We start from the raw sequence: 53,995 nt of genomic DNA, 5'->3' as shown, positions 1-53,995 counted from the left end.
GCATCGCCGACCTGACCGGCCGCCTGCTCGAGGGCATCGGTGACGGGATTGGAGGGTGGAGATGGAAGCTTCATCGCGATACCCCCGCGGCACGCTGGAACGATGCAGTATCGCAGCGACGCACATGGCCAGCAATCCGGCGGAAGCGCGACCGGCTCCGTTCGCCGCGGCCTGCCAGCATCTGCGAGCGGTGTTCAGCGCTTAGGCCCGGCTGCGCCGCAAATCTGCCATCCCGCGTCCAGCCACGCGCCTGACCCACCTCACCCCGTCACCGCGACCGCAATGCGCACCAGATGCGACAGCGACTGCGCCTGCATCTTCTCCATGATGTGCGCGCGGTGGCTCTCGACGGTGCGGATCGACACGCCCAGGTCGTCGGCGATCAGCTTGTTCGGCCGGCCGACCACCACCTTGGCCATCACTTCCTTCTCGCGCTCGGTCAGGCGTTGATAACGCTGGATCAGCTCGGCCTGCTCGCCGGCATCGTCCTGGGCGCGCATCGAGCGCTCGATGGCCTCGTGCACGCGGTCGAGCAGCGCCTGGTCGTGGAAGGGCTTCTCGATGAAGTCGAGCGCGCCGGCGCGCATCGCGCGCACGGCCATCTGGATGTCGCCGTGGCCGGTCATCACGATCACCGGCAGCGCGAAGCCGGACTTCGCGAGGCGGTCCTGCAGCTCCAGGCCGCTCATGCCGGGCAGGCGCACGTCGAGCAGCAGGCAGCCCGGTCCGCCGGGCCTGTAGTCGGCGAGGAACTGCTGCGCCGAGCCGTACTGCACGCAGGCGAGGCCGACCGAGCCGAGCAGCATCGCCACCGCGTCGCGCACCGCGGCCTCGTCGTCGACGACATGCACCAGCGGCTTCACGGCTGGCTCCCGGCGCGGACCGCGGGCTGCCACGTCGGCAGCGCGAGGTGGAACAGCGCGCCCGGCGCTGACTCGGCGTCCAGCCACAAGCGGCCGCGGTGTGCCTCGGCGATCGAACGGCTGATCGCCAGGCCGATGCCCATGCCCGAGGGCTTGTCGGACACGAAGGGCTCGAAGATCGAATCGCGCGCGTCGGCCGCGACGCCCGGCCCGCTGTCCCGCACCGACAGCCGGACCTCGCCGTCGCACAGCGCGCTGGTCAGCACCAGCCGGCGCTCCACGCTGCCCGCCTGCTGCATCGCCTCGATGCCGTTGCGCACCAGGTTCAGCAGCACCTGCTCGATCTGGATGCAATCGACGTCGACCTGCGGCAGGGCATCGGCCAGGCGCGTCGTCAGCTGCACGCCGCACTGCGCCGCCTCGGCCCGCGCCAGGCCCAGCACCTCGCGCACGATGTAGTTCGGCTCGACCGGCACGGTGCGCATTTCCTCGCGGCGCAGGAAGCCGCGCAGGCGCCGCACGATCTCGCTGGCGCGTTCGGCCTGCGACGCGATGCCCTGCAGCGCTTCGGTCAGGGCCTGCGGATCGGTGCCCGCGGCCAGCCGGCGCTGGCTGGCCTGGGCATAGGTGCGCAGCGCCGTCAGCGGCTGGTTCAGCTCGTGCGCGATCGCGGTGGCCATCTCGCCCATCGCGCTGATGCGGCCGACATGCGCCAGCTGCTGCAGGTGGCGGCGGCCCTGTTCCTCGGCGCGCAGCCGTTCGGTCACGTCGCGCCCCACCGCGACGACGGCGGTGATGTGCCCGCGCTCGTCGAGCATCGCCTTCTGCGACCACGCCAGGCAGCGCCAGCCCTGCATCGTCGACACCCGCTCCTCGAAGCGGCTCTCGTGCGGCGGCGCGGCCAGCGCGTCCCAGGCCTGCTCGAAGCGCGCGCGGTCGTCCTCGGCCACCGGCGGCCGGAAGCTGCAGCCGACCAGCGCCGGCTCCGACACGCCGAACAGCCGGCAGAACGACGGGCTGGCGAACAGCAGCCGTCGCTCGCCGTCGTACTTGACGATCACCTCGCTCTGGTGCTCCACCAGCAGGCGGTAGCTCTCCTCGCTGGCACGCAGCACGTCCTCGGCGCGCTTGCGCCGCAGCTCGGCGGCGGTGCGCGAGACGAAGATCTGGAACAGCGGGCTGTCGAGCACCGCGCGGTCCATCGGCCCGGTGGTCATGAAGGCGACGTGGCCGATCAGGTGCAGGCCGGCGGTGTCGAGGATAGGCGCGCCGAGGTAGCTGTCGAAGCCGTTCTGCCGCGGCCAGGCGTAGAGGTCGCCCAGGCCTTCGGTGACGCAGTAGATCTGGCCGTCGCGGTGCGTGCGCTCGCAGGGCGTGCCGGCCAGCCGCAGCTCGAAGTTGGGCCGGAAGTCGCCGTCCTGCCAGACCGCCAGCGTGCGCACGCGCGTCGTCGGTTCGTCGATGCACTCGGCGACGAAGGCGCGGCGGAAGCCGAAGGCCGTCGCCAGGTTGCGCATCAGCGTGCGGAAGAAGTCGTCGCCGGTCAGCGGCGCGGTGGCACGCGCCAGCCAGCGCAGCGTCTCGTTGTCCTCGCCCGGCTGCTGCGCCGGCTCGCGCAGCGACAGCAGCAGGCACGCCGGGGCGCCGGCGTCGTCGATGCGCTGCAGCCGGATGTCCACCGCATGCGCGGCGCCATCGTCGTCGCACACCGAGACCGCGCAGGCCGCGGGCACGCCGCGCAGCGCGTCGGCCAGCGCGCCGTCCCAGGCCGGGAGGCCTTCTCCCGTGATGCGCTCGCGCCAGGACGAACCCGCCAGCGCCCGCTTCAGCAGGCTGCGAAGCCCTTCGTTCGCCAGCATCACGCGACCCTCGGCGTCGATCAGCGCGGCCGCATGGTCGAGCGCATCGATCAGCGCCGCCGCGCCGGGTGCATTCACCGCGGCGCGGGCCGGCTCGAAGGCATGCAGGGACATCGGATGGGGACCAGGGAAGAACGGCGGCATTGTGGTGCAGCGGCCGCCGACCGCGATATCCGTAGTGGCCGCGAACGGCCGTCGGGCGGCACGGATTGGCGCGGGCCGGCGCGCTGCCTACAGTGGTTCCACGATGAGCACGTCATCCGCCCCCTCCGGCATCGGCCTGCGCTCGCCGCACTACGCCGACTTCGCGCCCCGTGCGCGCGAGATCGCGCTGATCGAGATGCACAGCGAGAACTGCTTCGGCGGCGGCCGCCACCTGCAGGCGCTGCTCGCCGCGCGGCGCGACTGCGCGGTCAGCCTGCATGGCGTCGGGCTGTCGCTGGGCTCCACCGACGCGCTGGACCGCGGCCACCTCGCGGCGCTGAAGCGGCTGGCCGACCGTGTCGAGCCGATGCTGGTGTCGGACCACCTGTGCTGGTCCTCGGTCGGCGGCGTCTACGTCAACGACCTGCTGCCACTGCCCTACACCACCGAGGCCCTGCGGCACGTCGCCCGGCGCATCGACCAGGTGCAGCAGGCGCTCGGCCGCCGGCTGCTGGTGGAGAACGTCTCGAGCTACCTCGAGTTCGGCGCGGCCGAGCACAGCGAGTGGGATTTCCTGGCGGAGCTGGTGCGGCGCAGCGGCTGCGCGCTGCTGCTCGACATCAACAACGTGCACGTCAGCGCGCACAACCACGGCTTCGATGCGCTGGCCTACCTCGACGCGCTACCGGTCGACGCGGTGGCCCAGTTCCACCTCGGCGGGCACAGCATCAACCCGGTCACGCTCGACGACGGCCGCGCCTGCGAGATCCTGATCGACACCCACGGCACGCCGGTGTGCGAGGCGGTGTGGGCGCTGTACGAGCACGCGCTGCGCCGCTTCGGCGCGCGGCCGACGATCGTCGAACGCGACAACGACCTGCCGCCGCTGCAGCAGCTGCTGGACGAAGCCGCCCGCGCCGCGCGGCTGATGGCCGCGCCCGCGGACCGGGCGCCGGCGCACGAGGGCCGCCGCGATGCCTGCGCTGCGTGAGCTGCAGCGCGAGGTGCTGGCCGACCTGTTCGGCGGCGACGGCCTCGCCGCGCAGCATGTGCGGCCGACGGCGCTGTCCGCCCGGCGCCGGCTCGAGATCTACCGCCACAACATGCAGGCCAGCCTGACCGAGGCGCTGCGCGCGGTCTACCCGACGGTGGCCGAGCTCGTCGGGCGGGGCTTCTTCCGCTTCGCGGCGCAGCAGTACATCAACCGCCATCCGTCTCGCTCGGGCAACCTGCACGACTTCGGCGGCGAGCTCGCGGGCTTCCTCGAAGGCTTCGAGCCGGCCGCCACCCTGCCCTACCTGGCCGACGTCGCGCGCTTCGAGTGGCTGTGGCACGCGGTCTTCCACGCCGAGGCCGCCGCTGCCGACGCCCGCGCGACGCTGTCGACGCTGGCCGCCCTGCCCGACGAGCGGCGCGGCGACGCGGTGCTGCGCTGGCAACCCGCGGCCGCGCTGCTGCACTCGCCCTACCCGGTGCTGGCGCTGTGGCGCTGGCACCAGCTGCCCCCGCACGAGCGGCCGGAGATCGACCTCGACGCGGGTGCCGAGGCGGTGCTGCTGCGCCAGGTGGAGGGGGACGTGCGCGTGCATGCGCTCACCCCCGCCGAGCACGCGCTGCTGGCGGCGTTGCAGGCACGACAGCCGCTGGCGCAGGCCGCCGCGGCGGCGCTGGCGCTGGACGCGGGCTTCGACCTGGCCGCGGCGCTCGGCCGCTATGCGGCGCTGGGCGTGCTGCTCGCCGCCTGACCCGCATCGAGCACGGCGAGGTCCAGCGGCGCCGCGACACCGCCGACGGTGCGCGCCTCGCGCAGCGGCTTCACGCCGGCGTAGCCCTGCGCGCGCGCCTGCTCGTAGGCCGCGCGCGTCGCCAGCGCCCGCGTGCGTTCGGCCTTGTTGTGCTTCTCGAGCTTGGCCGCGAGGTTCACCGCATCCCCGATCACCGTGTACTCCAGGCGCTGGCCGTCGCCGATGATGCCGAACAGCACCCGGCCGGTCGCGACGCCGGCGCCGACGTCGGGCGCGACCGCCCCGCCGGCCGCACGCTGCGCACGCCAGCCGTCCACCGCCCGCAGCACCGCGTCGACCGCGGCCAGCGCATTGGCGGCAGGGGCCGCGTCCGCGGCCACCGCGCCGAAGCTCGCGAGGATGCCGTCGCCCATGAACTTGTCGATGCTGCCACCGTGCGCATGCACGCGCGGCACCACCAGGCGCTGGTACTCGCCCAGCAGCGCCAGCAGCTCGGCGGGCGTCAGGCGCGCGGCTGCCTGCGTGAAGCCGCGCAGGTCGAAGAAGACGATCGCCGCATCGCGCAGCTCGCCCTGGCCGGGCATCGCTTCGGCTTCCGAGCCGGTGATGCGCCGCGCCACCGGGCCGTCGAAGAACTGCGACAGGTCGGCCACCGCGCGCTGCTGCGCGACCGCATGGCGCAGCAGGTGGCGGGCGCGGGCCAGCGCCAGCGCCAGCGTGCCGGTGATCACCACCAGCGCCAGCACCTTGTCGAGCTCGGCGCCCAGGTGCAGCTGCGTCGAGCGCATCGAGGTCACGACATCCCAGGTCAGCGGGTTGGACTCGGCCGCGTGCAGCGTCCAGCCCAGCAGCGCCAGCCAGCCCAGCGCCGCACTGCCGCCGGACAGCAGCACCCAGGCCGGCTCGAAGCGCAGCGCGCGCAGCGCCACCAGCACGAACAGGTAGACGAACTCGCTGCTCTTCAGCGAGAACTGCGGCGGCTGCTCGTACTGCAGGTGGTAGGCCCAGATCACGAACAGCAGCACGGCCGTCTCGGCGATCACCCCCGCGGCCAGCACCGGCCGGCTGAGCTGGCCGGTCCAGGCCGCATACAGCCGCAGCAGCGCCAGCAGCGCGAACAGGCTCAGGCCCAGCGGCGCGGCCTCGATCGGTGCGCCGGGCGAGAAGCCCTGCGGCACCGCGCGGTACAGCAACGCCAGCAGGCCCACCAGCAGCAGCTGCACCACGGTCACCAGCAGCTCGGCGCGGAACTGCTCGCGCTCGACCTCCTGCTGCACGCGCCGCGGCAGCGCGGCGGCCGGCGCGGCGCCCGGCAGCAGCCAGCGCCGCAGCGCGTCGTGGACGCTCATCATCGATGTCAGCCCTCCGGGCGTCGCCGCCTTCAGCCCTTCAACCGGCCGCCGGCGATCTTCAGGCAGGTGCCGGCCGGCAGGCTGATCCATTCGTCCTCGGCGCGATCGGTGGTCGACTGCGCCGCGCAGGCATGCGTCGAGGTGCCGCAGTCGTTCGCGCCGGCGCGCGCGACGCCGTGGCAGCGCTCGCGCGGCAGCGCGAAGCGCTCGCCCGAACCCGGCAGCAGGTGGGTGTAGCGCTGCACCGCGGCCAGCGCCGCCAGCACGGCCCCCCCGAGCACCAGCGCATTGCCGACGCGGCGCTTCATCGCGACGCTCCGGCCGGCAGCTCGCGGCAGCGGCGCGCGAGGTGCATCGCCGCGGCGATCGAGACGCACATCGCCGCGAACGCCAGCCAGGCATACGGCCACAGCAGCGGCATGCCCACCAGGATCAGGCCATCGTTGGCGCCGGGGATCAGCAGGCTGCCCCAGCCCATCAGCACGCCGCCGGCGAAGCAGCGCAGCAGCCCGGCGGCGGTCGCTCTTTTCGGGCGATAGCGATCGGCCAGCCGGCCGCCGACGACGGCACCGGCGAGCAGGCAGCCGAACAGCGCGAGCCGCGCGGGCACGCCGGCCGCCATGCCGCGCGCGAACTCGGCGAGCACGTCGGTGTAGGCCCAGGTGCCGCCGGCGGCGAGCAGCGCGACCAGGAAGGTCAGGCCGATCACCGCGGTGGCCGCGTGCGGCGTCCAGCCGCGCACGGCGGCCTCGCGCAGGTTGCCGCGCCCGCGCAGCAGGCGCACCGCGCCGGGCACGGTGCGCCACAGCGCGAAGGCCAGGAACGGCAGCGCCACCGCCCACGGCGCCTGCAGCAAGGGCGAGACACGATCGAGCCGCGCGGCGGGCGACAGGCCGGCCAGGCCGGCCAGGCCGATCGTCGCGCAGCCGGCGAAGAACCCGGCGGGCGTCGCCGCGTAGGCCCACTCGCCGTTGCCGAAACGCGCAATCGCGCCGAAGACGCAGGCCCCGCCCAGCCAGGCGCCCAGCCCGAGCAGCACACCGCCGAGCACGGTGGCCGCCGACGTGGCGTAGGGCCGCGGCGCCGCGGGCAGCACGCCCAGCAGCGACGCCAGCGCGAGCCCGCCCGCCACCCACACCGACGCCTCGAGCATCGCCCGCAGCCGCGCGGTGCCGCGCCGGTCGACCCACTCGTCGACCGCGGCCACGGTGCAGGTCGCGCCGCGCTGGATCGCGAAGCCCATCACCAGCACCGCCGCGGCGGCGACTGCCAGCGCCAGGCCGGCCGGCATCGCCGTCACAGGAACTCCGCGCGCACGTCGACGCTGGAGCGCACGCCGATCGCGTCGACATGCGCCTTCAGCCAGCGCTCGGCGTGGGCGCGGCCCTTGTCGCGCAGGTGCGTCAGGAAGCCCCAGTCTGAATTCAGCTTGCTGGAGACGCCGTAGTGCGTCATCTCCTCGTCCGCGCGGATCGAGTGGATCAACATCTGCTTGGCCTCGCCCGGCGAGAGCTTGCCGCGTTCGATCAGCGAGGTGACGAAGGCGATCGCCCGCATCTCGCGCATCAGCGACGAGTTGAAGCTGACCTCGTTGAGGCGGTTCATGATCTCGGCCGCGCTGCGTGGGCAGCCGCGGCGCACGATCGGGTTCAGGTGCACGATCAGCACGTCGCGCGACTCGCAGTCGTAGATCAGCGGGTAGATCGCCGGGTTGCCGACATAGCCGCCGTCCCAGTAGAACTCGCCGTCGACCTGGACGGCCTGGAACATGAACGGCAGGCAGGCCGACGCGAGCACCGCGTCGGCGGTGATGTCCTGGCAGTGGAAGACACGGACCTTGCAGGTCTCGACGTTGGTCGCGGCGAGGAACAGCTTGATCGCCGAATGCCGGCGCAGCGCGGCGAAGTCGACGTGGCGCTCCAGCACCTCGCGCAGCGGGTTGAAGTTCAGCGGATTGAGCTGGTAGGGCGAGAACACGCGCATCGCCATGTCCATCCACAGGTAGCCCGGCGACTGGTCGAGCGACCAGTTGCCCAGCGCCGAGGCCCACGGCAGCGGCTTGTACGGGCTGTACAGCGCGCCCGCCTCGGACACCGCCTGCCAGAACCCGGCCAGCGCCTGCCGCGCGCCCTCGGGTCCGCCCTGGGTCCAGCCATAGGCCAGCACCGCGGCGTTCATCGCGCCGGCACTGGTGGCGCTGATGCCTTCGAACGCGAGCCGGCCGTCCTCGATCAGGCGATCGAGCACGCCCCAGGCGAAGGCACCGTGCGCGCCGCCGCCCTGCAGCGCGAGGTTGACGGGTTTGACGGCCGCGGCGCTGGCCGCGGCGGAGGCGCCGGCCGCGGCCGTCGTCGACTTGCGCGCCCGGCGCGGCTTCACGGACATGTCCATCGTGTCGCCCCGTTCAGTGCTGCGTCCAGCCGCCGTCCATCGCCAGCGCGGTGGCGGTCATCGAGGCCGCCGCGTCCGACGCCAGGAAGACCGCCAGCGCCGCGAGCTCGTCGACCCTGACGAACTCCTTGCGCGCCTGGTGCGCGAGCATCACGTCGCGCACCACCGCCTCGGGCGAGATGCCGTGGGCCTTGGCCTGGTCGGCGATCTGCGCCTCGACCAGCGGCGTCTTCACGTAGCCCGGGCAGATGGTGTTCGCGGTGATGCCGAACTCGGCCAGCTCGATGGCCACCGTCTTCGTCAGCCCGACCATGCCGTGCTTGGCGGCGACGTAGGCCGACTTGAACGGCGACGCGGTGAGCCCGTGCGCCGACGCGATGTTGACGATGCGGCCGAAGCGGCGCGCCCTCATCTGCGGCACCACGGCCTTGATCAGGTGGAAGGCCGACGAGAGGTTGATCGCGACGATGCGGTCCCACTGCTCGTCCGGGAACTGATCGACCGGCGCGACATGCTGGATGCCGGCGTTGTTGACGACGATGTCGACGTGGCCGAAGGCCTCGGCGGCCTCGGCGGCCATCGCGCGGATCTGCTCCGGCCGGCTCATGTCGGCGCCGCTGTGCAGCACCTTCACGCCGTACTGCCGCTGCAGCATCGCGCGCGTGGCCTCGATCTCGCCGGGCTGGCCGAAACCGTTGAGCATCACGTCGGCGCCGGCCGCGGCGAACGCGCGCGCGATGCCCAGGCCGATGCCGCTGGTGGAACCGGTGACGATGGCGGACTTGCCGTCGAGCATGGGGAAATCTCCGTTCAGTGAAGGTCGAATCAAGGTGGGGTCGCGTCGGCATCGGCCTCGGCGGTGCGCGTGAAGCGCAGGTGCGTGATGTCGGCCGCGAAGGCCATCGCCCAGGTCCATTCGACCCAGATGCGCAGCTTGCGGCCGGCGGTGGGCATGCGCAGCAGGTAGTAGGCGCGCCACAGCAGCCAGGCCGGCAGGCCGCTGAAGCGCAGCCGTCCGATCTGCGCGACCCCCTTCAGGTGGCCGGTGGTGGCCATCATTCCGCGCGAGCGGTGGCTGAAGGCCACGGTCGGCCGCTGTTCGATCGCTGCGAGCAGGTTGCGCGCGAGCACCTGCGCCTCGGCCACCGCGAACTGCGCGGTCGGCGGCGCCAGCGTATCGCCGTTGTGCACCAGCGCGCAGTCGCCGAGCGCCCAGACGCCGGGCCGGCCGGTCACCAAGAGGTCGCGCTCGGTGACGATGCGCCCGCGCTGCAGCGGCAGGTCGAGCTGCTCGACGAAGGGGTTGGCCCGCGTGCCGATGGTGCAGACGACGGTCGAGGCGTCCAGCCGGGCGCCGTCGGCCAGCATCACGCCGTCGGCCTCCACCCGCACCGCACGCGCACCCAGCCGCACGTCGACGCCGCGGGCGGCGAGCGAGCGCGCGGCCGACACGCCGAGCGACGCCGGCAGCTCCGGCAGCAGCCGCTCGCCGTCCTGCAGCAGCGTGACCTTCAGCTCGTCGCGGGCGACGCGCGGGTAGAAGCGCAGCGCGCCGCGCAGGAAGTCCGACAGGCTGCCCGCGACCTCGACGCCCGAGAAGCCGCCGCCGATGACGATCAGATGCCCGAGCCGGCGCCGCGCCATCGGATCGTGCTCGAGCTCGATGCGGGCCAGGCGCTGCAGCACGCGGTTGCGGATGTGCAGCGCATCGCCCACCAGCTTCAGCGGCAACGCATGTTCGGCCAGGCCCGGCACCAGCGTGGTATTGGCGCGCGTGCCGACCGCCAGCACCAGGTGCTCGAACGGGATCTCCTGCAGGCCGGCGAGCGTCGAGGCACGCAGGCACCGGCGTGCGAAGTCCACCTCCAGCGCACGGCCCATCACGAACTGCGTGCGCGGCGCGTCGATCATCTGGCGGATCGGCGCGACGACGTGCTCGGGGAACACCGCCGCGCCGACCACCTCGGCCAGCATCGGGTTGAAGGTGGTGTAGCTCTCCTCGCTGAGCAGCAGCAGGCGCCAGCCTTCAGGCAGCCGGCGCTGCAGCGACTGCACCAGCGTCGTGCCGGCGAAGCCGCCGCCGACGATCACGATGTTGCGCACGGCCGTCCGACCTCAGGCGCGGCGCGCGCCGAAGCGGCGGCCGATCAGGTGGTCGAGCGACAGCGCGCCCGGCCCGTGCAGCAGGCTCACCAGCAGCAGCAGGCCCCAGTGCTGGTGGTCCTTCAGGCCGACCTCGCCGATCTCCGGGTACGAGATCACCGCGACGGCATTCAGCACGAACAGGCCCAGCGCAGCGATGCGGGTGCCCAGGCCCAGCACCAGCATCACCGGGAACGCCAGCTCCGCCGCGGTGGCCAGGAAGGCGGCGAGCGCCACCGGCAGCAGCGGCACCGCGTACTCGTTCTCGAACAGCGCGAGCGTGGTCTCCCAGCTCGCGATCTTGGTCAGGCCGGCCTTGAAGAACACGCTGGCGACGAACACCCGCACCAGCAGGTCCAGGGCCGGCGTGCCCCATTCGAGGCGCGAGATCGAGCTCTGCACGAGCGCGATCGGGTTGGCGATGCGGGTGGCAAGCACGGCGCGCTCCTTCAGCCCTTCTTGGCCTTCAGCGCCTCGGCGCCGCCGTGCACGTTCTCGGGCTTGTCGGTCAGCTTGCCGCCGGCGATCTTGGCGCAGGTGCCCTTGGGCACCAGCACCCAGGCCTCGGGATCGCGGTCGACCTTGGCGGTGCCGGCGCAGGCGCTCTTGCTGGTGCCGCAGTCGTTGCCGCCGGCTCGGGCGATGCCGGCGCACTTCTCGCTGTCGCCCTTGGCGGCGACGGCCAGATCGGCGGTGGCGCCGAGGCCCAGCAGCACGAGGCCGGCGAGCGCATGGCGGACGAGGGGTTGGTGGGCATTCATGGAGACTCTCCTTGGTTCAACAGGGGTGGTGGGGGAAGGCACGGAAGAAGCATCGGCGCGCCGGTTCACGCGCCGATGGCATGGAGATCACGTTTCGGTCACGTCGCGCTGCAGCAGGTAGGCGTTGAAGCCCGAGTGCTCGTCGGAGAACACGCGCAGCGTCGACCAGCCGGCGATACGCGCGATCGCCTGCACCCGCAGCGCGCCGACCTTGTACGAACTCTCGGTGTGGATCGATTCGCCGGCGGCGAACCAGAAGCTGCGGCCCAGCACCTCCACCGTCTGCGCGCAGCGGCTCACCAGGTGCATCTCGACGCAGCGATCGTGGGTGTCCCAGCGGGCCTCGTGCTTGAAGGTCTCGGGCTCGAAGTCGCCGCCGAGCTCGGCATTGATGCGCGACAGCAGGTTCAGGTTGAACTGCGCGGTGACCCCCTCGCGGTCGTCGTAGGCCGGCAGCAGCCGTCCCGGGTCCTGCGTGCCGTCCAGGCCCAGCCACAGCAAGGCGCCGGGGCCGAGGATGCGGCCCAGCCGTGCCAGCAGCACCGCGGCGTCCTCGGGGGCGAAGTTGCCGATCGTCGAACCGGGGAAGAAGCCGATCCGCCGGCCGGGGCCGGTGTCGGGGTCCCAGGGCCAGTCCAGCGGCGGCAGCGGCAGCGAGGTCAGCGTGCGCAGGTCGCCGATCGCCGGCTGCACCAGCAGCCGCGGGAACGTGCGCTTGAGCGCATGCGCCGACTCGACCATGAACTGCGCGGCGATGTCCACCGGCACGTACAGCCCCGGCCGGTCCAGGCCGGCGAGCAGCAGCGGCGTCTTTCGGCTGGAGCCGCTGCCGAACTCGACCACCGTCGCCCGCGGCCCGGCCAGCGCACCGACCTCCGGCGCGTGGCGCTCGAGCAGCGCGATCTCGGCGCGCGTCAGGTAGTACTCGTCGAGCCGCGTGATGTCCTCGAAGAGCTTCGAGCCGCGGTCGTCGTAGAGCCAGGTGCTGCTGATGTGCTTGCCGCGTGCGCTGAGGCCCGCGACCACGTCGCGCGCGAAGGGTGTGTCGGTCCGCGCCACCCGGGGGGTGGCGAAAGCAATGGCGCTCATGGTGCCTCCTGGAAGTCGGTGGGGGTCAGTCGGGGGTCAGTTCGGTCAGGCTGCCGAGCAGGGTCGGAATCAGCTCGCTGACCGTCGGATGGATGTGCACGCAGCGCTGCACGACGGTGTACGGCGCGTCGGCCGCCATCACGTCCAGCAGCGAATGCACGATCTCGTCGGCGTCGATGCACAGCAGCGTCGCGCCGAGGATGCGTTGCGTCCGGGCGTCGACCCAGACCTTCATGTAGCCCTGGGTCTCGCCGCGCTCGCGGGCGCGGCCCACGCGGGTCATCGGCAGCGTGCCGACGAGCGCGCGGCGGCCGCTGGCGCGGACCTGCGCCTCGTCCATGCCGATGCGCGCCAGCGGCGGATCGGTGAACAGCGCGTAAGCCGGGATGCGCTCGCGCACGCTGCGCTGTTCGCCGTCGAGCAGGTTCGCGGCGACGATCTGGTGGTCGTGGTACGCGGTGTGGGTGAACGCACCGCGGCCGTTGACGTCGCCCAGCGCCCAGATGCCCGGCACGTTGGTGCGCAGCTGGTCGTCGACGGTGATGAAGCCGCGCGCATCGGTCCGGATGCCGGCGGCGGCAAGGCCGAGGTCGTCGGTGTTCGGCCGCCGGCCGATCGCCGACAGCAGGTGGCTGCCGACGATCTCGTGCGCGACGCCGCGGCTCTGCAGCGATACGCGCACCTGGCCGTCCGCGGTGCGCTCGACGCGCGCCGCACCGACGCCGGTGATCAGCTCGATGCCCTCGCCGCCGAGGATCGCCGCCAGCTCGCGCGAGACCTGCTCGTCCTCGCGGGCGACGATGCGATCGGCCGCCTCGAGCACCGTGACCCGCGCGCCGAAGCGGCGGTGGATCTGTGCGAACTCCAGCCCGATGTAGCTGCCGCCGATCACGATCAGGTGCTCCGGCACCGCATCGAGCGCGAGCAGGCCGACGTTGTCGAGCACCGGCGTGCTGTCGATGCCCGGCCAGTCCGGCAGCACGGCCCGGCAGCCGACGTTGACGAAGACCTGCGGCGCCTGCAGCCGCCGGCCGTTCACCTCGATCTCGTGCGGGCCGGCGAAGCGCGCATGGCCGCGCAGCAGGCTCAGGTTCGGCATGCCCTCGAGCCAGCGCGTCAGGTTGCCGACCGACTGCTGCACGACGCGGTCCATGCGCGCCTTCACCGCCGGCATGTCGATCTGCACCGGCCCGCCGATGCGCACGCCGTAGTCCGCCGCGCGCCGCGCGATGTGCGCCGCGCGGGCGCTCGCCACCAGCGTCTTCGTCGGCATGCAGCCGTGGTTGACGCAGGTGCCGCCGAGCTGCGCGCGCTCGACCAGCGCGACACGGCGGCCGGCCGCGGTCAGGCGCGACGCGAGGAACGGGCCGGCCTGGCCGCTGCCGATGACGATGGCGTCCAAATCCGTGCGCATGGTGGTCGGTCTCCCGGTGGGCTCGTCGGGCTTGGTCGTTCGGGCCGCTACTTCCTGACAGTCGAAGTGATCGACTCGACGACGCGCGAGGCCATCTCGAACTGCGGCATGCGGTTCGTGATGCCGTGGCGGCGCGCGATCCATCCGAAGTCGGTGTAGGTCGCCCACACCGTGCCGTCGGCGTCCTGCGTCACCAGCACGCGCACCGGCCAGTCGAGCCCGGCGTTGGCATTGGCCGTCAGGAACTGCGCGCCCAGCGGCGGGTTGCCGAACTGGATCAGCGTCGACGGCCGCAGCGCGATGCCGGCGTCGGCCGCCAGCTGCGCCTGGTCGATCGCGCTGAAGAAGCGGATGCCCTTGGCGGCGACGTCGGCCTTCAGGCGCGACACGGTCTCGTCGACGCCGTAGGCGCTGCGAACGCGCACGATGCCGTCGCCCTGCAGCACGACGGCTTCGGCGGCGGCCGGCGCGGCGGCGGTCGTCAGCGCCAGACCCAGCGCCGCGGCGCCGAGCACGGGGAGGATTCGATGGTGCATGGTCCGCTCCCCGTCACATCATGTGCTGCTCGTGCTTCATCGCGGTCGGGAACAGGTCGACCGAGATCAGCACCGCCGGCGCGCCGCCGAGGTTCTTCCACCAGTGCGAGGTGCCGCTCTTCTCGGGCGCTATGTCGCCGGCGCGGTGCACGATCGGCACCGCGCAGCTGCTGGCGTACTCGACCACCTCGCCGGAGACGATGTAGATCATCGCCGGCCGGTCGTCGTGGCTGTGCCAGGGCACCACGCCGCCGGGCTGGATCTCGAGCTGGCGCAGGCGGAACTGGCGGCCGTCGATGTGCGCCGGCTCGCGGGAGAGATCGGTCGACGCGCGCACGACGTCGGTGACGCCGACCGGGGCCGTCGCGCCCGGCTTCTGGCCCTGGCCGTCCGGCACGCGCTTGTCGGCCGGGCATTCGCCGGCGAAGGCGGTGCCGCACACGGCCAGCGCGGCGGCGATGAAGAGGTTCCTGGATTGCATGATCTGACGCTCCTTTTGGTGGGTGGCCGGGCTCGATGCGAAGCCCGTGATGCAAGGTTCGTCGTCCGGGCTCACGGGGCGGTCCGGGGCCGGTCACGTTTGTGTCACGTCGGCGGCCGCGTCTCCGTAGTGCCCGCAACCGGCTGCGCAGCGGCACGCATTCCGCCCCGCGGCAACGCTGCCTATGCTGGCGGCCGTACAGGGGGCGACCGGCCATGAACGACGACAAGCGCATCCTCGTGATCGAGGACAACGACGAGATCGGCGAGCTCGTGCAGATGCACCTCGCGACGCTGGGCTGCCGCGTGAAGCGCGTGGCCGACGGCGTCACGGGCCTGCACGAGGCGCAGCACGGCGGCCACGACCTGGTGGTGCTCGACCTGATGCTGCCCGGCCTCGACGGCCTGGAGATCTGCCGCCGGCTGCGCGGCGCGCAATGCCGCGTGGCCATCCTGATGCTGAGCGCGAAGAGCGCCGAGCTCGAACGTGTGCTCGGTCTGGAGCTCGGCGCCGACGACTACCTCGGCAAGCCTTTCTCGGTGCTGGAACTGCTGGCGCGCGCGAAGGCGCTGCTGCGCCGGGTGGCCACGCCGGCCGCGCCGGCCGCCGCCGCGGCGCCCGCCGCCCGGGCGATCGAGGTCGGGCCGCTGCGCATCGACGTCGACCGCCGCGACGTGCGCATCGACGGCCAGCGCATCGATCTGACCGCCAAGGAGTTCGACCTGCTGACCTGCTTCGCCCGCAGCCCGGGCCGCGTGATGACGCGCATGCAGCTGCTGCAGCAGGTCTGGGGCTACAGCCACAGCGGCTACGAGCACACGGTCAACACCCACATCAACCGGCTGCGCGCGAAGATCGAGCGCGATCCGAACCGGCCCGAGATCATCGAGACGGTGTGGGGCGTGGGCTACCGCTGCCACGACCCGCGCGAGCTGCGCGCCACCTCGCCGGCCTGAGCTGCGCGGGCGATGCCATGCTGAACACCCTGTCCGGCCGGCTCGCGACGATGCTCGCGGCCATGTTCGCGGTGGTCGCGGCGCTGCTGGTCGGCGTCTCGCAGCGCATGCCGGACCTGCACCAGGTGATCGAGCTCGGCTCGATGCTGCTGGCCGCGGCGATCGCCTTCGCGCTGCTGGCCGCGTTGCTGGTGTTCAGCCTGCTGACGCGCCGCCTGCACCGGCTGGCGCTGGCGATGGATCATTTCCGCGACAGCCGCTTCGCCCGGTCGCCGCGGCTGGACTGGGCGCGTGCCGACGGCGACGAGATCGACCGCCTCGCCGTGGCCTTCGCCGACCTGTCGGCACGCATCAGCAGCCAGCTGGCCGAGATCGAGCGCCACGACGTGCAGCGGCGCGAGCTTCTCGCCAACGTGTCGCATGACCTGCGCACGCCGCTGACGCTGATGCAGGGTTACCTCGAGACGCTGCTGCTGCGGCACGGCGAGCTCGGGCCGGCGGAGGCGCGCGGCTGCATCGAGGTGGCGACACGCCATGCCGAGCGGCTGGGCCGGCTGGTCGCGGACCTGTTCGAATTGAGCAAGCTGGACGGACCGGCGGCGGCCATTGCCGGCGAGCGCTTCTCGCTCGGCGAGCTGGCCCAGGACGTCGCGCAGAAGTTCGAGCTGCACGCGCAGGCCCGCGACGTCGGCGTGCGCGCGCTGCTGCGCGGCGAGGCCGACGTCGCCGTGCATGGCGACATCGGGCTGATCGAGCGCGCGCTGGAGAACCTGGTCGAGAACGCGCTGCGCCACACGCCGGGCGGCGGCGAGGTCTGCATCGAGGTGGCCAGCGACGCCGGACGCGCACGGGTCAACGTGCGCGACTCCGGCAGCGGCATTCCCAGCGAACACCTGCCGCACGTCTTCGAGCGTTATTTCCAGGCGCCGCGCGTCGACGAGCGGCCCGGCCGCACCAACGCGGGCCTCGGCCTGGCGATCACCAAGCGCATCGTCGCGCTGCACGGCGGCGAGATCCGCGTCGCCAGCGCGCTCGGCGTCGGCACGGTGTTCAGCCTCGAGCTGCCGCTGTGCGCCCCACCGCCGGCCGAACACCCCGAGGAGCGTCCTCCATGTCCATCCGCTTCAAGCTGCGCCTTCCCGGCCTGAGCTCGCCCGCGGCCGCCCGCCACCGCGACACCGAGGCGCGGCAGGCGTTGCAGCGCGAGCTCGAGGCGCTGCAGTCGAGCGCCGCGCAGCAGGCCCAGGCGTTGGCCGCCGCCGAGCAGCAAGCGCGCGCAGCCCAGGCCGCCTTGAGCGCGAGCGAGGAGCGTTATGCGCTGGCGCTGCGCGGCTCGACCGACGGGCTGTGGGAATGGGACCTCGAGCGCGAGCGCGTGAGCCTGTCGCCGCGCTGGCAGCACATGTTCGGCCTCGGGCCGGACCCGGACACGATGAGCGTCGCCGAGTGGAGCGAACGCCTGCACCCCGACGACCGCGATGGCGCGCTGCAGGCGCTGCGCGCGCACCTGGCCGGTGCCAGCGAACGCTACGAACACGCGCACCGCGTGCTGCATGCCGACGGGCGCCACCGCTGGGTGCTGTCGCGGGCCAGCGCGATCCGCCGCGCCGCCGGCAGCCCCTACCGGGTGATCGGCATCGACACCGACATCACGCGCATCAAGCGCGCCGAGACCATCATCGAGGCCATCGCCGAAGGCACCGCCGCGCGCTCCGGCGCGCCCTTCTTCCAGGCGCTGGTGATGCACTTCGCGCGGGCGCTGCATGTCGACGTGGCCTTCATCACCGAATGCGCCGACCGGCCGCCGACGCGCGTGCGCACGCTGGCCCACTGGCGCGACGGCGACTTCGATGCCAACTTCGAGTACGAGCTCGCCGGCACGCCGTGCGAGCGCGTGATCCGCGAGGGCCGCACCTGCTTCCACCCCAGCGGCCTCGGCCGCGCCTTCGAGCGCGAAGCCGGCCAGGAGGGTTACCTCGGCCTGCCGATCGTCGGCCGCGAGGGCCGCGTCATCGGCCACCTCGCGTTCGTGCACGGCCGGCCGCTGGCCGGCGACGACGTGCTGCTGGAGTCGGTCTACCGCATCTTCACCGCCCGCGCCGGCGTCGAGATCGAGCTGGACCAGGCGCTGAAGCGCCTCGACGCAGCGGCGCTGGCCGCCTGAACCTGGCGGCGCCGCTGTAAGTCCGCGCGCCATTGCGGCGACTGAAGCGCCAGGCGTCGAGCCGGTCGTCGGGCCGGCGGCGCCCGAGTTCGTCGGCGGGAACGCGGACCGTCCCGCCCGATGCGCTGTCGGTCCGCAACCGATCAGGAAAGGGAACCGGACTATGGACGAGGCCAAGCTGAACGACTTCATGGGACGACTGGTGGCCGACATGGGCGGCGCCGCCGTGATGGCCAACGTGATCCTCGGCGAGGAACTGGGCCTGTACCGGGCGATGGCCGACGGCGCGCTCCTGACCCCGGAGCAACTGGCCGAGCGCACCGGCTGCCATGCCCGGCTGCTGCGCGAGTGGCTGAGCGCGCAGGCGGCCAGCGGCTACGTCGAGCACGAGGACGGGCGATTCCGCCTGCCGCCCGAGCAGGCGATGGCGCTGGCCGACGAGAACTCGCCGGTCTACGTCGCGGGCGGCGCCGTGGTGCTGGCCAGCATGTACCTCGACAAGGACAAGATCGCCACCGCGATGCGCGGCGACGGCGCGCTGTCCTGGGGCGACCACCATCCCTGCCTGTTCTCGGGCACCGAGCGCTTCTTCCGGCCCGGCTACCGGGCCCACCTCGTCAGCGAGTGGCTGCCGGCGCTGGAGGGCGTGACGGAACAGTTGCAGGCCGGCGCGAAGGTGGCGGACGTGGGCTGCGGGCATGGCGCCTCGTCGGTCATCCTCGCGCAGGCCTTCCCGCGCTCGACGATCCACGGCTTCGACTTCCATGGCGCGTCGATCGAGCAGGCGCGGCAGCGGGCGGCGCAGGCGGGCGTCTCGGACCGCGCCGTCTTCACGCAGGCACGCGCCGCAGAGTTCCCGGGCAGCGACTTCGACCTCGTCTGCTTCTTCGACTGCCTGCACGACATGGGCGACCCGGTCGGTGCCGCGCGGCGGGCGCACGCGGCGCTGAAGCCCGGGGGCACCGTGCTGCTGGTGGAACCCTTCGCGAACGACCGCCTGGAAGACAACCTCAACCCGGTCGGGCGGCTGTTCTATGCCGCGTCCACCTGCATCTGCACGCCCAACTCGCTGTCCCAGGAAGTGGGGCTGGGGCTGGGCGCGCAGGCCGGCGAGAAGCGCCTGCGCGATGTCTTCATGAAGGCCGGCTTCGCGCACTTCCGGCGCGCCACCGAGACGCCGTTCAACCTGATCCTCGAAGCCCGCAAGTAGCGCCCGGCGTCGCCGGCGGGCGCCGCTGCGCCCGCCGGCCCTGACCTCAGGTTCCGGCGAGCCCCTGCAGGCCCAGGCGCGACGCGGTGCCCACCGCGTCGTCGTCGATCTTGCTCAAGGACCCGTCGGCGGCGATGGCATAGGTCACCACCTTGTCCGCGCCGAGGTAGGTGCTGTAGAGGTAGCGGCCGTCGCCGCTGACCCACGAATCGCCGGCGACGCTGTTCACGCCCATCAGCACCGAGGGCTCTTCCGCGGCGATCGCGCGCAGCAGCGTCAGCGTGCCGTCGGCGCCGATCGCGTACGACGAGATCGAGCCGCTGCCATTGCCGACGTAGGCGTAGCGGCCGTCCGGCGTCACCACCAGCCAGCACGGCGCGCCGACGCCGGTGGCCGCGGCCTGGCTGCGCTGGCTGAGGCGCCCGGTCGACGACAGGTCGTAGGCCGTCAGCGAGACGCCGCTGATGCCGGTCGACAGGTACACGGTGCTGCCGCCGGTGGTGCGCACGAACTGCCCGGCGAAGGGCGTCGTCAGGTCGGTGGTGTTGGCCACCGGGTTGCCCAGCGTGCCGTCGGCATTGATCGGGAAGCTCAGCACCGCGTTGCTCGCGGTGCCGGGGCTGACCATCAGGAAGCGCCGGTCCGGCGACAGCAGGATCTGCGTGGGCGCCACCTGCGCGGGGTTCAGGCCGCTCATCTGCGCGACGTTGTACAGGCCGATCTGCGCCAGCGAGCCATCGGCCGCCATGCGGTAGGCGCCCAGCTGCAGCGTGCCGCCCAGGAAGCTCGAATAGACGACGGGGCCGTTGACCGCCAGGCTGTTCGGCCGCAGGCCCGCGGTTCGGGTGTTGCGCAGCAGCGTGGGCCGGCCGGTCGCCGTGTCCAGCGAGAACACCGACAGCGAGTTGTCGCCGCCATTGGCGGCGATCAGCAGACGCTCCGAAGCGACCGCGACGACGCTGAACTGGCTGCCCAGCGTGTTCGGACCGGACGAGCCGTTGATGCGGATGCCGTTGGTGCCGGTGCCGCCGGTGGGCACGCTCGCCGCGCGCGTCAGCCGGCCGTCGGCGCCGCGGTTGAACTGCACGATCGCGTTCGTGCTGTCGTTGGTCTGGGTGTAGAGCTGGTTGGCCGCGGCGACCATCGGCGTGGGCGAAGCCGGGGCGGCGGTGTCGTCGTCACCGCCACCGCCGCAGGCGGCGAGCAGCGCCGCGACGGCCAGCGCGCTGAGGGTCGGACGGGTGGCACGGCGGAAGAAGGCGGTGTTCATGGCGAGGGCAGGCAGGGGTTGGACAGGCCTGTCACTCTCGGCGCGCCACTTCACGCGCCGATCCGCCAACGATCACATCTTCCTCACGAAGTGCGCGCGTGAGTCGGCGCGCAGGTGCGCGGCGCCGCGGACGGGATCAACCGGGCCGTGCGCCCGCCTGCAGTTCGTCGAACGACACCAGCCGGCCGGCGATCGCACTGGCCGCCACCGTCGGCGGACTGGCCAGCCACACCTGGCCGGGGCCGGATCGGCCGGGGAAGTTGCGGTTGATCGCGCTGACGGTCACCTGGGCCGCGTCGGTCGACGAGCCCGGGCCGCAGTTCGCGCAGGCGCCGCACGAAGGCTGCAGCAAACGCGCGCCGACGGCCTCGAAGGCCGCGAGGTAACCGCGCGCTATGCAGTGGTCGCGCACGGCCGTCGTGCCGAACTGCAGGTAGAGCTCGACACCCGGCGCGGTGCGCAGGCCCCGCTGCGCGGCCCAGGCCAGCACCGCGTGATAGTGGTCGAAGTCCTCGCGCTTGCCGGCGGTGCACGAGCCGCCGTAGGCGATGTGAATGCGCGGACGCTCGGCCACGTCGACGAGCGGCAGGCCGTTGCCCGGGTCGCCGGGGCGGGCCACCATCGGCGTCAGCGTGCGGCAGTCGACGCGCAGGGTGTCCGCATAGGCCGCGCCCGCGTCGCTGCGCATCCACGGCTCGAGCGTGAAGTCCACGCCGCGGCGCTGCTTCAGGAAGCGCACGGTCTCGTCGTCCGGCTCCACCAGGCCGGTGAAGCCGCCCAGCTCGGCGCTCATGTTGGTCAGCGTCGCGCGTTCGTCGGTGGCCAGCGAGCGCACCACGTCACCGCCGAACTCGAACACCTTGCCGACACCGGCGCCGGCGCGGATCGCCGGCAGCGCCAGCAGGTGCAGCACGACGTCCTTCGCGGTGACGCCGGGCGCCAGCACGCCGTCGAGCTGCACGCGCAGGGTCTGCGGCACCGTCAGCCGCACCGCGCCGGTGACGAAGGCATTGGCCATGTCGGTGGTGCCGACGCCGAAGGCGACGCAGCCGAGCGCGCCGCTGTGCGGCGTGTGCGAATCGGTGCCGACGACCACCTGGCCCGGCAGCGCGTAGTGCTCCGCGACCATCGCATGCGAGATGCCGGCCACGTTGCGGCCGTCGTCGTGCGCGGCCTCGTGCTCGGTCAGCGTGCGGTGCGCGCGCAGGCCGTAGGCGTCGACGAAGTCGCGCTGCGCGCGGCACATCGCCGCGACGTTGGCCACCAGGCCGCCGCGCAGGTGCACCGGGCTCTGTTCGACGTAGGACGTGTGGTCCTCGAAGACGACGATGGACGCGGGCGCGTGCAACGCCAGCGGCCGCCCGAAGGTGGCATGCAGCATGTGCGCGCACATGCCGGTGTAGTACTCGTGGATGAAGCGCAGGTCGGCGCGCACGAAGGCGCCGTCGCCGGGCCGCGGCGAGGCGCTGGTGAGGGCTGTCGACAGCGCACGGCGCGCGACGATCTTCTCGAACAGCGTGCGCGGGCCGTGATCCGACACGCTGCCGGCCGGCCGCACGTCGCGCATGAAACGCCGGCCGAAGTGCAGCAGCCCGCCTTCGCGCAGGATCGCGGCGGCGAGTGCATCGCGGCCGGCCACCAGGTCGTCGATGTCGATCGCCTCGCCGCGCTGGATGCGGTCGACGAGCCCGAAGTCGGTCGAGGTGAAGAGGCCGATGTTGTCGGCGTTCTGGCGGTAGATGCGTTCGAAGCTCTCGGCGATCACCAGGCGGATGCCGGCCAGCTTCTCGGCGGTGGGACTGTGCTCGCGCGACGAGCCCTTGCCGTAGCGCCGGCCGGCCACGGTGACGCAGAAGCCGCCCGCGCGCACGTCGCCGGCGCCGATGGGTCGTCGGTCGCCGGCCTTGAAGCCGGTGTACGGGAAGCGGCCGAGCGTCTCGTCGTAGTGCGTGAGGATCGGGACCGGCGTAATCTCGTCGGTCGACACGTCGTCGCGCAGGCGGCCGGCCTCGTCGCGCGACAGGCGCTCGCCCGCCAGCTGCGCCTGCACCTTCGCGGGGTCCTCGCAGAGGAAGAGGATGCGGCCGGAAAGGTCGAGCTTCGCCATGCGCCCAATCTAGGCGCCGCGCCGCGTCGGCGCCAGTGCCCGCTCGGCACGGGGGGCATCGCGGCCGGCGATGCCCCGCACCTGGCGCGGCGTCGCGCCGAACGATCGCTTCATCAAGCGGCGCAGCGCGGTCGCGTCGCCATAACCGACGCGGTGAGCGACCTCCTCGACCGACAAGCCGCTGCCCTCCAGCATCGCCCGCGCATGGGCCACGCGCACCGACTGGATCAGCGCCAGCGGCGAACGGCCGCTGGCCGCGCGCACCTGGCGCGCCAGCGTGCGCGGCGTCATCGCCAGCGCCTCGGCCAGCGCCTGCACGCTGGTCGGCTGGGGCAGGCGCGCGCGCACCTCGGCCTCGATGCGCGCCAGCAGCGCATGGCCGGCGTGCAGGATCGCGGGCTCGATGTACGGGCTCTGGTGCTGGCGGCCGTCGATCAGCATCACGCGCGCCAGCGCCTCGGCCAGCGGCTGGCCGAAGCGGCGGCGCAGCAGCCACAGCATCAGGTCGACCTGCGCCAGCGCCGCGCCGGCGGTCAGCAGGTTGCCGTCCTCGATCACCATGCGCGCCTCGTCGACGCTGCACGCCGGCGCCAGTTCACGCAGCAGCGACGCCAGCCACCAGGCGGTCGTCGCGCGGCGGCCGGCCAGCAGCCCGGCGCCGGCCAGCAGCAGCACGCCCGAGCACGACGCCGCGACGCAGGCGCCCTGCGCCTCGGCCCGCCGCAGCCACTGCATCGCCGCCTGCGCCGGCGGCTCGGCCAGCAGCGCCCGGCCGCGGCGGCCGTTCGTCACGCCGATGCCGGGCACGATCCAGGTCGGCCGGCCGGCGGGCAGGCGCCGCGGCAGCGGCAAGGCCTCGAGCACCAGGCCGCTGCTCAGGCGCACCGGACCCGGCACCGGCGACACCACCCGCCAGCGCGGCGCCGGCAGGCCGTGGCGCGGCGCCAGCAGCGCGGCGGCGGACAGCAGGTCCAGCGTCGCGGCCGCGCTGATCGCCTGGGTGCCGGGCAGCACCAGCACGATGAAGTCGTCCATGTCCGATATCGCCTGAAAGATGACGGAACGGACACTTTAGCGCGGCGGCGCCAGACCTTCCAATGGTGCATCGTCCACGCCCGTCGCCCGCGCCATGTCCGATCCTGTCGTCATCGTCTCCGCCGCCCGCACGCCCGTGGGCGCCCTGCTCGGCGAGCTGTCCGCGCTGCCCGCCTGGCAGCTGGGCGCCACCGCCATTGCCGCCGCGGTGCAGCGCGCCGGCGTGCCGCGCGACGCGATCGACGAGGTGCTGATGGGCAATGTGCTGACCGCCGGCCAGGGCCAGGCGCCGGCGCGCCAGGCGGCACGCCATGCCGGGCTGCCCGACGCCACCGGCGCCGTCACGCTGAACAAGGTCTGCGGCAGCGGCATGCGCGCGGTGATGCTGGCGCACGACATGCTGGCCGCCGGCAGCGCCGAGCTGCTGGTGGCCGGCGGCATGGAAAGCATGAGCCGTGCGCCGCACCTGGCCGCGGTGCGCGCAGGCGTGAAGGCCGGCGCGACGACGCTGTTCGACCACATGACCCTCGACGGGCTGGAGGACGCCTACGAGCCCGGCAAACCGATGGGCCTGTTCGGCGAACAGTGCGCGGCGAAGTACGGGCTGCGGCGCGAGGTGCTGGACCGCTTCGCGATCGCCTCGATCGAACGGGCCCGCGCGGCTGCCGACGACGGTCGCTTCGATTGGGAGCTGGCGCCGGTCGCCACGCCGGCGGCGACGCTGTCGCGCGACGAGCGCCCGCCGAAGTTGAAGCCCGAGAAGGTGACGTCGCTGAAGCCGGCGTTCAAGGCCGACGGTGTGATCACCGCGGCCAGTTCGTCGGCCAATGCCGATGGCGCGGCCGCGCTGGTGCTGATGCGCGAATCGGCGGCGCGGCGCCTGGGCGTGACGCCGCTGGCGCGCATCGCCGGGCATGCGGTGCACGCGCAGGACCCGGCCTGGTTCACCACCGCGCCCGTCGGCGCGGTGCGCAAGCTGCTGGCGCGCACCGGCTGGCGCACCGCGGACGTCGACCTGTGGGAGGTCAACGAAGCGTTCGCGGCGGTGCCGATGGCGCTGATGGAAGAACACGGCCTGCCGCACGAGCGGGTCAACGTGCACGGCGGGGCGTGTGCGATCGGCCACCCGATCGGCGCCTCGGGTGCGCGCATCCTCGTCACGCTGCTCGGTGCGCTGCGCGCGCACGGCGGCCGCCGCGGCATCGCGACCCTGTGCATCGGCGGCGGCGAAGCGACCGCGGTGGCGATCGAGCGGATGTAGCACCCGCGGCGCGCGCGCTGCCGTTCAGCCCGCGGTGCGGGCGGTGCAATTCAGCCCGCCGGCCGCAACGCGCGCAGCGCCGCGCACAACGCGTCGACATCGACCGGCTTGACCAGGTGCAGGTCGAAGCCGGCGGCGAGCGCCTGTTCGCGGTCCTGCGCCTGGCCCCAGCCGGTCAGCGCGATCAGCAGCGGGCCGTCCGGCGCCTCGGCGCGCATGCGGCGCGCAACCTCGTAGCCGTCCATGTGCGGCATGCCGATGTCGAGCAGCACCGCATCGGGCGCGAAGCCGCGGCTCGCCTCGAGCGCGGCCGGGCCGTCGTGAACCACCTGCGCCACGGCGCCCATCAGGCCCAGCAGTGCCGCCAGGCTGTCGGCCGCGTCGACGTTGTCGTCGGCGATCAGCACGCGCAGCCGGTCCAGCGGCGCCGGCTTCGCATGACCCGGGACCGCGGAGACGACCTTCGGCGCGGCCGGCCCCGCCGGTGCGGCCGACGAGGGTGCACCCCGGGGCAGGCGCACGACGAACTCGCTGCCGCGGCCGGGGCCGGGGCTGGAGGCCTCGATGCGGCCGCCGTGCAGCGCGGCCAGGCGCTGCGCCAGCGCCAGGCCCACGCCGAGGCCCCACGGCGCGCGGTCGCCCGCCTGTGCGCCGCGGCGGAACATCTCGAAGATCGCCGCCAGGTCCGGTGCCGCGATGCCGTCGCCGTTGTCGCGCACATGGAACGCGGCCTCGTCACCCGTCAGCTCGAGCGTCAGCTCGATGCGGCCGCCCGGCGGCGTGTAGTGCGCGGCGTTGATCAGCAGGTTCGACAGCACCTGCGCCAGCCGCACGGCGTCGCCGTTCATCCACACCGGCTCGGGCGGCAGCTGCATCTCGACCGCGTGACCGCGCGCATCGATCACGCCGGCGCTGGCCTCGAGCGCACTGCGCGCGACCTGGCCCAGCTCGATGCGGTCCTGGCGCAGCTCCAGCGTGCCGCGCGTCACGCGCGACACGTCGAGCAAGTCGTCGACCAGCCGCACGAGGTGGCGCACCTGGCGGTCCATCATCTCGATCAGCGGCCGCGCGCCGAGGTCCTCGCGTCCGGCCAGCAGTTGCACGCCCTGGCTCAGCGGCGCCAGCGGGTTGCGCAGCTCGTGCGACAGCATCGCGAGGAACTCGTCGCGCCGGCGCTGGTTCTCGCGGTACTCGGTGACGTCGCGCGTGGTGCCGGCGACGGCCTCGATGCTGCCGTCCGGCGCGATCACCGGCACGAAGATGTAGTCGTAGGTGCGCAGGCCGTAGGTGCCGTGGAACGGCACTTCGCCGCGGATCGGCAGGCGCGTTGCCACCACCTGCTCGATCTCGCGGTCGTGCATCTCGGCATGCCAGGGCTCGTAGCCCAGCTCGAGGCAGTTGCGGCCGATCGCCTCGTCCCAGGTCTTGCCCCACATGCCCAGCAGCGCAGCGTTCGCGTAGACGAAGCGGTGGTCGAGGTCGAACACGTAAGCCAGGTCGGGCGTGTTGTCCAGGATGGCCGCGTACAGCCGCTGCTGGCGCTGCTGTTCGGCGAGGCTGCGGCTCAGCGCTGCTTCGAGCGCCTGGCGATGCCGCGCCTCCACCGATTCCCCTGCTCCATCGCCATCGAAGGTCTCACGCACGCGAAGCCTCCTGGGTCCGGAACGTGCCGCATTGTGGCCCTACATCGGGCGAACCGTGGCAGTGGCAATCGGCATGCCCGCCCGCGCCCGCGGCGCGCGCGGCAGCACCAGCACGTCGGCCGGCACCTCGGCGAGCAGCGTGCGGGCCGTGCTGCCGAGCAGGAATTCGCCGAGCCGCGAACGGCCCTGCCGGCCGACGACGACGAGGTCCGCCGCGACCTGCTGCGCCTTCTGCAGCGTCAGCCAGCCCGCGCGGCCGTCGCCGACCGTCGCGAACACGCGCTGGCGCGGCAGCGAGGCGGCCAGGCCCCACAGCCGGTGCAGGCAGGCCGCGCGGTGGCGGTTGCGCGCGGCCTGCAGCACATCCGCCGGCGTGCCGGCGAGACGCAGCGGCGATGGCAGCGACTCGTTCATCGCGTGCAGCAGGTGCAGGGCCGCGTCCGGTGCGACCCGCGCCGCGAGGCGCAACGCCGGCAGCGCGCCGTCGTCGAGGTCGACCGGCACCAGCGCGCGGCGGTACGGCGCGCCCGGCAGCGGCGGCGCCTGCTTGACCACCAGCACCGGCCGCGCGGCGATCCGCAGCACGCGCTCCGCCGGCGACCCCAGCAGCCAGGCGCGCAGCGGGTTCGCGCGGCCGGCGGCCAGCACCAGCAGGTCGGCGCGCCCGGCGGCCTCGCCGATCCGCATTAGCGCGTCGGCCTCGCCACCCCCGGCCATCAGGCGCAGCTCGCACGGGTCGCTCACTTCGCGTGACAGGCGCCGCAGCAACCGCCGCGTGCGCTGCAGCGCGAACTCGCCGGCGCCGAAGGCGTCGCGGCCGGTGCGCCAGGGATGCACGGGCCCGGCGGCGGGCGCGGTGAGCACCGTGAGGCCGGCCTGCTGCTCGGACGCCAGCTGCACCGCACGCTGCAGGGCCGGCAGCGCGTCGTCGCCGAGGTCGGTGACGAGCAGGATCGAGTGAAGGTTCGGCATGGCGCTACAGCGTGAAGTCGCCGCTGGCTTCGGGCTGGAACAGCAGCGCGCGCACCTGCGCCTGCGCCGCCCGGCCGCCCGGCGTGTGCCACTGCGCCTGCATGCCCACGCGCAGGCCGAGCAGGCCGGCGCCCACCGGCGACAGCACCGAGACGAAGCCGGCCGCCGGCTCGGCGTCCTCCGGGTAGCAGACGGTCAGCACCTGGCGGCGGCCGGTGCCCGGGTCCTCGAGCTCGGCGCGCGAGTACATCGTGACGACGTCGGGCGCCACCGCACGCGAGGGCACGATGTCGGCCGCATCGAGCGCCGCGCTCAGCGCGGCGATGCCGGCTTCCTGCGGCGACGCGCCGTTGCCGCGCAGCAGGTGGGTCAGTCGGGTGTGGTCCAGCTCGGTGAGCGTGCGCTCGAGCGGGACGAGGGTCTGCATCGACATCGTGCATGCCTTTCGATCGGTCGGCGGGCGCCGCGATGACGCGGGCACGCCGGATGCGCGGGCAGCGAGGGCCCGGCGATCGAATGGTTGCGCGAAGGGGTCAGGGTCGGATCGCCGGGCTCAGGGAAGTGCGGCCCGGTGTGGCCATGGATGCAGCAAGCGGTTCATGGCTCGGCATGCTAAGGGTGCACGGCCGAAGTCGTGCGGCCCGCGCGCAGAGGCCATGCATGCGTTGCCGGATTGGCTTGACGCCGTGCGCGCCGCGTGCCCTCAGGCCGCCGCGAGCGCCGGCCGCTTCAGCGGCGCCTCGCGGATCGGCAGGTTCACCAGCGCCGCGAGCAGCGCCAGCGCGGCGTCGGCCCACCACATCCACGTGTAGTTGCCGGTGTTGACCACCGCCAGCCCGCCGAGCCACGCGCCGAAGAAGCCGCCGATCTGGTGGCTCAACAAGGTCAGGCCGAACAGCGTCGCGAGGTAGCGTGTGCCGAAGAGCTTGGCGGTCAGCCCGGCCGTCGGCGGCACGGTGGCCAGCCAGGTCGCGCCGAGCACCGCGGCGAAGACGTAGAAGGTCATCGGCGTCTTCGGCGCGGCCAGGTAGACCAGCACCGCGATGGCGCGCGTGAAGTACATCCAGAACAGCAGCCACTTCATGCGGTAGATGTTGCCCAGGTGGCCGACCGTCAGGCTGCCCGCGATGTTGGCCAGGCCGATGATCGCCAGCGAGGTCGACGCGACGCCGGCACTCAGCCCGCACAGCCCCACTTCGCCCGGCAGGTGGGTGACGAGGAAGGCGATGTGGAAGCCGCAGGTGAAGAAGCCCGCATGCAGGCACCAGTAGCTGCGGTCGCGCAGCGCGATGCGCACCTGCTCGCGCAGGCCCGTCTCGGCCGGCGCGGCGGCGCCGGCGGCGGTCGCGGCAGGCGCGGGCTTCTTCGTGCCGCCCAGCCACAGCCCGAGTGGTGCGGTGGCCAGCGCGGCGACGGCCATCATCCACATCGCCTGCATCCAGCCGAAGGCCTGCAGCACCGCCTGGTTCAGCGGTGCGAACACGAACTGCCCGAAGCTGCCGCCGGCGTTGATGAAGCCGCTGGCGAAGGCACGGCGTTCCGGCGGCAGATGTTGGGCCGTCGCGCCGATCAGGATCGAGAAGCTGCCGGCCCCGGCGCCGGCGGCGCTCAGCACGCCGAGCGCGAGGATCAGGCCCCACTCGCTTTTCACCATCGTCGTCAGCACCGTGCCCAGCGCCAGCAGCACGGCGCCGACCACGATGACGCGGCCGGGGCCGTAGCGGTCGGCCACCGCGCCGAAGACCGGCTGCGAGGCGCCCCAGACGAACTGGCCGATGGCCATCGCGAAGCTGATCGTCGCGATGCCCAGGCCGGTGCTGGTGTTCAGCGGCGACACGAACAGGCCGAGCGACTGGCGCGCGCCCATCGTGATCATCAGGATGGCCGCGGCGACGAGCATGAAGAGCCAGACCTGGCCGCCCGTCTGGGCAGCGGCGGGCGGGGCGGTGGCAGCGGTGGCGGCGGTGGCGGAAGCGGTCGGCTGGGCAGGCTGGGCGGACATGCGCGGCTTTCTGAATCGGATGTCGGAACGGCAGGCGTGGACGCGTCTTTCGCGCGTCATCAGGAGCCGGAGGCGTCAGCCGCTGTCGGCCGGCGCCGGACGGAACAGCGGCGTCACCTGGTCCAGCCAGGCATGCAGGCCGGCGACGGTGGTGTCGCCCAGCGTGCGGTTGACCTCGAGCTGCGCTCGCTTCCAGTGCGGGCGTGCGGCCTGCCAGGCGGCCGCGCCGTCGGCGGTGACACGCGCCAGCCGCACGCGGGTATCGGCGGGCGACGGCGCCAGCGCCACCCAGCCCTGCGCGATCAGCGGCTTCAGGTTGCGCGTCAGCGTCGTGCGGTCCATGTCGAGCCGGTCGGCCAGCACGGTCAGCGGCAGACCGTCGGCGCCGCCCTCGCGCTGCATCACCGACAGCATCGAGTACTGCGTGACGCGCAGCCCGGCCGCGGCCAGCGAGCGGTCGTACACCGCGGTGACGCGGCGCGACAGCCGGCGCAGCTTGGCGCAGGTGCACCCCCCGGGGGGCGTCGTCGGCGCGGCACCGGATGCGGGTATCGCGCGGGTGGGGTCGGCAGGCATCGGGCGAATATAGTGCATATGCACGTATCGGCCCGGACCATGGCCACCCTGTCGGCGGCACGGTCTTCCAGCGGGATCGGCGGCTCGCCGCCGGGCGCGGCGGTCGTCAGCCGGCCGCGGCGATCACCAGCCAGCCGCGGCAGTCATCAGCCGCCGCAGCGAACTTCAGCCGGCTGCGGTGCTCATCAGCCGCCCTCGGCGGCGCGCACCAGCAGCACCGGCACCGGCGCGAGGCGCAGCACCTGTTCCGCGTCGCTGCCCATCAGCAGCCGGCCGACGCCGCGGCGGCCGTGCGTGCCGATGACCACCAGCTCCGCGGGCCAGGCGGCCGCCTGCTCGACGACGCGGTCGCAGACGCGGCCGCCCAGCGTGTCGTCGAGCACCGTGTCCACGGCCACGCCCGCCGCGGCGGCGCGCGCCTGGCCGGCGGCGAGGATCTGCTCGCCGCCGTCGCGAAGCAGCTTGAAGGTATCCGGCGAGGCGCCCGCGAACGCGCTCGCGCCGCCGAGGGCGACCGACAGCTCGTCGACCACGTGCAGCAGGCGCAGCGAGCCGCCGGTGAGTTTCGCGAGGCGGATCGCCTCGTCGAGGCCGCGGTTCGACGGCGCGCTGCCGTCCACCGGCACCAGGATGCGTTGGTACATGAGTCCTCCTTGTCGAGATGCGACCCAGTCTCGCCGCGCGCCGGCGGAGGGCGCTTGCGGCGCGTCAAGCGCACCCGCGCGGGTCAGCGCAGGGCCACCGACACCGCGCCGAAGTAGACCAGCAGCGTCAGCACGTCCTGGATCACCGTGGCCAGCGGCCCGCTGCCGTAGGCGGGGTCGAGCCCCACGCGGCCGAGCAGCCAGGGCAGCCCGATGCCGATGCCGGTGGCCAGCGCGCTCGCGGCGCCCAGGGCGCCGGCCACCGCCGTCGCGAGCGACCAGTCGCCGAAGGTGAAGCCGACCAGCGGCCAGGTGATGGCCGCCAGCGTCGCCCCGATCAGCGCGCCGGTGCGGATCTCGCCGCCGAGCAGCCGGGCGAGCCCGGCGTGGCTGAGCGACAGGCCGCGCACCGCCACCGCTTCGCTCTGCGTGCCGATCGCGTCGGCCAGGTAGACCAGCGCCGGCACGAAGAAGCCGATCGCCGGCCGGTGCGCCAGCTCGGCCTCGAAGCGCGACATCACCCAGGTGGCGACGATGCTGCCGAGCAGCCCGACGATCAGCCACGGCAGCCGGTGGCGCGCGCGGCGCAGCGGCGGCGCATCGATCGCCTCGCGGGCGCGGCGTGTCTCGCGGCTGATGCCCGCCAGCCGGTGCAGATCTTCGACATGCTCTTCGCGCAGGATGCGCAAGAGCTCGGGCGTGCCGACCACGCCGAGCAGGCGGCCGTCGGCGCCGGTCACCGGCAACGCCGGGAGGTCGTGGTGCAAGGCCAGCGACGCGACACGCTCCTGGTCGGTGTGCGGATGGATCCGAGGCAGGTCGCGGATCGCCGCGTCGCCGACGGGCTGCCCGTCGTCCAGGCGCAGCAGCGCCGCGGCGGTGACGATGCCCAGCGGACGCAGCGCGTCGTCGACCAGGCAGACGAACTCGGCGGCCGTGCCGTGGCGGTCGCCAACAGGGGCACCCCGCAGGCGCGCGCGCACGGCGCCGGCCAGTTCTCCGGCCCGCGCCAGCGGCACATCGCGGCGCATGTGCGCGCCGGCGCTGTCGTCGTGCGGTGGCGCCGGCGCGGCACCCGCGCGCAGCCAGGCGGGCCGTGCTGCATCCATCGCCGGGAGTCTAGGAAGCGATGTGAGCGACCGGCTTGCGCGCCGTCAAGGCCGCCGGCGGCACCGACCGGCCCAATGCGGTCCATCCGACGCCGACCTGCCAACGAATGATCGACGCTTCGCTCGCCCTGCTCGCCGCCCTCGCCGTCGGCCTGATCATCGGCCTCGAACGCGGCTGGCGCGGCCGCGAGCTCGCCGCCGGTGGCCGAGTCGCGGGGCTGCGCACCTTCGCGCTGGTCGGCCTGCTCGGCGGCGTGCTGGGGGCGCTGGTCGGCCCCGCGGGCGCCTGGCCGCTGGCCGCCGGGGTGCTGGCGCTGGCGGCGCTGAACGTGGCGGCCTACCGCGAGTCGGTGCGCGCCAGCGGCAGCCTCAGCGCGACGACGGCGGTGGCCCAGATGCTGACCCTCGCGCTGGGCGCGCTGGCCACGCTGGGCCAGCCGGTGGCGGCGGTGGCCTGCGCGGTGGTGGCAGCGGCACTGCTGGACCTGCGCTCGACGCTGCACCGCTGGCTGCGGCAGATCGAGCAACGCGAGCTCAATGCGGCGCTGCAGATGCTGGTGCTGTCGCTGGTGGTGCTGCCGCTGCTGCCGGACCGCAGCTTCGGGCCGATCGAGGGGCTCAATCCCTACCGCCTGTGGTGGGCCGTCGTGCTGGTGGCGGGACTGTCGCTGTGCGGCCACGTGGCGATGCGGGCGACCGGCGCGCAGCATGGCCTGCTGTGGACCGGGCTGCTCGGCGGCCTGGCCTCGTCGACGGCCGCGACGCTGGCACTGGCGCGACGCCAGCGCGCCGATCCGGCGCTGCGCGAGGCCGCCAGCGCGGGCGCGCTGTGCGCCTGCGCCGTGATGTTCGTGCGCGTCGCGCTCCTGCTGCTGTCGGTGGCACCGGCCCTGGCGGCGCAACTGATCGGCCCGCTGCTGGCCGCTGCAGCGCTGCTGCTGGTGGCCGGCCTGCGGCGCTGGCGCCGCCGGGGCGACGCCCCCGAGGACCATGGCAGCGACCTGCCCCCGTTCGAGCTCGGCACCGCGCTCGGCTTCGGCGCCTACCTGGCGCTGGTCACGGTGCTGGTGGCGCTGGCGCGCGACCACCTCGGCAGCGCCGGCCTCGTCGGCTCGGCGCTGGTCGCCGGGCTGGCCGACGTCGACGCCATCACGATCTCGCTGGCGCGGCTGCAGGCCGCGGGCGGCACGCCGGCCTCGACGGCGCTGCTGGCGATCGGCGCGGCGCTGCTGTCGAACCTCGTCGCCAAGGCGGCGATGGCGCGTGCGGCCGGCGGCCCGGCATTCGGCCGGGCGATCGCCGCAGGGTATGCCGGCGCGGGCGCCGCAGCCGCCGGCATCGCGCTGCTGGCCTGGCGCTGACCGCGGCGGTTGACGTTGCGCAATCCGGTGCGGCGCGGCATGCCTAGCATCGCATCGACAGGGCCGCGCGGCGGCCCGCCACCGCCTGAAGGAGCTCCCATGACCACCACCGCCGATGGCCTGAAGGCCGAACTCGAGCACGACCTGCGCAGCCTCGTGCACGACACCGAGCAGCTGCTGAAGTCGGCCGCCCGCAGCGGCGACGACGGCCTGGCCGAGTTGCGGCTGCGCCTGGAGACGCAGCTGCGCCACCTGCGCAACCGCCTCGGTGACCTCGAGGCCGGCGCGGCCGACCGCGCACGCGAGGCGGCCCGCGCCACCGACCAGGCCGTGCGCGCGCATCCCTACGGCGCGATCGGCCTGGCCGCGGCCGCCGGGCTGCTGATCGGCTTCCTGGTGGCGCGGCGCTGATGGACGGCTGGGCGTCGTCCGCGCGCGGCGTCGCCGCCACGCTGCTGGACATCGGGCAGACCCGGCTGGCGCTGGCCGCGACCGAGCTCGAGGAGGCGCGGCTGCTGCTCGCGCAGCAGGCCCTGGCCCTCGCCGGCGCGCTGTTCTTCGCGGCGCTGGGCGTGGTGTGCGGGGCGCTGGCCTGGGTGCTGCTGGCGCCACCCCCCGAGCGGCCGCTGCGGCTGGCCTGCGTGGCCGCCGGCAGCCTGGCCGTGGCGGCGCTGTGCGCGCTGGCCTGGCACCGCCGTGCGACCCGCCGGCCGGCGCTGCTGGGAGCGACGATCGACGAGCTGCGCAAGGACTGCGCCGTGCTGCGGCCGCGCGCGCCGGCATGAACACCGGCATGAGGCCCGGCATGAGGCCCGGCGCCCGTCAGCTGGCGCAGCGGCGCGAACTGCTCGTCGCCACCGCGCAGCTGCAGCGCGCCGAGCTGCGGCTGGCCTGGCGCCAGGCGCCGTGGTACGCCCCGCTGCACGGCGCCTTCACGCTGGCACCGGCGCTGCTGGCGTTGTGGCGGCGGCTGCGGCGCGGCGCGCCCCGCTGACCGGCCGGCCGGCCACCGGACGTGCACCGGGCGTTCATCCGCCCGGTGATCAGTGCAGCGCCGCGGGCCGCACCGCCGGCACCGCGAATTCGCGACCGATGGCCTTGCGGGCGAAGAAGTAGTTCAGGCGCGCGCGTTCGCTCAGCGCATCCAGCGGCACGTGGCCTTCGCGGTCGCAGGGGAAGGCCAGGCCGCGGCCCTCGACGAACAGCGACGTGAAACGAAGCTCGTAGGCAGCGGTCGCGGGCAGCGGGTTCATGGCGGCTCCTTGTTCGTTGGCCACAGCTTCGGCCGGCCATGTCAACCGCCGAACACCGGCGGGCAACCGGTCGAACGCGATCGGCAACACTGCGTGAACGCACGCAACACGTCGGTAAGCGCCCGGAAACGGCACTGCAACGCCCGCGGCGGACCATGCCGTGGTCGTCGCCCTGCCCCGTTTGCCGCCATGCGCCTGCCGACCCTCGCCTGCCTCCGCCACGCCGCCGTCGCGGCCGCCCTGCTCGCGTCGGCGCTCGCTGCACCCGCGCAAACAGCCGCCACCGAAACCTGGCGGCTGCAGGCCGCGCTGCCGTCGCCCTGGGGTGCGCCGCTCGGCACCGGCCTGCCAGCCGGCGCGCGCCTGCACCTCGCGGCCCGGTCGGTCGACGGCCCCGCGCCGCTGCGCTGCACCGGCGCGCGCCACCAGTTCATCCGCCAGCCGGCCGAAGGCCTGTTCGAGGGCCGCCTGCCGGCCCCGGCCGCGGCAGCGGCGGCCGGCCTGGGCCTGCCCGCGGGCGGCGGCATCACGCAGCGCATCACCTGCGCCAACGGCAGCTTCGACCTGCACCACGACGGCGCCGGCCGCGCCTGGCTGGGCCTCGACGGCCGCGTGCTGGTGTGGCAGCGCGACACCGTCGCGGCGACGCCCGAAGCCAGCGTGCAGGCGCTGCTGCTGCAGCACTTCGCCGGCAACATGGCCTGGACGCCGGCGGCGATCGACGCTCGCTCGCCGTGGCTGGCCCGCGCCTTCACGGACCGGCTGCGACTGTGGCTGGACGAGGCCGGCCGTGCCGACGAGCCGCCGGCGTTCGACGGCGATCCGTTCACCGACAGCCAGGAAGCGCCCGAGGCCTTCACGCTGCTGCCGGCTCAGGTGCGCGGCGACCGCGCCGAGGTGCCGGTGCGCTACAGCGGCCCCGGCCCCGCGCGCTGGCAGGTCACGCTGCTGCTGCGGCGCATCGACGGCCGCTGGCTGGTCGACGGCACGCGGCTGCGCGACGGCACGCCGCTGGCGTCGCTGCTGCCGACGCGCTGAAACCGCGCGCCCGCGCGGCGCGGCCAGTCGCCGCGAGCGTGATCAGCCCTTCTGCTTGAACGCCGGCAGCTGCTGGCCCAGCCGCGCGCCCATCGCGGCGCCCAGCGCCTGCAGCGCGTTGAACGGGCGGATCATCACCTCGAACTCGACGATGCGGCCCTGCTCGTCGAAGCGGATCAGGTCGATGCCCTTGAGCTGCTTGTCCTCGACCCGGGCGCTGAACTCCAGCACCACGTTCAGGCCGTCGTCGCTGGCGAGCTGCCGGTGGTAGGTGAAGTCCTGGAAGATCGTGATCACCGTGCGCAGCGCCAGCAGCAGTGCCGGCGCCGGGCCGTAGGCATTGAAGGCCATCGGTGAACGGAACGTCGCCTCGGGATGCACGATGGCCTCGAGCGCGGCGAAGTCCTTGCGCTCGACCAGTTCATGCCAGGCGGCGAGCGACTTCGCGACTGCGGGGTGCAGGTGGGAGGGGGCGGGCATCATCGCGAGCTTCCTTCGAACATGAATGGGTGGGGGGTCAGATCGTCGCGGCCAGGCGCGTGCCCTGGTCGATCGCGCGCTTGGCATCGAGCTCCGCGGCCTCGTGCGCGCCGCCGATCAGGTGCACCGTGCGCCCGGCGGCCTGCAGCGGCGCGACCAGGTCGCGCAGCGGCTCCTGGCCGGCGCAGATGACCACGTTGTCTACGGCCAAGGTCTGCGGCACGCCATCGATGGTCACGTGCAGGCCGGCATCGTCGATGCGCTGGTAGTCCACCGACGCGCTCATGCCGACGCCGCGCGCCTTCAGCGCGGTGCGGTGGATCCAGCCGGTGGTCTTGCCGAGGCCGTCGCCGACCTTGCTCATCCTGCGCTGCAGCAGGTGCACGCGGCGCGGCGGCTTCTCCACCGCCGGCGGCACCAGCCCGCCGGCTTCGGCATACGCGGGGTCGATGCCCCATTCGGCATAGAACTTACCGGGATTCACGCTCGCGCTGTCGCCGTGGTGCGTCAGGTACTCGGCGACGTCGAAGCCGATGCCGCCGGCGCCGACGATGGCCACCGTGCCGCCGACCGGCTTGCCGTCGCGCAGCACGTCGAGGTAACCCAGCGCCTTCGGATGGTTCACGCCCTCGATCGCCGGCGTGCGCGGCACGATGCCGGTGGCCAGCACGATCTCGTCGAAGCCGCCGTCGAGCAGCGCCGGCGCATTCACCCGCGTATTCAGCCGCAGCGTGACGCCGTGCAGCTCGAGCTGGCGGCGGAAGTAGCGCAGCGTCTCGTGGAACTCTTCCTTGCCGGGGATGCGCTTGGCGATGTTGAACTGGCCGCCGATCTCGGCGCCGGCATCGAACAAGGTCACCGCATGGCCGCGTTCGGCCGCCGTCACCGCGCAGCTCAGCCCCGCCGGGCCGGCCCCGACGACCGCGATGCGCTTCTTCGCCGCGGCCGGCTCGATCACCAGCTCGGTCTCGTGGCAGGCGCGCGGATTGACCAGGCAGGAGGTGACCTTGCCGGCGAAGGTGTGGTCCAGGCAGGCCTGGTTGCAGCCGATGCAGGTGTTGATCTGATCGGCACGGCCCTCGCGGGCCTTGCGCACGAAGTGAGCGTCCGCCAGGAAGGGCCGGGCCATCGACACCATGTCGCAGGCGCCGTCGGCCAGCAGCCGTTCGGCGACGTCGGGCGTGTTGATGCGGTTGGTCGCCACCAGCGGGATGCCCACCTGCCCCATCAGCCGCTGCGTCACCCACGCGTAGGCACCGCGCGGCACCTTGGTGGCGATGGTCGGGATGCGCGCCTCGTGCCAGCCGATGCCGGTGTTGATGATCGTCGCGCCGGCGCGCTCGACGGCCTGCGCCAGCTGGATCACCTCGGCCAGCGTCGAGCCGCCTTCGACGAGGTCGAGCATCGACAGGCGGTAGATCAGGATGAAGTCGCGGCCGACGCGCTCGCGCACGCGGCGCACGATCTCCACAGGGAAGCGCATGCGATTCTCGTAGGCCCCGCCCCAGCGGTCGTCGCGCTGGTTGGTGCGCGCGGCGATGAACTCGTTGATCAGGTAGCCCTCGGAGCCCATGATCTCGACGCCGTCGTAACCCGCGAACTTCGCGAGTGCCGCGCAGTGGACGAAGTCCTCGATCGTCTGCTCGACCTCCTCGTCCGACAGCGCATGCGGCACGAAGGGGTTGATCGGCGCCTGCAGCGCGCTGGGCGCGACCAGCTTCGGCTGGTACGAGTAGCGGCCGAAGTGCAGGATCTGCATCGCGATCCTGCCGCCTTCGGCATGCACGGCCTGCGTCACCTCGCGGTGGTGCTCGGCTTCGTCCTCGGTGGTCAGCATCGCGCCGCCCTTCAGCGGCCGGCCGCGCTCGTTCGGGGCGATGCCGCCGGTGACGATCAACCCGACCTCGCCGCGGGCGCGCTCCGCATAGAACGCGGCCATGCGGTGGAAGCCGTTCGGCACTTCTTCGAGGCCGACGTGCATCGAGCCCATCAGCACGCGGTTCGGCAGCGTCGTGAAGCCCAGGTCGAGCGGGCGCAGCAGGTTCGGGTAGGCGGACATCGTGGGGTGCTGCTCAGGGTTGTGCTGCTTTAGTGCAACTGGTTGCAGAAAGGGATGACCCGAACTGTGCAACCAGTTGCATAGACGACAGAATCGGGGCAAACCCTCGGCCGCCGCGGCCGCCGGCACCCTTTAACCTCGCGCGCCATGTCCCTGCCCCACGCCCTGCTCACCTCGCTGGTCGAACGTCCCTGCTCCGGCTCGGAGCTGGCCGCGCGCTTCGACAAGTCCATCGGCTACTTCTGGCAGGCGACGCACCAGCAGATCTACCGCGAGCTCGCGCGGCTGGAAGAAGGCGGGCTGATCGAGTCACTGCCCGAGGAATCCACCCGCGGCCGCAAACGCGCCTACCGCATCCTGCCGGCGGGCCGCAAGGAGCTCAAGCGCTGGGTCGCGCAGGGCGACGAGCCGACGCCGCTGCGCGACGAGCTGATGGTGCGGCTGCGCGCCGAAGCGGTGATCGGCCCGACCGGGCTGGACCGCGAGATCCGGCGCCGCCAGGCGCAGCACGAGGAGAAGCTGGCGCTCTACCGGCAGATCGAGGCGCGCGACTTTCCCGAGCCGCCCGCCGACCGCGAGGCCGCGCTGCAGCACCTGGTGCTGCAGGCCGGCATCCGCTTCGAGCGGCACTGGGTCGAGTTCCTCGCCGAGGCGCTCGCCATCCTCGAGCGCCCTGCCCGCGCGCCGAAGTGACCGGCGGCCTCATCAACTTCGCCGATGACCGGCGGCCGGCCGCGCGGCCGCGCATGGTGGGCGACGGCGAAGCGCCTCAGGCACCCCACCCGGCAGCACCGGAACGCTAACTTCCGATCGGAGCGGCTACGGTGAGCGGACCCCGCCGCGCCGGCGCCACGAACTCCGGCCGCAGCAGCCCGAACTGCAGCAGGTCGTGATGCCGGCCCTGCCAGAAGCCGCAGTCGCGCAGGTGGCCTTCCTGCACGAAGCCCAGGCTGCGCGCGAGGCGGATCGACGCCGCGTTCTGTGGATGGATCTGCGCCTCGACGCGGTGCAGCGCCATCTGCTCGAAGCCCCAGGCCAGCGCCGCGGCCAGTGCCTCGCCCATCAGGCCGCGTCCCCAGGCCTCGCGGCCCAGCTCGTAGCCCAGCGTGCAGCTGCGCCAGCCGCGGTTCCACTTGAAGAGGCCGCAGGTGCCGACGAGGCGGCCGTCGTCGCGGGTCTGCAGGCCCCAGCGCACCCCGGGGTTCGCCAGCTGACGCCAGCCGGCGAAGGTCTCGACCAGCTTCTCGGCCTGCGCCAGCTCGGTCAGCGGATCGGTGCCGAACCACTTCATCGCCTCGGCATCGCCGTGGATCGCGAACAGCGCCGGCGCGTCGGAGGCGACGATCTCGCGCAGCAGCAGGCGATCGGTCTCGAGGATCGGGAAGTCGCTCATCGCTTCAGCCTTCCACCGCCTCGATCTGCAAGCGCACCCGCGCGGCGCCGGACACCCGGGTCAGCGCGCGCACGCGCAGCGGCGCGCCGGCGGGCACGTCGATGCGCACGTGGTAGTCCAGGCCGTCGGTCTGGCCGGGGTTGCTGGTATCAATGCGGCGCGTCCACTGGCGGCGGCCGTCCAGCTCGACGGCCAGCTCGTGCCAGGCGCTGAGGCCCTCGGCGGGCCGGCGCACGACGAAGGCCACGTCGATGTCGAAGCGCCGCGTGCGGCCCAGCGCCGGCGGCACGTCGAGCACCGCGATGTCGGCCGGGCCGGCGTCGATGTGCCAGCGTTCAGGGATGGAGTCGGACATGCGCAGGGAGCGGGCAAATCTGGAAAGCGGCGAGCTTGCCACAGCGTGCGGGGCGCACCGCCGCCGCGCGCGATAACCTCGGTGCCGCACCCTCGCCTGACGCCGCCGCCATGCCCCGCTTCGCCGCCAACCTCACGCTGCTCTACAACGAGCACCCCTTCCTCGACCGCTTCGCCGCTGCCGCGCGCGACGGCTTCCGCGCGGTCGAGATCCTGTTCCCCTACGCCTACCCGGCCGCCGAGCTGGCGGCGCGCCTGCGCGACCACGGCCTGCAGGCGGTGCTGTTCAACGCACCGCCGGGCGACTTCGAGGCCGGCGAGCGCGGCCTTGCGGGCCTGCCCGGCCGCGAGGCGGACTTCCGCGCAGCCTTCGAACGGGCGCTGGCCTATGCCGAGCGCCTGGGCTGCCCGCGCATCCACGTGATGGCGGGCCTCGCCCCCGCGGCGACAGATCGCGCCCCGCTGATGGCGGCCTACGAAACGAACCTGGCCTGGGCGGCGGCGCAGGCAGCCAGCGCCGGGCGCGAGGTGCTGATCGAGCCGATCAACCCGCGCGACATGCCCGGCTACCTGCTGAACCGCCAGGCCGATGCGCATGCGATCGTGCAGCGCATCAGCGCCCCGAACCTGAAGGTGCAGATGGACCTGTACCACTGCCAGATCGTCGAGGGCGACGTCGCGACGAAGCTGCGCCAGTACCTGCCGACCGGCCGGGTCGGCCACCTGCAGATCGCCGGCGTGCCCGAGCGCCACGAGCCCGACACCGGCGAGCTGAACTACGCGTACCTCTTCGGCGTGATCGACGAACTCTCCGCGGCACACGGCTGGACCGGCTGGCTGGGCTGCGAGTACCGCCCCGCGCGCGGCGCGGCGGCAGGCGCCACCAGCGACGGGCTGGGCTGGATGTCGGCGCTGTCGGCGCGGTCGACCTGATCGGCACGGGCGGTCGGGTCACCCCCGGTCGGCGCACAGGGCCGCTGGAAGTCGAACGCCACCGGCGTCGGCCCGTGGGCCTGCAGGTGGGCCAGGCGCTGCACCGCGTCGGCCACCGTCGGCAGCGTGCCGGCGGGGATCCACCACAGCGCATAGTGGGCGCGGCCCAGCGCCTCGAACCACGGCTTGCGGTCGCGGATCAGCTCCACGTGGCGGCTGCGGTAGACGTAGTCGTGCAGCACCTTCACCGAGGTCCAGACCGACAGGTTCACGAGCAGGCGATCGTCGTCGAACACGCGCAGCGCGGTCGCGTCGCCGGCCTCGGTCTGCAGCCGCCAGACGAAGCCGGGACTGCCGTCGGCGAGTGCGTTGATCTCGTCGAGCCGGGCGACGAAACCGGCGAGTTGCGGACTGTCCAGCGGCGCCCGCAGCTGGGCGACGTTGACCTGGGCGAGGAGGAAGCGGGTGGGGTCGTTCATGGGCGGCAGCGTAGGTCGACCATGCCGCGCGGTCTTGTACGCGCGTGACATCATCGCGGCCCATGTCGCGCCGGTCGCCCCCGCCCGCCCCTGCCTCGCGCATCCACACGCTCGCGCTGCCCGGCCGGGTCGGCACGGGCGCGGACGCGAGCATGGGCACGAGCACGGCCGACATCTTCATCGCCCGCGAGCCCGATCGCCGCTTCGCGATGCACTGGCACGACGCGTGGAGCGTCGGCACGATCGTGGCCGGCCACTGCGGCTTCGTGTGCGACGGCGCGCGCCTGCTGGCCGAGGCCGGCGACCTGATCGTGATGGCGCCGGGCAGCATGCACGCGGCCGGCGTCAGCCTGCATCGCTTCGGCATGACCATGCTGTACCTGCCGCCGGACTGGGTGGCCTCGGCCTGCGCCTGGCCGGCAGGGCAGCGGCCGGCCCGGGTGCAGGTGGTGCGGCACGATCCGGAGCTCGGCGACGCCCTGTCCCGGGCCGCACTGCTGGCCGATGCCCCGGCGCTGGCCGAAGCCGCCGCCCAGGCGCTGCGCCGCGCGGCCGACGGACCGATGATGGCGCTGCAGCCACCCGAAGCGCGCGACCCCCGTGTCCAGGCCCTGGCCAACGCGCTCGGCGACCCCGATGCCGAGCGGCTGGACATGGCGGCGATGGCTGCACGGCTGCAGGTGTCGCGCGAGCACCTGCAACGCCTGTTCCGCAAGGAGGTCGGCCTGACGCCCGGGGAGTACGCGCGCTGCGCGCGGCTGCACGCGGCCAGGCACCTGCTGCGCGACGGCGCATCGCTGGCCGAGGCGGCCGCGGCCAGCGGCTTCGCGGATCAGGCGCACTTCGCGCGCTGGTTCCGCCGCATCTTCGGCGTCACGCCGACGAATCACGACGGCTGCCGCGCGAACGACGCGGCCAGACGCGTCGCCGCCTGAGTGCGCCTGAGTGCGCCTGAGTGCAGGTCGTCGCGAAAGCCCTCCGGAGCAATCACCGCGCCCGCTGATCGTGGGAATGTGGCTTGCTGCATAGCTCTTGCGCCGCAAGTACACGTCGGCGAGGGCCGCTGCAGGCGGTCAGATTCAGTTCAAGGAGCACAGCATGAACAGACGGACCTCCGGCCTCACGGCCATCACCGCCGCTTGCATCGCATCGTTGGCGATGCTGGGCTGCGCGCAGAAGCGCACCACCGCGGAAGTCGACACCTCGGCGTCGACCACCACCCCCACCACCAGCTCGACCACCTCGACGATGCCGAGCGACACGACGACGGCCAGCAGCAGCACGACCGCGCCGGCGAGCACGACCTACGGCACGACCTCGTCGTCGACGATGCCCTCGACCTCGAGCTCGACCACCGTCGACAGCAGCACGTCGACGGCGCCGAGCACCGCGGCGAGCCCGTCGACCTCGTCGAGCACCTACAGCAGCCCGTCGACCACGTCGAGCACCACGGACACCAGCCCGTCGACGTCGTCGAGCACCTACAGCAGCCCGTCGCCCTCGACGAGCAGCAGCAGCACCGACACGACGACGAGCACCGACAGCTCGATGCCGGCGCCGCGCGCGGACCGCAACTGACGCCGCCCGGGGCCGCGGCGGCGGCTCATCAGGACTGCCAGCCGCCGCCGAGCGCCTTGTACAGCGTGACCTGGTTCGACAGGCGCGTGAAGCGTGCGCCGATCAGCGCCTGCTTGGCTGCCACCATCTCGCGCTGCGCATCCAGCACCTCCAGGTAGCCGTGCGCGCCCTGGCGGAAGCGCACGTCCGACAACCGGTGCGCATCGCTGGTCGCCGCCACCAGCGAGAGCTGCGCATCGAGCTGCTCGCCCAGCGTGCCGCGCTGCGCCAGCACGTCCGCCACCTCGCGGAAGGCGCGCTGGATCGCGCCTTCGTACTCGGCCACCGCGATGTCGCGCTCCGCCTGCGCGGCCTCGAGCCCGGCGCGCCGGCGTCCGCCGTCGAAGATCGGCAGCACGATCTGCGGCACGAAGGTCCACGCGCCCGCGCCGCCCTGGAACAGATCCGACAGCGCACGGCTCGCCAGGCCGCCACCCGCCGTCAAGGTGACGCTCGGGAAGAAGGCCGCGCGCGCCGCCCCGATGTGCGCGTTCGCCGCCTGCAGCCGGTGCTCGGCCTGCAGGATGTCGGGCCGGCGCTGCAGCACGTCGGACGGCAGGCCGGCCGGCAGCATGTCGAGCGTCGCCACCGGCACCAGCGCGTCGGGCATCAGCTCGGGCGCGAGCCGCGTGCCGACCAGCAGCGCCAGCGCGTGTTCGTCCTGCGCCACCTGCGTCGAATAGCGCGCGAGGTCGGCGCGCGCCGCGTCGACCGTGGTCTGCGCGCGGTGCAGGTCAATCTGCGACGCGACGCCGGCATCGACGCGCGCGCGGATCAGGCCGAACGCGCTGCGCTGCGTGTCCAGCGTCTCCTGGGCGAGCAGCAGGCGCTCGCGGTCGGCCGCCAGCGCGAGCCAGGCGTTCGCGACCTCGGCCACCAGGCTGATCTGCGCGCTGCGCCGGGCCTGCTCGGTGGCCAGGTACAGCTGCAGCGACGCGTCGTCCATGCTGCGCACGCGGCCGAAGAAGTCGATCTCGTAACTGGCGATGCCGATGGCCAGGTCGTGGCGGCGGCTCGTCTCGGCGCGGCCGCTGCCGGACAGGCCGGCCGGCGTGCGCTGGACCGTCGAGGTCGCGCCGGCGTTGAGCGTCGGCCAGCGGTCCGCCTGCTGCACGCGGTAGATCGCCCGCGCGCGGTCGATGTTCAACGCGGCCACGCGCAGGTCGCGGTTGTGCGCCAGCGCCTGGCCGATCAGCGTGCGCAGCCGTTCGTCGGTGAAGAACTGCTGCCACGGGCGATCGGCGGCGGCGCTGGCGGCCCGCGCGATCGGCTGCGCACCCAGCGCCGGCCAGGCGCCGGGCACCGGCGCATCGGGACGCCGGTAGTCCGGCGCCAGGCTGGTGCAGCCGGCCATCACCAGGGCAGCGACCAGCAAGGTCAGGGTCTTCATGAGGGATTCCTTTCTCAGGCCGGCAGCGCGACGGCTTCCGGTGCCGCATCGGCGGAGGCGTCGGCATGGCCGCGCCGCTCCTTCGCGATCAACATGTAGAACACCGGCACCACCACCAGCGTGAACACCGTGCCGATGACCATGCCGGACACCAGCACCGTGCCGATGCTGTTGCGAGCCTCGGCGCCCGGGCCGGACACCAGCACCAGCGGCAGGTGGCCGAACACGGTGGCGGCCGAGGTCATCAGCACCGGGCGCAGCCGCGTCAGTGCCGCTTCCTTCAGCGCCGCCAGCTTCTGAAGCCCGCGCTCCTGCAGCGTGTTGGCGAACTCGACGATCAGGATGCCGTTCTTCGCGATCAGCCCGACCAGCGTGATCAGCCCGACCTGCGAGTAGATGTTGATCGTCGTCAGGTCGAGAAAGCTGAAGACCAGCGCACCCGAGATCGCCAGCGGCACCGAGCCCAGCAGCACGATCAGCGGATCGCGGAAGCTCCTGAACTGCGCGGCCAGCACCAGGTAGATCAGCACCAGGCTGAAACCCAGCGTGACCGCCAGCGCCGAGCCTTCGTGGCGGATCTGGCGCGATTCGCCCGCATGGTCCAGCACCACGCGGTTGCCGCCGGCCGTGCGCGCCGCATCCTCCAGCACGCGCAGGCCCTCTTCCTTCGTGACGCCGGGCGCCACGCCGCCGAACACCCGCAGCGCATTGCGCTGCTGGAAGCGGTTCAGCGTGCGCGGTGCGGTGCTGGTCTCGACGCGCGCGAAGGTCGACACCGGCACCAGCGCGCCGCCGGGCGTGCGGATCTTGAGATCCAGCAGCGGCGCGATCGACGCGCGGCCGTCGTCGCCGATCTGCGGGATCACCTTGTAGCTGCGGTCGAACCAGTTGAAGCGGTTGACGTGGTTGCCGCCGAGCAGCGTGCCGAGTTCGCGGCCGACGCTGGCCAGGTCCAGCCCCAGGTCGGCGATGCGCTCGCGGTCGAGCACGACACGCGCTTCGGGCAGGTCCAGCTTCAGGTCGGTGTCGACGTAGAGGAACTTGCCGCTCTTCATGCCCGCTTCGATCACCTGTCCGACGATCGCCAGCTGCTGTTCCAGCGCTTCGTCGCTCTGCAGCACCAGCTCGACGTCGTACTGGCCCGGCGTCGGCAGCGGCGGATCGAGGCGCGGGAAGACGCGCAGCCCCGGCACCTGCGACAGCGCGCCGTAGACCTCGCCGTACATCTGCTCGGTCGAACGATCGCGCTGCGTCCAGTCCTTGACGACGATGCCGCCGAAGCCGCCCCAGTTGGCCGTCAGCGACCAGGTGAACTCGGTTTCCGGGAAGGCGCGCACCGCCTTCACGACATCGAGGTGATCGCGGGTGGTCGCGGCGAGCGACGAGTCCGGCGAGGCCAGGTAGAACAGGCTGATGTGGCGCTGGTCCTCGACCGGCGCCAGCTCCTGGCGCGAGAACACATAAAGCGGATAAGCCGCGGCCGTGACCAGCAGCGCGCCGATGACGATGGCGCCGCGCAGGCCCAGTGCCACGTCCAGCACGCGGGCGTAGGCATTGCGCACGTGGTCGAACTGCTTGTTGACCCAGCGCGTCAGCCGCGTCTGCTTGCCGCCTTCATGCACGAAGTGCGCGCTCATCACCGGCGACAGGGTCACCGCGACGATGCCCGAGACGACGACCGCGGCCGCCAAGGTGATCGCGAACTCGAGGAACAAGGCGCCGGTCAGCCCGCTCTGCACGCCGATCGGCGCATACACCGCGGCCAGCGTGATGGTCATCGCGACGATCGGGCCGAACAGCTCGCGGGCGCCGGTCAGCGCGGCGTCGAGCCGGGTCTTGCCCTCGCGCACATGGCGCTCGATGTTCTCGACGACGACGATCGCATCGTCGACCACGAGGCCCACCGACAGCACGATCGCCAGGATCGTCAGCAGGTTGAGGCTGAAGCCGAAGGCGAACATCACCGCGCCGGCGCCGATCAGCGACACCGGCATCGCCACCAGCGGCACGAGCGCGGTGCGCGCCGAGCCGAGGAACAGGAACACCACCAGCGCGACGATGCCCACCGTCTCGGCCAGCGTCTTGCTGATCTCCTTCAGCGCATCGCGCATGAACATCGTGCCGTCCCAGACCAGGCGCATCTGGATGTCCTTCGGCAGGCTCGGTGCGATCTCGGCCATCTTGGCGCGCAGGCCATCGGCGACATCGAGCTCGTTGGCACCGGGCACCGGCCAGATGCCGAGGTAGACGGCTTCCTGCGCGTTGTACTTCGCGGCGAGCTGCGCTTCTTCGGCGCCGAGCTCGACGCGCGCGACGTCAGCCAGGCGCACGACCGCGCCGCGCCGCTCGGCGACGATCAGCTGCTTGAACTCGTCGACCGAACGCAGGTCGGTGTTCGCGAGCACGTTGACCTGCACCTGGTCGTTGCGTGTCTGGCCGACGGCGGCCAGGTAGTTGTTGCGCTGCAGGGCGGCCTGCACGTCGCCCGGAGTCAGGTTCAGCGCGGCGAGGCGATCGGGGTCGATCCACACGCGCATCGCGAGGTTGCGGCCGCCCTCGTTGTTGGTGACGCGCTGCACGCCGGCGATCGTCGCCAGCCGCGGCTGCACGTTGCGCAACAGGTAGTCGGTGATCGCCGAGACGGTGCGCTCTTCCGAGCTGAAGCTCAGGTAGAAGGTGCCGTAGGGGCGGTCGGCGCGTTGCACTTCCACGGCGGGTGGCTCGGCGTCGCCGGGCAGCTCGGAGCGCACCTGCTGCAGCCGCGCTGTCACCTCGGCCAGCGCGGCGGTCGAGCTGTGGTTCAGCTTCAGCCGCACCGTGACCGTGCTGACGCCGGCGCGGCTGCTCGACTCGACATGGTCGACGCCGCCGATCGCCGACACCGCGCGTTCGATCGGCGTCGTCAGGAAGCCGCGCACGGTCTCGGCGCCGGCGCCGGTGTAGACGGTGGTGATGACGATCGACGAGCTCTCGAGGTTCGGATACTGCTGCACCGGCAGCGTCGACAGCGCGCGCCAGCCGACCAGCGCGATCACCAGGTTCACCACCACGGCGAGCACGGGGTGGCGGATGAAGAGATCGGTGATGGATTTCATCGTCGACTCCCGATCAGCCGCCGGTGGCCGCGGTGGCGCGCGCCGACGTGGCCGTGGCCGTGTTCTTGCTGACCGCCACCAGCGCCGCGTCGCGCAGCTTGAACGAGCCCGACGTCGCCACCTGCTCGCCGGCCTTCAGGCCCTTGACGATCAGCACCTCGTCGCCGAGCGCGGTGCCGACCTGCACGCTGCGCAGTTGTGCGCGCAGCTTGTTGTCGGGCGCCGACGCGAGCACGAAGACGTGGTCGCCGGCCGGACCCTTGCGCACCGCGGTCGCAGGGATGGCGACCGCCGGCGTGGTGCTGCCGACGCCGACGCTGACGCGCACGGATGAACCCGGCGCCAGCGTGGCCACGTCGCCGGCCGCGTCCTTCGGCAGTTGGAGACGGGCGCGCACAGTGCTGTTGCGGGTGGCCGGATCGACGCGGGCGTCGACCGCCGCGACCTTGGCCGCCAGCGCCGCGGCATGGCCGTCGGCGCCCGTGAAGACATCGATCCGGTCGCCCGCCTTCAGCGCCGCGGCCACCGCCTGCGGCACCGCGAAATCGACATGCAGCGCGTCATCGACGCTCTGCAGCGTGGTGATCGCCGTGCCTTCGTTGAGGTACTGGCCCGGGTGCACGTCGGCCAAGCCGATGCGCGCGCGGAAGGGCACGCGGATGGTCTTGCGGGCGATCACTGCCTGCGTGCGCGCGATCTGCGCCGCGGCGACGTCGCGCTCGGCGCGCGCCCTGTCGACCTCGATCTCCGAGGTGGCGTTGTGCTCGCGCAGGCGCTCCTGCCGCTGCAGGATGGTATTGGCCAGCGCCAGCTGCGCCTGCTGCGCCTGCAGGTCCGCCTGCTCGACCGACACGTCCAGCGCCACCAGCACGGTGCCGGCCTCGACGATCGCGCCCGGCTGCAGATTGGCCTGACGCACGGTGCCCGCCAGCTCGTTGCGCAGCGTCACCGAGCGCAGCGCGAGCACGGTGCCGATCGCGGTGGTCGCGGTGCGGTGTTCGCGCGCGGCCGCGGTGGCGGCGGTGACGCTTTCCGCCGGTTCCGGGTAGCCCGCGGCCGCCGCCTGCGAAGCTTCCATCGCGTTGAGTTTCCAGGCGGCCAGCGCGCCGCCGATGCCTGTCAGGGCCGTGAGCAGCACGGCCGACTTGATGACGCCATTCACGGGTTGTTCCTTGTTGTTGGGAGGGATGGGACGGAACAATACCGTCCAGCCGGTCGGTCGTCAACCGACCAGACGGTCTGTTTTTAGCGATTCGATGAAGACTGCTGACAGAAGCTGTCAGCAGACAAGAAAAAGCGCCGCGCTGGAAGGCGCGGCGCTGGCACGGTGTCAGCAGTGGGCAGCAGGTCCGGCAGCAGGTCCGCCGGCGACCGACCCGCTCACATCGGACGTCAGCCGATGCGGGTGATCTTCGTGCCCTCGACCGAGAGGTTGGCCATCAGGCCCATGTTGGTCAGCGCGAAGGCCACCACCGGCGCACGCGCGGAGTTGACGTCGATCTCGCCGTTGGCACCGATCTTCAGCAGCGCCACCGACGCGTCGGCGCCGACCGACCAGCCCTTGCTGTCCTGGAAGCGGCGCAGCGCGTCGTCGCTCATGAACAGGAAGATCAGCGCCTTCGACTGCGCACCGGCCTGCAGGCCGACCGACAGGCTGGTCGTGCGGTAGTAGCCCGCGTGCTTGCCGTTGGCGCGCAGCTCACCGTTGCCGATCTCGCCGCCGACCATCAGGCCGGCCGACATCGCGCGCGGGAAGATCAGCACGCCGGCGGCGTCCTTCACCAGCTCGCGGCTGCTCGGCGCCGTGGCGTACAGGCGGCGCAGCGTGTCGCTGTAGCCCTCGGCGAGGTCACGCCGCTGTTCGGCAGACAGCGGTGCCAGCCCGACCGCTGCACTCGGCGTCGAAGCCGTCGTCACATTGGCCGTCGTCGTGCAACCGGCCGCCAGCGCACCCAGCGCGACGGCGACGGCAGTCAGCCCAGTCTTTGCATTCATCACAAGCTCCTTGGGTGGGGGCTTGCAACGCGGCAATCGTGATTCCCGAGTGCGGCACCGCATCGCCTCTCGCGCGGCGGTCCTACATGCGCGTGCGGCAGCGGCCTACGCGGGCACGGCGCGTCAGCGACTCTTCCGTGCGCCGCTGTGGCGCATCAGCGACGCCGGGCGGCCGGTGCCTTCTTCGCGGGCGCGGTCTTGCGGGACGCCGCCGTCGCCTTCGCGCGGGCTGCCGGCGCCTTCGCCGACGCCCCAGGCGACGCCTTCGCGCGGCCGGCAGGTGCGGCCTTCGCATCCTCGAGGATCTTCTCCAGCGCGGTGCGTACGCGCACGATCATGGCCTGGTCGACCGGCACCAGGCCGAGCACCCAGTACAGCCACAGCCCGTCGACCGCGGCGACGACGACATCGCCGATGCCTTCGGGCAGGCCGTCCTCGGCGACGCGGCGGTGCAACTCGGCATAAGCCTCGCGCATCGGCCCCAGCAGTTCGGGCTTGTGCGCCAGCGCCGAGAAGGTTGCCGCCGAGCCGCGCTGGCAACTGGCGCACCATTCGTCCATGTCGCGCAGGTTGGCGGCCAGCAGCCCGCGCGCCATGCGGCCCGGACCATCGGGCACCTGGTCGAAGGCCTCGGCGTTGTGCTGGCGGATGTTGCCCGCGGTGCGCTTGACCAGCGACTCGACCAGCCGGTCCTTGCTCGGGAAGTGGTGCAGCAGCCCGCCCTTGCTGACCTTGGCTTCTGCCGCGACCGCGTCCAGCGTCAGGCTGGCGATGCCGTCGCGCACGATCACCGCCTCGGCGGCATCGAGCAGCACGTCGACGCGCGAGGCGCCGGCTTCGGGACTGGCCGGTGCGACGAGCGGGCCGGCGAAGGTGGTCGGTGCGGACATGGTCGGCAGACTAACCGTCCAGCCGGTCGGTTGTCAACCGAGGCCTGCCCTCTGTTCGCGGCGATCTGCGCACGATGGGGACGGGGCGCATGCTGGCACCGAGCACGCCAAGGCCACTGGGTGCCCGGCTCCGCTCATGTCCCCCGGGCCGTGCGCCGCTGATACGCCTCAGGCTGAATCTCGGCCGGCCCTTCTCCTTGACTTCGCTACGCCGGGCACCCAGCGCCCTTGGCTCACGCGACACCGTGGCGTGCGATCCCTTGCCAGGGCGGTGCGATCAGGACGGCGGGGCGCTCTGTGGAGCGAAGTCAAGGAGGAGGGCCGGCCGGAATTCCGCCTTTGCGTCACAGCGCAGCCCGGCCCGGGGGACATGAGCGGAACAGAGCGCCCCGCCGGCCTGATCTTGCGCAGACCTTCGCACGCGACGACGAACATCCGCAACGAGCCGCCAGCCGTCACGAGCAACGCGCCCTGCCGAAATCAACTCGCCGGCTCCGACAGCTCGATCAGGTTGAGGTCCGGATCGCGCACATAAACCGAGCGGATGCGGCCGGTCGCACCGGTGCGCAGCACCGGGCCTTCGACGATGCGCACGTTGGCGGCGACCAGGCGATCGATCACCTGCTGCAGCGGCACGGCGGCGATGAAGCACAGGTCCAGCGCACCGGGCACCGGCGTGTGGGCCTTGGGGTCGAACTCGCGGCCCTTGACGTGCAGGTTGATCTTCTGCGCGCCGAAGACGAAGGCGCGGCGCTCCACCGGCGGCGTGCCGCCGACGAAGGTCTCGAGCTTCATGCCGAGCACCTCGGTGTAGAAGCGGATGCAGTCGGCCTCGTGCGCGGTGGTCAGCACGAGGTGGTCGAGGTGATCGATCATCGGCGGTCTTCCGGTGGACGTGAACGCGCGAGCGTACGCCGCGCCTGCAGCACGACCGGCAGGTCGACCATGCGGCCGTCGAGTTGCACCGCGGCGCCGCCCGACGCCGCGTCGGCGGCCAGCACGCGTTCGGCCCAGGCCCGTTCGTCGGCACTCGGTGCCAGCGCGTCGTGCACGACCGCCACCTGACGCGGGTGGATGCACAGCTTGGCGCCGAAGCCGAAGCGCAGCGCGCGCTGCGTGTCGGCGCGCAACCGCGCATCGTCGTCGAAGGCGGCGGTGACGCCGTCGATCGCCGGCGCCAGCTGCTGCAGCCGCGTGTGCATCGCCACCGCGAAACGCAACGGCACCAGCTCGCGCTCGTCGTCGCTGCACAGCAGGCCGGTGTCGGCGACGAAGTCGATGTGGCCGATCACGAGGCGCAGCACGCCGGGCGTCGACGCGATCACCGGCAGCGCGTCCCAGCCGGCAGCGCTCTCGATCAGCGGCAGCAGTGGCACGCCGGGCGCGGCCTGCACGACGGCCTGCAAGGCGTCGACGCCATCGGCTTTCGGCACCATCACGGCATCGGGCGCGGGCTGCAGACGGGCGAGCCAGGCGAGGTCGGCGATGCCGGCCTCGCTGGCCGGCGCGCTGATGCGCACGACCAGCGGCAGCCCCGCCCTGCGAACCTCCTGCCACGCGGCGGCGATCGCCTCGCGCGCCGCGACCTTGGCATCGGCGGGCACCGCATCCTCCAGGTCCAGCACCACCGCATCGGCGCCACTGGCCAGCGCCTTCATGAAGCGCTCGGGCCGGTTGCCCGGCACGAACAGCAGCGTGCGCGCGCGCGCGAGCGGCGCGTCGAGGTCAGGCGTCGTCGTCATCGTCGGCCCCGGTGGCGATGGTCAGTCGGCGAACTGGCCCGCGGCCTTGATCACCGGTGCGTAGCGCTGCGTTTCCGCCTGCAGCCAGGTCTGCAGGCCGGCCGGCGTCAGCTTGTCGTCGGAGACCGTGATCGCGCCCAGCTCGGCGAGCTTCGGCCCGACGGCCGGGTCCTTCAGGGCGGCCTTGATCGCCGCACCGAACTTGTCGAGCGCCTCCTTCGGCGTGCCCTTGGGCGCGTAGATGCCGTGCCAGACGACGACCTGGAAGCCGGGCAGGCCCTGCTCGGCCAAGGTCGGCGCATCGGGCAGCGTCTTCAGCCGCTGCAGCGTCGTCACGCCGTACAGCTTCACCGAGCCGGCCTTGATGTGCTGCGTTGTCTGCGTGGTCTGGTCGCACAGCAGGTCGACCTGGCCGGCCAGCAGCGCGTTCATCGCCGGGCCGGTGCCCTGGTAGGGCACGGTCGTCAGCTCGACGCCGATGGCCTGGCGGAACAGCATGCCGCACAGGTGCGAGACGGCACCGAGGCCGGCATGGGCAAGGTTCACCTTGGCCGCGTTGGCCTTGAGGTAGGCCAGCAGTTCCTTGAAGTCCTTCGCCGGCAGGTCCTTGCGGCCCAGCAGGGTCATCGGCACGTCGACGACCTGCGTGACGTACTCGAAGTCGGTCAGCGGGTTGTAGGTCAGCTTGCGGTACAGCGATGGCGCGGTGCCCATGCCGTTGTGGTGGATCAGGAAGGTGTAGCCGTCCGGCGCCGCGCGCGCCACGGCGCCCGCGGCGATGGTGCCGCCGGCACCGGTCTTGTTCTCGATCACCACCGTCTGCTTCAGCGACGTCGTCATCGCGCCGCCGAGCAGACGCGCGACGACATCCGTCGGGCCGCCGGCCGCAAAGGGCACGACCAGCGTGATCGGCTTGCTGGGCCAGCCCTGCGCGCCGGCCAGCGTCGTGAACAGCGCGGCGCCGAGCGCGGTCAATGTGCGCAGCGGGGAACGGTGGAACGGCATGCGATGTCTCCTTTGTCGTCGTCGTGGAATCTCAGAGGGCGCCGTCGCGACGCATCGCGGCGATGCGCTCGACGCTGAAGCCGAGCTCGCCGAGGATCGCGTCGGTGTGCTGCCCCAGGCCGGGCACCGCGTCCATCCGCGGCGTGTAGGCGTCGTTGCGGCCCGGCGGCAGCAGCGCGGGAATCGCGCCGCGGGGCGTGGCCACCTCGGTCCAGCGCTGGCGCGCCTGCAGCTGTGGGTGCTGCCAGACGTCGTGCATGTCGTTGACGCGGGCGTTGGCGATCTGCGCCTCGTCCAGGCGCTGCATCACCTGCTCGGCGGTCAAGGCGCCGAAGGCCTCGATGATGAGGGCGCGCAAGGCATCGCGGTTGGCCGCGCGCTTCGAGTTGGCCGAGAAGCGCTCGTCGCTCTCCAGCGCCGGCTGCTTCAGCACCTGGCGGCAGAACACCCCCCATTCGCGCTCGTTCTGCAGGCCCAGCATCACGGTACGGCCATCACCGGCCGGAAACGGCCCGTAGGGATAGATCGTCGCGTGCGCGGCACCGGCGCGCGACGGCGGCGTCGCGCCATCGAACGCGTAGTACAGCGGGTAGTTCATCCACTCGACCATGCTCTCGAGCATCGAGACGTCGATGCGTGAGCCCTTCCCCGTCTTCCCGCGCTGCAGCAGGGCGGCCAGGATGCTGGAGTAGGCGTACATGCCGGCCGAGATGTCGGCGATCGAGCAGCCGGCCTTGGCCGGTTCGTCCGGCGTGCCGGTGACCGACAGGAAACCCGACTCGCTCTGGATCAGCAGGTCGTAGGCCTTCTTGTCGCGGTAGGGGCCGGGTTGTGTCGGGTCATCGCCATAACCCGAGATGTCGCAGACGATCAGCCGCGGATGTTTCTCGTGCAGTGCCTCGAACGACAGCCCGAGCCGCGCCGCGGCGCCGGGCGCGAGGTTCTGCACCAGCACGTCGGCACTTTCGAGCAGCTTCGCGAGCACGGCCTGCGCGTCGGGATGCTTGACGTCCAGCGTCACGCTCTCCTTCGAACGGTTGGTCCACACGAAGTGCGAGGCCAGGCCCTTGACACGCTCATCGTAGGCGCGCGCGAAGTCACCGCTGCCGGGGCGCTCGACCTTGATCACCCGCGCGCCCAGGTCGGCGAGCTGGCGGGTGCAGAACGGCGCGGCGATCGCGTGTT

General features: G+C 72.8%; 56 protein-coding genes and 1 pseudogene (2 of these 57 only partly in view). 15 read left to right on the top strand and 42 right to left on the bottom strand.

Annotated elements, in window-relative coordinates; genetic code table 11:
* The 3 genes from P1K89_RS14915 to P1K89_RS14905 all read right to left on the bottom strand — a co-directional run.
* Positions 1-74 carry the start of a hypothetical protein gene (locus P1K89_RS14915; RefSeq protein WP_284617227.1) on the bottom strand. The gene continues 796 nt to the left of window position 1, outside the view, so only the first 74 of its 870 coding nucleotides appear in the window; its start codon is at positions 72-74; its stop codon lies beyond the left edge, outside the window.
* A 186-nt stretch (positions 75-260) separates the two neighbouring features.
* Complete coding sequence (locus P1K89_RS14910; protein WP_284617226.1) at positions 261-863, bottom strand: response regulator transcription factor; 603 nt, start codon at positions 861-863, stop codon at positions 261-263.
* A complete protein-coding gene (locus P1K89_RS14905; protein ID WP_284617225.1) occupies positions 860-2,836 on the bottom strand; it encodes an ATP-binding protein in 1,977 nt (658 codons plus the stop codon). The genes P1K89_RS14910 and P1K89_RS14905 overlap by 4 nt, the downstream gene beginning before the upstream one ends.
* Before the next feature lie 133 nt (positions 2,837-2,969).
* Here P1K89_RS14905 and bufB point away from each other — a divergent pair, with 133 nt between their 5' ends.
* Both bufB and P1K89_RS14895 read left to right on the top strand, forming a co-directional pair.
* Positions 2,970-3,857 carry an MNIO family bufferin maturase gene (gene bufB, locus P1K89_RS14900; RefSeq protein ID WP_284617224.1) on the top strand — a complete coding sequence of 296 codons (888 nt, stop codon included), beginning with the start codon at positions 2,970-2,972 and terminating at the stop codon, positions 3,855-3,857.
* On the top strand, positions 3,841-4,611 hold the full coding sequence (locus P1K89_RS14895; protein ID WP_284617223.1) for an HvfC/BufC N-terminal domain-containing protein: 771 nt from the start codon (positions 3,841-3,843) through the stop codon (positions 4,609-4,611). The genes bufB and P1K89_RS14895 overlap by 17 nt, the downstream gene beginning before the upstream one ends.
* Here P1K89_RS14895 and P1K89_RS14890 read toward each other — a convergent pair.
* The 12 genes from P1K89_RS14890 to P1K89_RS14835 form a co-directional block, all read right to left on the bottom strand.
* Complete coding sequence (locus P1K89_RS14890) at positions 4,578-5,963, bottom strand: adenylate/guanylate cyclase domain-containing protein (protein ID WP_284617222.1); 1,386 nt, start codon at positions 5,961-5,963, stop codon at positions 4,578-4,580. The two genes, P1K89_RS14895 and P1K89_RS14890, sit on opposite strands and share 34 nt — an antisense overlap.
* A gap of 29 nt (positions 5,964-5,992) precedes the next feature.
* Positions 5,993-6,271 carry a BufA1 family periplasmic bufferin-type metallophore gene (locus P1K89_RS14885; protein ID WP_284617221.1) on the bottom strand — a complete coding sequence of 93 codons (279 nt, stop codon included), beginning with the start codon at positions 6,269-6,271 and terminating at the stop codon, positions 5,993-5,995.
* Positions 6,268-7,254 (bottom strand): YeeE/YedE thiosulfate transporter family protein, encoded by a 987-nt coding sequence (locus tag P1K89_RS14880; RefSeq protein WP_284617517.1) that lies wholly within the window; start codon positions 7,252-7,254, stop codon positions 6,268-6,270. Before P1K89_RS14880 ends, P1K89_RS14885 begins: the two co-directional genes overlap by 4 nt.
* A gap of 5 nt (positions 7,255-7,259) precedes the next feature.
* The gene (locus P1K89_RS14875; protein WP_284617220.1) at positions 7,260-8,354 is read right to left on the bottom strand and encodes a patatin-like phospholipase family protein; all 1,095 of its coding nucleotides are present in this window, start codon (positions 8,352-8,354) and stop codon (positions 7,260-7,262) included.
* Positions 8,355-8,367: 13 nt separating this feature from the next.
* Positions 8,368-9,150, bottom strand: coding sequence for a 3-hydroxybutyrate dehydrogenase (locus P1K89_RS14870; protein ID WP_284617219.1), 783 nt, complete (start codon positions 9,148-9,150; stop codon positions 8,368-8,370).
* 29 nt (positions 9,151-9,179) lie between these two features.
* Positions 9,180-10,457, bottom strand: a complete 1,278-nt coding sequence (locus tag P1K89_RS14865; protein ID WP_284617218.1) for an NAD(P)/FAD-dependent oxidoreductase — start codon at positions 10,455-10,457, stop codon at positions 9,180-9,182.
* A gap of 12 nt (positions 10,458-10,469) precedes the next feature.
* Entirely contained in the window at positions 10,470-10,934 is a 465-nt protein-coding gene (locus P1K89_RS14860) for a DoxX family protein (protein ID WP_284617217.1), read from the bottom strand.
* 11 nt (positions 10,935-10,945) lie between these two features.
* Positions 10,946-11,257 carry a BufA1 family periplasmic bufferin-type metallophore gene (locus P1K89_RS14855; RefSeq protein ID WP_284617216.1) on the bottom strand — a complete coding sequence of 104 codons (312 nt, stop codon included), beginning with the start codon at positions 11,255-11,257 and terminating at the stop codon, positions 10,946-10,948.
* 87 nt (positions 11,258-11,344) lie between these two features.
* A complete protein-coding gene (egtD, locus tag P1K89_RS14850; protein ID WP_284617215.1) occupies positions 11,345-12,346 on the bottom strand; it encodes an L-histidine N(alpha)-methyltransferase in 1,002 nt (333 codons plus the stop codon).
* A 25-nt stretch (positions 12,347-12,371) separates the two neighbouring features.
* Positions 12,372-13,760 carry an FAD-containing oxidoreductase gene (locus P1K89_RS14845; RefSeq protein ID WP_284617214.1) on the bottom strand — a complete coding sequence of 463 codons (1,389 nt, stop codon included), beginning with the start codon at positions 13,758-13,760 and terminating at the stop codon, positions 12,372-12,374.
* Between the two features lie 47 nt (positions 13,761-13,807).
* Positions 13,808-14,296 (bottom strand): DUF302 domain-containing protein, encoded by a 489-nt coding sequence (locus tag P1K89_RS14840; protein ID WP_284617213.1) that lies wholly within the window; start codon positions 14,294-14,296, stop codon positions 13,808-13,810.
* A 13-nt stretch (positions 14,297-14,309) separates the two neighbouring features.
* A complete protein-coding gene (locus P1K89_RS14835; protein ID WP_284617212.1) occupies positions 14,310-14,777 on the bottom strand; it encodes a cupin domain-containing protein in 468 nt (155 codons plus the stop codon).
* A gap of 215 nt (positions 14,778-14,992) precedes the next feature.
* Here P1K89_RS14835 and P1K89_RS14830 point away from each other — a divergent pair, with 215 nt between their 5' ends.
* From P1K89_RS14830 to P1K89_RS14815, 4 genes are all read left to right on the top strand, one after another.
* The gene (locus P1K89_RS14830; protein WP_284617211.1) at positions 14,993-15,733 is read left to right on the top strand and encodes a winged helix-turn-helix domain-containing protein; all 741 of its coding nucleotides are present in this window, start codon (positions 14,993-14,995) and stop codon (positions 15,731-15,733) included.
* 17 nt (positions 15,734-15,750) lie between these two features.
* Positions 15,751-16,881 carry a sensor histidine kinase gene (locus tag P1K89_RS14825; RefSeq protein ID WP_284617210.1) on the top strand — a complete coding sequence of 377 codons (1,131 nt, stop codon included), beginning with the start codon at positions 15,751-15,753 and terminating at the stop codon, positions 16,879-16,881.
* A complete protein-coding gene (locus P1K89_RS14820; RefSeq protein ID WP_284617209.1) occupies positions 16,845-17,897 on the top strand; it encodes a PAS domain-containing protein in 1,053 nt (350 codons plus the stop codon). The genes P1K89_RS14825 and P1K89_RS14820 overlap by 37 nt, the downstream gene beginning before the upstream one ends.
* Before the next feature lie 163 nt (positions 17,898-18,060).
* Positions 18,061-19,107, top strand: coding sequence for a class I SAM-dependent methyltransferase (locus P1K89_RS14815; RefSeq protein WP_284617208.1), 1,047 nt, complete (start codon positions 18,061-18,063; stop codon positions 19,105-19,107).
* A gap of 46 nt (positions 19,108-19,153) precedes the next feature.
* Here the strand turns inward: P1K89_RS14815 and P1K89_RS14810 are convergent, their stop codons facing one another.
* From P1K89_RS14810 to P1K89_RS14800, 3 genes are all read right to left on the bottom strand, one after another.
* Complete coding sequence (locus tag P1K89_RS14810) at positions 19,154-20,377, bottom strand: lactonase family protein (protein WP_284617207.1); 1,224 nt, start codon at positions 20,375-20,377, stop codon at positions 19,154-19,156.
* A 136-nt stretch (positions 20,378-20,513) separates the two neighbouring features.
* Complete coding sequence (locus tag P1K89_RS14805; protein ID WP_284617206.1) at positions 20,514-22,484, bottom strand: aconitase family protein; 1,971 nt, start codon at positions 22,482-22,484, stop codon at positions 20,514-20,516.
* A gap of 9 nt (positions 22,485-22,493) precedes the next feature.
* A complete protein-coding gene (locus P1K89_RS14800; protein WP_284617205.1) occupies positions 22,494-23,519 on the bottom strand; it encodes a GlxA family transcriptional regulator in 1,026 nt (341 codons plus the stop codon).
* 94 nt (positions 23,520-23,613) lie between these two features.
* On the opposite strand from P1K89_RS14800, the gene P1K89_RS14795 reads away from it, so the two are divergent.
* A complete protein-coding gene (locus P1K89_RS14795) occupies positions 23,614-24,780 on the top strand; it encodes an acetyl-CoA C-acyltransferase (protein WP_284617204.1) in 1,167 nt (388 codons plus the stop codon).
* 50 nt (positions 24,781-24,830) lie between these two features.
* Here P1K89_RS14795 and P1K89_RS14790 read toward each other — a convergent pair whose 3' ends face one another.
* The 7 genes from P1K89_RS14790 to P1K89_RS14760 all read right to left on the bottom strand — a co-directional run bounded on the left by P1K89_RS14790 (position 24,831) and on the right by P1K89_RS14760 (position 31,726).
* Positions 24,831-26,423 carry a hybrid sensor histidine kinase/response regulator gene (locus tag P1K89_RS14790; RefSeq protein WP_284617203.1) on the bottom strand — a complete coding sequence of 531 codons (1,593 nt, stop codon included), beginning with the start codon at positions 26,421-26,423 and terminating at the stop codon, positions 24,831-24,833.
* Positions 26,424-26,462: 39 nt separating this feature from the next.
* Entirely contained in the window at positions 26,463-27,395 is a 933-nt protein-coding gene (locus tag P1K89_RS14785; protein WP_284617202.1) for a universal stress protein, read from the bottom strand.
* 4 nt (positions 27,396-27,399) lie between these two features.
* Positions 27,400-27,822: a GreA/GreB family elongation factor gene (locus P1K89_RS14780; RefSeq protein WP_284617516.1), complete on the bottom strand. Its 423-nt coding sequence runs from the start codon at positions 27,820-27,822 to the stop codon at positions 27,400-27,402.
* 276 nt (positions 27,823-28,098) lie between these two features.
* The gene (locus tag P1K89_RS14775) at positions 28,099-29,295 is read right to left on the bottom strand and encodes an MFS transporter (protein ID WP_284617515.1); all 1,197 of its coding nucleotides are present in this window, start codon (positions 29,293-29,295) and stop codon (positions 28,099-28,101) included.
* 177 nt (positions 29,296-29,472) lie between these two features.
* The gene (locus P1K89_RS14770) at positions 29,473-29,973 is read right to left on the bottom strand and encodes a MarR family winged helix-turn-helix transcriptional regulator (protein ID WP_284617201.1); all 501 of its coding nucleotides are present in this window, start codon (positions 29,971-29,973) and stop codon (positions 29,473-29,475) included.
* Between the two features lie 185 nt (positions 29,974-30,158).
* Positions 30,159-30,617, bottom strand: coding sequence for a universal stress protein (locus P1K89_RS14765; protein ID WP_284617200.1), 459 nt, complete (start codon positions 30,615-30,617; stop codon positions 30,159-30,161).
* Between the two features lie 83 nt (positions 30,618-30,700).
* Positions 30,701-31,726: a magnesium transporter gene (locus P1K89_RS14760; protein WP_284617199.1), complete on the bottom strand. Its 1,026-nt coding sequence runs from the start codon at positions 31,724-31,726 to the stop codon at positions 30,701-30,703.
* A gap of 107 nt (positions 31,727-31,833) precedes the next feature.
* On the opposite strand from P1K89_RS14760, the gene P1K89_RS14755 reads away from it, so the two are divergent.
* The 4 genes from P1K89_RS14755 to P1K89_RS14740 all read left to right on the top strand — a co-directional run bounded on the left by P1K89_RS14755 (position 31,834) and on the right by P1K89_RS14740 (position 34,081).
* On the top strand, positions 31,834-33,087 hold the full coding sequence (locus tag P1K89_RS14755; protein WP_284617198.1) for an MgtC/SapB family protein: 1,254 nt from the start codon (positions 31,834-31,836) through the stop codon (positions 33,085-33,087).
* Between the two features lie 99 nt (positions 33,088-33,186).
* Complete coding sequence (locus tag P1K89_RS14750; RefSeq protein WP_284617197.1) at positions 33,187-33,498, top strand: DUF883 family protein; 312 nt, start codon at positions 33,187-33,189, stop codon at positions 33,496-33,498.
* The gene (locus P1K89_RS14745) at positions 33,498-33,872 is read left to right on the top strand and encodes a phage holin family protein (RefSeq protein WP_284617196.1); all 375 of its coding nucleotides are present in this window, start codon (positions 33,498-33,500) and stop codon (positions 33,870-33,872) included. The genes P1K89_RS14750 and P1K89_RS14745 overlap by 1 nt, the downstream gene beginning before the upstream one ends.
* A gap of 20 nt (positions 33,873-33,892) precedes the next feature.
* Positions 33,893-34,081, top strand: coding sequence for a hypothetical protein (locus P1K89_RS14740; protein ID WP_284617195.1), 189 nt, complete (start codon positions 33,893-33,895; stop codon positions 34,079-34,081).
* A gap of 49 nt (positions 34,082-34,130) precedes the next feature.
* Here the strand turns inward: P1K89_RS14740 and P1K89_RS14735 are convergent, their stop codons facing one another.
* Complete coding sequence (locus P1K89_RS14735; RefSeq protein WP_284617194.1) at positions 34,131-34,340, bottom strand: hypothetical protein; 210 nt, start codon at positions 34,338-34,340, stop codon at positions 34,131-34,133.
* A gap of 189 nt (positions 34,341-34,529) precedes the next feature.
* Here P1K89_RS14735 and P1K89_RS14730 point away from each other — a divergent pair, with 189 nt between their 5' ends.
* The gene (locus P1K89_RS14730; RefSeq protein ID WP_284617193.1) at positions 34,530-35,378 is read left to right on the top strand and encodes a YqhG/Tai3 family protein; all 849 of its coding nucleotides are present in this window, start codon (positions 34,530-34,532) and stop codon (positions 35,376-35,378) included.
* A 42-nt stretch (positions 35,379-35,420) separates the two neighbouring features.
* On the opposite strand, the gene P1K89_RS14725 is transcribed toward P1K89_RS14730, so the two are convergent.
* Together P1K89_RS14725 and P1K89_RS14720 are read right to left on the bottom strand one after the other, a co-directional pair.
* Positions 35,421-35,861, bottom strand: a complete 441-nt coding sequence (locus P1K89_RS14725) for a nuclear transport factor 2 family protein (RefSeq protein ID WP_284617192.1) — start codon at positions 35,859-35,861, stop codon at positions 35,421-35,423.
* Positions 35,862-35,895: 34 nt separating this feature from the next.
* On the bottom strand, positions 35,896-37,917 hold the full coding sequence (locus tag P1K89_RS14720) for an NADPH-dependent 2,4-dienoyl-CoA reductase (RefSeq protein ID WP_284617191.1): 2,022 nt from the start codon (positions 37,915-37,917) through the stop codon (positions 35,896-35,898).
* A 147-nt stretch (positions 37,918-38,064) separates the two neighbouring features.
* On the opposite strand from P1K89_RS14720, the gene P1K89_RS14715 reads away from it, so the two are divergent.
* A complete protein-coding gene (locus P1K89_RS14715) occupies positions 38,065-38,610 on the top strand; it encodes a PadR family transcriptional regulator (protein WP_284617190.1) in 546 nt (181 codons plus the stop codon).
* 106 nt (positions 38,611-38,716) lie between these two features.
* Here the strand turns inward: P1K89_RS14715 and P1K89_RS14710 are convergent, their stop codons facing one another.
* Complete coding sequence (locus tag P1K89_RS14710; RefSeq protein WP_284617189.1) at positions 38,717-39,310, bottom strand: GNAT family N-acetyltransferase; 594 nt, start codon at positions 39,308-39,310, stop codon at positions 38,717-38,719.
* A gap of 4 nt (positions 39,311-39,314) precedes the next feature.
* Positions 39,315-39,665, bottom strand: coding sequence for a hypothetical protein (locus tag P1K89_RS14705; protein ID WP_284617188.1), 351 nt, complete (start codon positions 39,663-39,665; stop codon positions 39,315-39,317).
* Positions 39,666-39,775: 110 nt separating this feature from the next.
* Between P1K89_RS14705 and otnI the strand changes: the two genes are divergently transcribed.
* Positions 39,776-40,597 carry a 2-oxo-tetronate isomerase gene (gene otnI / locus P1K89_RS14700; RefSeq protein WP_284617187.1) on the top strand — a complete coding sequence of 274 codons (822 nt, stop codon included), beginning with the start codon at positions 39,776-39,778 and terminating at the stop codon, positions 40,595-40,597.
* A 35-nt stretch (positions 40,598-40,632) separates the two neighbouring features.
* On the opposite strand, the pseudogene P1K89_RS14695 reads toward otnI, so the two are convergent.
* A pseudogene (locus tag P1K89_RS14695) lies at positions 40,633-41,076 on the bottom strand (DUF3291 domain-containing protein); the annotation flags it as partial.
* A gap of 152 nt (positions 41,077-41,228) precedes the next feature.
* On the opposite strand from P1K89_RS14695, the gene P1K89_RS14690 reads away from it, so the two are divergent.
* On the top strand, positions 41,229-42,011 hold the full coding sequence (locus tag P1K89_RS14690) for a helix-turn-helix transcriptional regulator (protein ID WP_284617186.1): 783 nt from the start codon (positions 41,229-41,231) through the stop codon (positions 42,009-42,011).
* A 144-nt stretch (positions 42,012-42,155) separates the two neighbouring features.
* Here P1K89_RS14690 and P1K89_RS14685 read toward each other — a convergent pair whose 3' ends face one another.
* The 11 genes from P1K89_RS14685 to P1K89_RS14635 all read right to left on the bottom strand — a co-directional run.
* Positions 42,156-42,359, bottom strand: coding sequence for a hypothetical protein (locus P1K89_RS14685; protein WP_284617185.1), 204 nt, complete (start codon positions 42,357-42,359; stop codon positions 42,156-42,158).
* A 198-nt stretch (positions 42,360-42,557) separates the two neighbouring features.
* Positions 42,558-42,683: a hypothetical protein gene (locus tag P1K89_RS14680; RefSeq protein ID WP_284617184.1), complete on the bottom strand. Its 126-nt coding sequence runs from the start codon at positions 42,681-42,683 to the stop codon at positions 42,558-42,560.
* On the bottom strand, positions 42,683-44,083 hold the full coding sequence (locus P1K89_RS14675) for an efflux transporter outer membrane subunit (protein ID WP_284617183.1): 1,401 nt from the start codon (positions 44,081-44,083) through the stop codon (positions 42,683-42,685). The genes P1K89_RS14680 and P1K89_RS14675 overlap by 1 nt, the downstream gene beginning before the upstream one ends.
* 14 nt (positions 44,084-44,097) lie before the next feature.
* On the bottom strand, positions 44,098-47,178 hold the full coding sequence (locus tag P1K89_RS14670) for an efflux RND transporter permease subunit (RefSeq protein ID WP_284617182.1): 3,081 nt from the start codon (positions 47,176-47,178) through the stop codon (positions 44,098-44,100).
* 13 nt (positions 47,179-47,191) lie between these two features.
* Positions 47,192-48,340 carry an efflux RND transporter periplasmic adaptor subunit gene (locus P1K89_RS14665; RefSeq protein ID WP_284617181.1) on the bottom strand — a complete coding sequence of 383 codons (1,149 nt, stop codon included), beginning with the start codon at positions 48,338-48,340 and terminating at the stop codon, positions 47,192-47,194.
* A 230-nt stretch (positions 48,341-48,570) separates the two neighbouring features.
* Positions 48,571-49,173: a BPSL1445 family SYLF domain-containing lipoprotein gene (locus tag P1K89_RS14660; RefSeq protein WP_284617180.1), complete on the bottom strand. Its 603-nt coding sequence runs from the start codon at positions 49,171-49,173 to the stop codon at positions 48,571-48,573.
* A gap of 155 nt (positions 49,174-49,328) precedes the next feature.
* Positions 49,329-50,063, bottom strand: coding sequence for a TetR/AcrR family transcriptional regulator (locus tag P1K89_RS14655; RefSeq protein ID WP_284617179.1), 735 nt, complete (start codon positions 50,061-50,063; stop codon positions 49,329-49,331).
* Between the two features lie 480 nt (positions 50,064-50,543).
* Positions 50,544-50,939, bottom strand: coding sequence for a VOC family protein (locus tag P1K89_RS14650; RefSeq protein WP_284617178.1), 396 nt, complete (start codon positions 50,937-50,939; stop codon positions 50,544-50,546).
* Entirely contained in the window at positions 50,936-51,805 is an 870-nt protein-coding gene (locus P1K89_RS14645; protein ID WP_284617177.1) for an HpcH/HpaI aldolase/citrate lyase family protein, read from the bottom strand. The genes P1K89_RS14650 and P1K89_RS14645 overlap by 4 nt, the downstream gene beginning before the upstream one ends.
* A 21-nt stretch (positions 51,806-51,826) precedes the next feature.
* The gene (locus tag P1K89_RS14640) at positions 51,827-52,810 is read right to left on the bottom strand and encodes a tripartite tricarboxylate transporter substrate-binding protein (protein WP_284617176.1); all 984 of its coding nucleotides are present in this window, start codon (positions 52,808-52,810) and stop codon (positions 51,827-51,829) included.
* 31 nt (positions 52,811-52,841) lie between these two features.
* Positions 52,842-53,995, bottom strand: partial view of a CaiB/BaiF CoA transferase family protein gene (locus tag P1K89_RS14635; protein WP_284617175.1) — the 3' portion only. 40 nt of this gene lie beyond the right edge of the window; the window shows 1,154 of its 1,194 coding nt (coding positions 41-1,194); its start codon lies beyond the right edge, outside the window — the gene reads right to left on this strand; its stop codon occupies positions 52,842-52,844.

The organism is Aquabacterium humicola (genome assembly GCF_030167915.1).
Lineage (GTDB): Bacteria > Pseudomonadota > Gammaproteobacteria > Burkholderiales > Burkholderiaceae_C > Pseudaquabacterium > Pseudaquabacterium humicola.
Note: the sequence above shows the minus strand (reverse complement) of the source record. Positions and strands in the feature narration are given on the sequence as shown.

What these genes read in the sequence shown, in the direction of transcription:
- P1K89_RS14735 (WP_284617194.1), bottom strand. Translation starts at nt 34,340, where the DNA reads ATGAACCCGCTGCCCGCGACCGCTGCCTACGAGCTTCGTTTCACGTCG.
- P1K89_RS14725 (WP_284617192.1), bottom strand. Translation starts at nt 35,861, where the DNA reads ATGATGCCCGCCCCCTCCCACCTGCACCCCGCAGTCGCGAAGTCGCTC.
- P1K89_RS14810 (WP_284617207.1), bottom strand. Translation starts at nt 20,377, where the DNA reads ATGAACACCGCCTTCTTCCGCCGTGCCACCCGTCCGACCCTCAGCGCG.
- P1K89_RS14795 (WP_284617204.1), top strand. Translation starts at nt 23,614, where the DNA reads ATGTCCGATCCTGTCGTCATCGTCTCCGCCGCCCGCACGCCCGTGGGC.
- P1K89_RS14750 (WP_284617197.1), top strand. Translation starts at nt 33,187, where the DNA reads ATGACCACCACCGCCGATGGCCTGAAGGCCGAACTCGAGCACGACCTG.
- P1K89_RS14825 (WP_284617210.1), top strand. Translation starts at nt 15,751, where the DNA reads ATGCTGAACACCCTGTCCGGCCGGCTCGCGACGATGCTCGCGGCCATG.
- P1K89_RS14905 (WP_284617225.1), bottom strand. Translation starts at nt 2,836, where the DNA reads ATGTCCCTGCATGCCTTCGAGCCGGCCCGCGCCGCGGTGAATGCACCC.
- otnI (WP_284617187.1), top strand. Translation starts at nt 39,776, where the DNA reads ATGCCCCGCTTCGCCGCCAACCTCACGCTGCTCTACAACGAGCACCCC.
- P1K89_RS14845 (WP_284617214.1), bottom strand. Translation starts at nt 13,760, where the DNA reads ATGCGCACGGATTTGGACGCCATCGTCATCGGCAGCGGCCAGGCCGGC.
- P1K89_RS14835 (WP_284617212.1), bottom strand. Translation starts at nt 14,777, where the DNA reads ATGCAATCCAGGAACCTCTTCATCGCCGCCGCGCTGGCCGTGTGCGGC.
- P1K89_RS14875 (WP_284617220.1), bottom strand. Translation starts at nt 8,354, where the DNA reads ATGGACATGTCCGTGAAGCCGCGCCGGGCGCGCAAGTCGACGACGGCC.
- P1K89_RS14830 (WP_284617211.1), top strand. Translation starts at nt 14,993, where the DNA reads ATGAACGACGACAAGCGCATCCTCGTGATCGAGGACAACGACGAGATC.
- P1K89_RS14710 (WP_284617189.1), bottom strand. Translation starts at nt 39,310, where the DNA reads ATGAGCGACTTCCCGATCCTCGAGACCGATCGCCTGCTGCTGCGCGAG.
- P1K89_RS14675 (WP_284617183.1), bottom strand. Translation starts at nt 44,083, where the DNA reads ATGAAGACCCTGACCTTGCTGGTCGCTGCCCTGGTGATGGCCGGCTGC.
- P1K89_RS14740 (WP_284617195.1), top strand. Translation starts at nt 33,893, where the DNA reads ATGAGGCCCGGCGCCCGTCAGCTGGCGCAGCGGCGCGAACTGCTCGTC.
- P1K89_RS14785 (WP_284617202.1), bottom strand. Translation starts at nt 27,395, where the DNA reads ATGCCGAACCTTCACTCGATCCTGCTCGTCACCGACCTCGGCGACGAC.
- P1K89_RS14840 (WP_284617213.1), bottom strand. Translation starts at nt 14,296, where the DNA reads ATGCACCATCGAATCCTCCCCGTGCTCGGCGCCGCGGCGCTGGGTCTG.
- P1K89_RS14670 (WP_284617182.1), bottom strand. Translation starts at nt 47,178, where the DNA reads ATGAAATCCATCACCGATCTCTTCATCCGCCACCCCGTGCTCGCCGTG.
- P1K89_RS14755 (WP_284617198.1), top strand. Translation starts at nt 31,834, where the DNA reads ATGATCGACGCTTCGCTCGCCCTGCTCGCCGCCCTCGCCGTCGGCCTG.
- P1K89_RS14640 (WP_284617176.1), bottom strand. Translation starts at nt 52,810, where the DNA reads ATGCCGTTCCACCGTTCCCCGCTGCGCACATTGACCGCGCTCGGCGCC.
- P1K89_RS14805 (WP_284617206.1), bottom strand. Translation starts at nt 22,484, where the DNA reads ATGGCGAAGCTCGACCTTTCCGGCCGCATCCTCTTCCTCTGCGAGGAC.
- P1K89_RS14770 (WP_284617201.1), bottom strand. Translation starts at nt 29,973, where the DNA reads ATGCCTGCCGACCCCACCCGCGCGATACCCGCATCCGGTGCCGCGCCG.
- P1K89_RS14855 (WP_284617216.1), bottom strand. Translation starts at nt 11,257, where the DNA reads ATGAATGCCCACCAACCCCTCGTCCGCCATGCGCTCGCCGGCCTCGTG.
- P1K89_RS14820 (WP_284617209.1), top strand. Translation starts at nt 16,845, where the DNA reads ATGTCCATCCGCTTCAAGCTGCGCCTTCCCGGCCTGAGCTCGCCCGCG.
- bufB (WP_284617224.1), top strand. Translation starts at nt 2,970, where the DNA reads ATGAGCACGTCATCCGCCCCCTCCGGCATCGGCCTGCGCTCGCCGCAC.
- P1K89_RS14655 (WP_284617179.1), bottom strand. Translation starts at nt 50,063, where the DNA reads ATGTCCGCACCGACCACCTTCGCCGGCCCGCTCGTCGCACCGGCCAGT.
- P1K89_RS14775 (WP_284617515.1), bottom strand. Translation starts at nt 29,295, where the DNA reads ATGCTCGTCGCCGCGGCCATCCTGATGATCACGATGGGCGCGCGCCAG.
- P1K89_RS14645 (WP_284617177.1), bottom strand. Translation starts at nt 51,805, where the DNA reads ATGACGACGACGCCTGACCTCGACGCGCCGCTCGCGCGCGCGCGCACG.
- P1K89_RS14705 (WP_284617188.1), bottom strand. Translation starts at nt 39,665, where the DNA reads ATGTCCGACTCCATCCCTGAACGCTGGCACATCGACGCCGGCCCGGCC.
- egtD (WP_284617215.1), bottom strand. Translation starts at nt 12,346, where the DNA reads ATGAGCGCCATTGCTTTCGCCACCCCCCGGGTGGCGCGGACCGACACA.
- P1K89_RS14660 (WP_284617180.1), bottom strand. Translation starts at nt 49,173, where the DNA reads ATGAATGCAAAGACTGGGCTGACTGCCGTCGCCGTCGCGCTGGGTGCG.
- P1K89_RS14895 (WP_284617223.1), top strand. Translation starts at nt 3,841, where the DNA reads ATGCCTGCGCTGCGTGAGCTGCAGCGCGAGGTGCTGGCCGACCTGTTC.
- P1K89_RS14720 (WP_284617191.1), bottom strand. Translation starts at nt 37,917, where the DNA reads ATGTCCGCCTACCCGAACCTGCTGCGCCCGCTCGACCTGGGCTTCACG.
- P1K89_RS14745 (WP_284617196.1), top strand. Translation starts at nt 33,498, where the DNA reads ATGGACGGCTGGGCGTCGTCCGCGCGCGGCGTCGCCGCCACGCTGCTG.
- P1K89_RS14780 (WP_284617516.1), bottom strand. Translation starts at nt 27,822, where the DNA reads ATGCAGACCCTCGTCCCGCTCGAGCGCACGCTCACCGAGCTGGACCAC.
- P1K89_RS14690 (WP_284617186.1), top strand. Translation starts at nt 41,229, where the DNA reads ATGGGCACGAGCACGGCCGACATCTTCATCGCCCGCGAGCCCGATCGC.
- P1K89_RS14800 (WP_284617205.1), bottom strand. Translation starts at nt 23,519, where the DNA reads ATGGACGACTTCATCGTGCTGGTGCTGCCCGGCACCCAGGCGATCAGC.
- P1K89_RS14715 (WP_284617190.1), top strand. Translation starts at nt 38,065, where the DNA reads ATGTCCCTGCCCCACGCCCTGCTCACCTCGCTGGTCGAACGTCCCTGC.
- P1K89_RS14680 (WP_284617184.1), bottom strand. Translation starts at nt 42,683, where the DNA reads ATGAGCCGCCGCCGCGGCCCCGGGCGGCGTCAGTTGCGGTCCGCGCGC.
- P1K89_RS14765 (WP_284617200.1), bottom strand. Translation starts at nt 30,617, where the DNA reads ATGTACCAACGCATCCTGGTGCCGGTGGACGGCAGCGCGCCGTCGAAC.
- P1K89_RS14890 (WP_284617222.1), bottom strand. Translation starts at nt 5,963, where the DNA reads ATGATGAGCGTCCACGACGCGCTGCGGCGCTGGCTGCTGCCGGGCGCC.
- P1K89_RS14650 (WP_284617178.1), bottom strand. Translation starts at nt 50,939, where the DNA reads ATGATCGATCACCTCGACCACCTCGTGCTGACCACCGCGCACGAGGCC.
- P1K89_RS14870 (WP_284617219.1), bottom strand. Translation starts at nt 9,150, where the DNA reads ATGCTCGACGGCAAGTCCGCCATCGTCACCGGTTCCACCAGCGGCATC.
- P1K89_RS14880 (WP_284617517.1), bottom strand. Translation starts at nt 7,254, where the DNA reads ATGCCGGCCGGCCTGGCGCTGGCAGTCGCCGCCGCGGCGGTGCTGGTG.
- P1K89_RS14730 (WP_284617193.1), top strand. Translation starts at nt 34,530, where the DNA reads ATGCGCCTGCCGACCCTCGCCTGCCTCCGCCACGCCGCCGTCGCGGCC.
- P1K89_RS14760 (WP_284617199.1), bottom strand. Translation starts at nt 31,726, where the DNA reads ATGGATGCAGCACGGCCCGCCTGGCTGCGCGCGGGTGCCGCGCCGGCG.
- P1K89_RS14815 (WP_284617208.1), top strand. Translation starts at nt 18,061, where the DNA reads ATGGACGAGGCCAAGCTGAACGACTTCATGGGACGACTGGTGGCCGAC.
- P1K89_RS14885 (WP_284617221.1), bottom strand. Translation starts at nt 6,271, where the DNA reads ATGAAGCGCCGCGTCGGCAATGCGCTGGTGCTCGGGGGGGCCGTGCTG.